Source organism: Marinomonas sp. A3A (genome assembly GCF_018336955.1).
GTDB lineage: Bacteria > Pseudomonadota > Gammaproteobacteria > Pseudomonadales > Marinomonadaceae > Marinomonas > Marinomonas lutimaris.
In genome coordinates this window covers 2,900,150-2,957,820 of the sequence record NZ_CP025532.1, presented here as the reverse complement: position 1 = coordinate 2,957,820, position 57,671 = coordinate 2,900,150, and the positions used below count along the sequence as shown (strand labels likewise).

Annotated in this window: 54 protein-coding genes (1 of these 54 cut by a window edge); 43 read left to right on the top strand and 11 right to left on the bottom strand. The window is 42.7% G+C overall.

Annotated features, from left to right (window positions below; all coding sequences use genetic code 11):
- The 4 genes from pheA to rpsA all read left to right on the top strand — a co-directional run.
- On the top strand, nt 1-778 hold the 3' portion of the coding sequence (gene pheA / locus CYL31_RS13820; RefSeq protein ID WP_212915782.1) for a prephenate dehydratase. The gene continues 344 nt to the left of window position 1, outside the view; only the last 778 of its 1,122 coding nucleotides appear in the window; the start codon falls outside the window, past its left edge; it ends in the stop codon at nt 776-778.
- Between the two features lie 22 nt (nt 779-800).
- Nucleotides 801-3,047, top strand: coding sequence for a bifunctional prephenate dehydrogenase/3-phosphoshikimate 1-carboxyvinyltransferase (locus tag CYL31_RS13815; RefSeq protein WP_212915781.1), 2,247 nt, complete (start codon nt 801-803; stop codon nt 3,045-3,047).
- A gap of 19 nt (nt 3,048-3,066) precedes the next feature.
- Nucleotides 3,067-3,750: a (d)CMP kinase gene (cmk, locus tag CYL31_RS13810; RefSeq protein WP_212915780.1), complete on the top strand. Its 684-nt coding sequence runs from the start codon at nt 3,067-3,069 to the stop codon at nt 3,748-3,750.
- 180 nt (nt 3,751-3,930) lie between these two features.
- Nucleotides 3,931-5,613 carry a 30S ribosomal protein S1 gene (rpsA, locus tag CYL31_RS13805; protein ID WP_113915815.1) on the top strand — a complete coding sequence of 561 codons (1,683 nt, stop codon included), beginning with the start codon at nt 3,931-3,933 and terminating at the stop codon, nt 5,611-5,613.
- A 132-nt stretch (nt 5,614-5,745) separates the two neighbouring features.
- Here the strand turns inward: rpsA and CYL31_RS13800 are convergent, their stop codons facing one another.
- On the bottom strand, nt 5,746-5,994 hold the full coding sequence (locus CYL31_RS13800; protein WP_212915779.1) for a hypothetical protein: 249 nt from the start codon (nt 5,992-5,994) through the stop codon (nt 5,746-5,748).
- Nucleotides 5,991-6,725: a tRNA (N6-threonylcarbamoyladenosine(37)-N6)-methyltransferase TrmO gene (gene tsaA, locus CYL31_RS13795; protein ID WP_212915778.1), complete on the bottom strand. Its 735-nt coding sequence runs from the start codon at nt 6,723-6,725 to the stop codon at nt 5,991-5,993. The genes CYL31_RS13800 and tsaA overlap by 4 nt, the downstream gene beginning before the upstream one ends.
- A gap of 132 nt (nt 6,726-6,857) precedes the next feature.
- Here tsaA and CYL31_RS13790 point away from each other — a divergent pair, with 132 nt between their 5' ends.
- From CYL31_RS13790 to CYL31_RS13720, 15 genes are all read left to right on the top strand, one after another.
- Nucleotides 6,858-8,117 (top strand): glutamate-5-semialdehyde dehydrogenase, encoded by a 1,260-nt coding sequence (locus CYL31_RS13790; protein ID WP_212915777.1) that lies wholly within the window; start codon nt 6,858-6,860, stop codon nt 8,115-8,117.
- A complete protein-coding gene (gene nadD / locus CYL31_RS13785) occupies nt 8,107-8,772 on the top strand; it encodes a nicotinate-nucleotide adenylyltransferase (RefSeq protein ID WP_212915776.1) in 666 nt (221 codons plus the stop codon). The genes CYL31_RS13790 and nadD overlap by 11 nt, the downstream gene beginning before the upstream one ends.
- A gap of 14 nt (nt 8,773-8,786) precedes the next feature.
- Nucleotides 8,787-9,140 (top strand): ribosome silencing factor, encoded by a 354-nt coding sequence (gene rsfS / locus CYL31_RS13780; protein WP_110571725.1) that lies wholly within the window; start codon nt 8,787-8,789, stop codon nt 9,138-9,140.
- Between the two features lie 11 nt (nt 9,141-9,151).
- Complete coding sequence (gene rlmH / locus CYL31_RS13775) at nt 9,152-9,619, top strand: 23S rRNA (pseudouridine(1915)-N(3))-methyltransferase RlmH (protein ID WP_012070537.1); 468 nt, start codon at nt 9,152-9,154, stop codon at nt 9,617-9,619.
- Nucleotides 9,620-9,628: 9 nt separating this feature from the next.
- Nucleotides 9,629-11,509, top strand: a complete 1,881-nt coding sequence (mrdA, locus tag CYL31_RS13770; RefSeq protein ID WP_212915775.1) for a penicillin-binding protein 2 — start codon at nt 9,629-9,631, stop codon at nt 11,507-11,509.
- Entirely contained in the window at nt 11,502-12,623 is a 1,122-nt protein-coding gene (rodA, locus tag CYL31_RS13765; protein ID WP_212915774.1) for a rod shape-determining protein RodA, read from the top strand. The genes mrdA and rodA overlap by 8 nt, the downstream gene beginning before the upstream one ends.
- On the top strand, nt 12,620-13,678 hold the full coding sequence (gene mltB, locus CYL31_RS13760; protein ID WP_249411588.1) for a lytic murein transglycosylase B: 1,059 nt from the start codon (nt 12,620-12,622) through the stop codon (nt 13,676-13,678). The genes rodA and mltB overlap by 4 nt, the downstream gene beginning before the upstream one ends.
- The gene (locus CYL31_RS13755) at nt 13,665-14,600 is read left to right on the top strand and encodes a septal ring lytic transglycosylase RlpA family protein (RefSeq protein WP_212915773.1); all 936 of its coding nucleotides are present in this window, start codon (nt 13,665-13,667) and stop codon (nt 14,598-14,600) included. Before mltB ends, CYL31_RS13755 begins: the two co-directional genes overlap by 14 nt.
- Nucleotides 14,601-14,683: 83 nt before the next feature.
- Nucleotides 14,684-15,832: a D-alanyl-D-alanine carboxypeptidase family protein gene (locus tag CYL31_RS13750; protein WP_212915772.1), complete on the top strand. Its 1,149-nt coding sequence runs from the start codon at nt 14,684-14,686 to the stop codon at nt 15,830-15,832.
- Nucleotides 15,833-15,863: 31 nt separating this feature from the next.
- Nucleotides 15,864-16,169, top strand: a complete 306-nt coding sequence (locus tag CYL31_RS13745; protein WP_212915771.1) for a YbeD family protein — start codon at nt 15,864-15,866, stop codon at nt 16,167-16,169.
- Nucleotides 16,170-16,814, top strand: coding sequence for a lipoyl(octanoyl) transferase LipB (gene lipB / locus CYL31_RS13740; RefSeq protein ID WP_212915770.1), 645 nt, complete (start codon nt 16,170-16,172; stop codon nt 16,812-16,814).
- A gap of 1 nt (nt 16,815) precedes the next feature.
- Nucleotides 16,816-17,775: a lipoyl synthase gene (lipA, locus tag CYL31_RS13735; RefSeq protein ID WP_212915769.1), complete on the top strand. Its 960-nt coding sequence runs from the start codon at nt 16,816-16,818 to the stop codon at nt 17,773-17,775.
- A 144-nt stretch (nt 17,776-17,919) separates the two neighbouring features.
- Entirely contained in the window at nt 17,920-19,824 is a 1,905-nt protein-coding gene (speA, locus tag CYL31_RS13730; protein WP_212915768.1) for a biosynthetic arginine decarboxylase, read from the top strand.
- 47 nt (nt 19,825-19,871) lie between these two features.
- The gene (aguB, locus tag CYL31_RS13725) at nt 19,872-20,750 is read left to right on the top strand and encodes an N-carbamoylputrescine amidase (RefSeq protein WP_212915767.1); all 879 of its coding nucleotides are present in this window, start codon (nt 19,872-19,874) and stop codon (nt 20,748-20,750) included.
- A gap of 355 nt (nt 20,751-21,105) precedes the next feature.
- Nucleotides 21,106-21,993, top strand: a complete 888-nt coding sequence (locus CYL31_RS13720; protein WP_212915766.1) for a GNAT family N-acetyltransferase — start codon at nt 21,106-21,108, stop codon at nt 21,991-21,993.
- Between the two features lie 7 nt (nt 21,994-22,000).
- On the opposite strand, the gene CYL31_RS13715 is transcribed toward CYL31_RS13720, so the two are convergent.
- Nucleotides 22,001-22,741, bottom strand: a complete 741-nt coding sequence (locus tag CYL31_RS13715; protein ID WP_212915765.1) for a hypothetical protein — start codon at nt 22,739-22,741, stop codon at nt 22,001-22,003.
- 181 nt (nt 22,742-22,922) lie between these two features.
- Here CYL31_RS13715 and parC point away from each other — a divergent pair, with 181 nt between their 5' ends.
- The 3 genes from parC to bfr (CYL31_RS13700) all read left to right on the top strand — a co-directional run bounded on the left by parC (nt 22,923) and on the right by bfr (CYL31_RS13700) (nt 26,291).
- Nucleotides 22,923-25,220, top strand: coding sequence for a DNA topoisomerase IV subunit A (gene parC, locus CYL31_RS13710; protein WP_212915764.1), 2,298 nt, complete (start codon nt 22,923-22,925; stop codon nt 25,218-25,220).
- Between the two features lie 121 nt (nt 25,221-25,341).
- A complete protein-coding gene (bfr, locus tag CYL31_RS13705; protein WP_212915763.1) occupies nt 25,342-25,815 on the top strand; it encodes a bacterioferritin in 474 nt (157 codons plus the stop codon).
- 11 nt (nt 25,816-25,826) lie between these two features.
- Complete coding sequence (gene bfr / locus CYL31_RS13700) at nt 25,827-26,291, top strand: bacterioferritin (RefSeq protein ID WP_212915762.1); 465 nt, start codon at nt 25,827-25,829, stop codon at nt 26,289-26,291.
- 13 nt (nt 26,292-26,304) lie between these two features.
- On the opposite strand, the gene CYL31_RS13695 is transcribed toward bfr (CYL31_RS13700), so the two are convergent.
- The 3 genes from CYL31_RS13695 to CYL31_RS13685 form a co-directional block, all read right to left on the bottom strand.
- Complete coding sequence (locus CYL31_RS13695) at nt 26,305-26,499, bottom strand: (2Fe-2S)-binding protein (RefSeq protein ID WP_012070521.1); 195 nt, start codon at nt 26,497-26,499, stop codon at nt 26,305-26,307.
- 186 nt (nt 26,500-26,685) lie between these two features.
- Nucleotides 26,686-27,327, bottom strand: a complete 642-nt coding sequence (locus tag CYL31_RS13690; protein ID WP_212915761.1) for a DsbA family oxidoreductase — start codon at nt 27,325-27,327, stop codon at nt 26,686-26,688.
- A 34-nt stretch (nt 27,328-27,361) separates the two neighbouring features.
- Complete coding sequence (locus tag CYL31_RS13685) at nt 27,362-28,036, bottom strand: DNA-3-methyladenine glycosylase I (protein ID WP_212915760.1); 675 nt, start codon at nt 28,034-28,036, stop codon at nt 27,362-27,364.
- 146 nt (nt 28,037-28,182) lie between these two features.
- On the opposite strand from CYL31_RS13685, the gene CYL31_RS13680 reads away from it, so the two are divergent.
- The 5 genes from CYL31_RS13680 (at nt 28,183) to CYL31_RS13660 (ending at nt 32,531) form a co-directional block, all read left to right on the top strand.
- Nucleotides 28,183-28,908 (top strand): pyridoxine 5'-phosphate synthase, encoded by a 726-nt coding sequence (locus tag CYL31_RS13680; protein ID WP_212915759.1) that lies wholly within the window; start codon nt 28,183-28,185, stop codon nt 28,906-28,908.
- 30 nt (nt 28,909-28,938) lie between these two features.
- On the top strand, nt 28,939-29,538 hold the full coding sequence (locus CYL31_RS13675) for a tRNA-uridine aminocarboxypropyltransferase (protein WP_212915758.1): 600 nt from the start codon (nt 28,939-28,941) through the stop codon (nt 29,536-29,538).
- 42 nt (nt 29,539-29,580) lie between these two features.
- A complete protein-coding gene (locus tag CYL31_RS13670) occupies nt 29,581-29,874 on the top strand; it encodes a DUF1244 domain-containing protein (protein WP_212915757.1) in 294 nt (97 codons plus the stop codon).
- Nucleotides 29,875-29,941: 67 nt separating this feature from the next.
- Complete coding sequence (locus tag CYL31_RS13665) at nt 29,942-30,571, top strand: transglutaminase-like cysteine peptidase (RefSeq protein WP_249411586.1); 630 nt, start codon at nt 29,942-29,944, stop codon at nt 30,569-30,571.
- A gap of 10 nt (nt 30,572-30,581) precedes the next feature.
- The gene (locus CYL31_RS13660; RefSeq protein ID WP_212915755.1) at nt 30,582-32,531 is read left to right on the top strand and encodes a bifunctional diguanylate cyclase/phosphodiesterase; all 1,950 of its coding nucleotides are present in this window, start codon (nt 30,582-30,584) and stop codon (nt 32,529-32,531) included.
- A gap of 59 nt (nt 32,532-32,590) precedes the next feature.
- Here the strand turns inward: CYL31_RS13660 and CYL31_RS13655 are convergent, their stop codons facing one another.
- Nucleotides 32,591-32,962: a hypothetical protein gene (locus CYL31_RS13655; protein WP_212915754.1), complete on the bottom strand. Its 372-nt coding sequence runs from the start codon at nt 32,960-32,962 to the stop codon at nt 32,591-32,593.
- A gap of 145 nt (nt 32,963-33,107) precedes the next feature.
- Between CYL31_RS13655 and CYL31_RS13650 the strand changes: the two genes are divergently transcribed.
- The 14 genes from CYL31_RS13650 (at nt 33,108) to mobA (ending at nt 51,938) form a co-directional block, all read left to right on the top strand.
- Nucleotides 33,108-35,396: a type I secretion system permease/ATPase gene (locus CYL31_RS13650; RefSeq protein ID WP_212915753.1), complete on the top strand. Its 2,289-nt coding sequence runs from the start codon at nt 33,108-33,110 to the stop codon at nt 35,394-35,396.
- Between the two features lie 2 nt (nt 35,397-35,398).
- Nucleotides 35,399-36,730, top strand: a complete 1,332-nt coding sequence (locus CYL31_RS13645) for an HlyD family type I secretion periplasmic adaptor subunit (protein ID WP_212915752.1) — start codon at nt 35,399-35,401, stop codon at nt 36,728-36,730.
- Nucleotides 36,731-36,835: 105 nt separating this feature from the next.
- Nucleotides 36,836-37,474 carry a helix-turn-helix domain-containing protein gene (locus CYL31_RS13640; protein WP_212915751.1) on the top strand — a complete coding sequence of 213 codons (639 nt, stop codon included), beginning with the start codon at nt 36,836-36,838 and terminating at the stop codon, nt 37,472-37,474.
- Nucleotides 37,475-37,662: 188 nt separating this feature from the next.
- The gene (locus tag CYL31_RS13635) at nt 37,663-38,268 is read left to right on the top strand and encodes an ANTAR domain-containing response regulator (RefSeq protein WP_212915750.1); all 606 of its coding nucleotides are present in this window, start codon (nt 37,663-37,665) and stop codon (nt 38,266-38,268) included.
- Nucleotides 38,265-39,467 (top strand): CmpA/NrtA family ABC transporter substrate-binding protein, encoded by a 1,203-nt coding sequence (locus CYL31_RS13630; protein WP_212915749.1) that lies wholly within the window; start codon nt 38,265-38,267, stop codon nt 39,465-39,467. The genes CYL31_RS13635 and CYL31_RS13630 overlap by 4 nt, the downstream gene beginning before the upstream one ends.
- A 358-nt stretch (nt 39,468-39,825) precedes the next feature.
- On the top strand, nt 39,826-41,235 hold the full coding sequence (locus CYL31_RS13625) for a CmpA/NrtA family ABC transporter substrate-binding protein (protein ID WP_212915748.1): 1,410 nt from the start codon (nt 39,826-39,828) through the stop codon (nt 41,233-41,235).
- Nucleotides 41,236-41,261: 26 nt separating this feature from the next.
- Entirely contained in the window at nt 41,262-42,233 is a 972-nt protein-coding gene (locus CYL31_RS13620; RefSeq protein WP_212915747.1) for an ABC transporter permease, read from the top strand.
- A gap of 39 nt (nt 42,234-42,272) precedes the next feature.
- A complete protein-coding gene (locus tag CYL31_RS13615; RefSeq protein WP_212915746.1) occupies nt 42,273-43,121 on the top strand; it encodes an ABC transporter ATP-binding protein in 849 nt (282 codons plus the stop codon).
- A complete protein-coding gene (locus CYL31_RS13610) occupies nt 43,114-44,355 on the top strand; it encodes an NAD(P)/FAD-dependent oxidoreductase (RefSeq protein ID WP_212915745.1) in 1,242 nt (413 codons plus the stop codon). Before CYL31_RS13615 ends, CYL31_RS13610 begins: the two co-directional genes overlap by 8 nt.
- A gap of 71 nt (nt 44,356-44,426) precedes the next feature.
- Nucleotides 44,427-46,985: a nitrite reductase large subunit NirB gene (gene nirB, locus CYL31_RS13605; protein WP_212915744.1), complete on the top strand. Its 2,559-nt coding sequence runs from the start codon at nt 44,427-44,429 to the stop codon at nt 46,983-46,985.
- 4 nt (nt 46,986-46,989) lie between these two features.
- A complete protein-coding gene (gene nirD / locus CYL31_RS13600; RefSeq protein WP_212915743.1) occupies nt 46,990-47,322 on the top strand; it encodes a nitrite reductase small subunit NirD in 333 nt (110 codons plus the stop codon).
- Between the two features lie 307 nt (nt 47,323-47,629).
- A complete protein-coding gene (locus CYL31_RS13595) occupies nt 47,630-50,329 on the top strand; it encodes a nitrate reductase (RefSeq protein WP_212915742.1) in 2,700 nt (899 codons plus the stop codon).
- Complete coding sequence (locus tag CYL31_RS13590; protein WP_249411584.1) at nt 50,326-51,348, top strand: glycosyl transferase family protein; 1,023 nt, start codon at nt 50,326-50,328, stop codon at nt 51,346-51,348. The genes CYL31_RS13595 and CYL31_RS13590 overlap by 4 nt, the downstream gene beginning before the upstream one ends.
- A gap of 14 nt (nt 51,349-51,362) precedes the next feature.
- Entirely contained in the window at nt 51,363-51,938 is a 576-nt protein-coding gene (gene mobA / locus CYL31_RS13585; RefSeq protein ID WP_212915741.1) for a molybdenum cofactor guanylyltransferase, read from the top strand.
- Nucleotides 51,939-51,960: 22 nt separating this feature from the next.
- On the opposite strand, the gene CYL31_RS13580 is transcribed toward mobA, so the two are convergent.
- From CYL31_RS13580 to purM, 3 genes are read right to left on the bottom strand one after another with little or no spacing between them, the layout of a single operon-like run.
- Nucleotides 51,961-52,698, bottom strand: coding sequence for a DUF3108 domain-containing protein (locus tag CYL31_RS13580; protein WP_212915740.1), 738 nt, complete (start codon nt 52,696-52,698; stop codon nt 51,961-51,963).
- A gap of 13 nt (nt 52,699-52,711) precedes the next feature.
- Nucleotides 52,712-53,365 carry a phosphoribosylglycinamide formyltransferase gene (gene purN, locus CYL31_RS13575; protein WP_212915739.1) on the bottom strand — a complete coding sequence of 218 codons (654 nt, stop codon included), beginning with the start codon at nt 53,363-53,365 and terminating at the stop codon, nt 52,712-52,714.
- Nucleotides 53,362-54,420, bottom strand: a complete 1,059-nt coding sequence (gene purM, locus CYL31_RS13570; RefSeq protein WP_212915738.1) for a phosphoribosylformylglycinamidine cyclo-ligase — start codon at nt 54,418-54,420, stop codon at nt 53,362-53,364. Before purM ends, purN begins: the two co-directional genes overlap by 4 nt.
- Nucleotides 54,421-54,536: 116 nt before the next feature.
- Here purM and CYL31_RS13565 point away from each other — a divergent pair, with 116 nt between their 5' ends.
- Both CYL31_RS13565 and CYL31_RS13560 read left to right on the top strand, forming a co-directional pair.
- Nucleotides 54,537-55,622 (top strand): DUF2066 domain-containing protein, encoded by a 1,086-nt coding sequence (locus tag CYL31_RS13565; RefSeq protein WP_212915737.1) that lies wholly within the window; start codon nt 54,537-54,539, stop codon nt 55,620-55,622.
- The gene (locus tag CYL31_RS13560) at nt 55,623-55,853 is read left to right on the top strand and encodes a hypothetical protein (protein ID WP_212915736.1); all 231 of its coding nucleotides are present in this window, start codon (nt 55,623-55,625) and stop codon (nt 55,851-55,853) included. It begins immediately after the preceding gene.
- An 80-nt stretch (nt 55,854-55,933) separates the two neighbouring features.
- Here CYL31_RS13560 and gltA read toward each other — a convergent pair whose 3' ends face one another.
- Complete coding sequence (gene gltA / locus CYL31_RS13555; protein WP_212915735.1) at nt 55,934-57,217, bottom strand: citrate synthase; 1,284 nt, start codon at nt 57,215-57,217, stop codon at nt 55,934-55,936.
- Nucleotides 57,218-57,671: the final 454 nt, after the last annotated feature.

Sequence of the window (57,671 nt, the reverse complement as noted above, 5' to 3'; positions counted from 1 at the left end):
GTTAAAGCACTTTGGTAAATCTATTATTAGTGCACCTATGGCGGCTATTGATGAGGTTTTTCGTGAAGTTGAGTCTGGTGCTGCGAATTATGGTGTTGTGCCAGTTGAGAATTCGACCGAAGGTGTTGTTAATCATACCTTAGATAGCTTTCGGGATTCGCGTTTGAAAATTTGCGGAGAAGTGGAAGAGCGAATTCACCATCATTTATTGGTGAGTCCGAATATCAACTCTGAAGATGTCACTCATATCTATTCTCATCAACAGTCTTTAGCACAATGTCGTGCTTGGTTGGATCGTTATTGGCCGCATGTAGAGCGTGTTGCTGTAAGCTCCAACGCTGAAGCGGCTCGTCTTGCGGCTGAAGCGGGTCGCAGTGGTCGTGCTATTGCTGCGATTGCGGGTGAGGTAGCTTGTGAGCTATACGGTTTATTGAAAGTATCTTCTAATATTGAAGATCGTCCTGATAATACTACGCGTTTTTTGATTGTTGGTAATCAGGATGTTCCACCAAGTGGTAAAGATAAAACATCGCTGCTAATTAGTGCGAAAAATGAGCCGGGTGCTCTGTATCGATTGCTTGAGGCTTTTGAGCGCCATGGGGTTGATATGACGCGTCTGGAAACTCGTCCTTCTTTAATGAGTCGTTGGGGTTATATATTTTATATTGATTTCGTCGGTCATTATCAAGATGAAGATTGTCGTGCCGTAATCGATGAATTACGTGAACGTGCTTCGGAAGTGAAGGTGTTGGGTTCCTATCCTGTGGCTGTGCTTTAGTAATTAATAAGAGTGTTGTGCTTTGACTGGTGAAAATGATTTTCAAGCGTCTGTTGATATGACGTCCCAAGAAAAAAAGAAATTTGGCAATGTAATGATCATCGGTCTTGGCATGATAGGTGGCTCATTCGCGAAAGCGCTGAAAGAGCGTGGCTTAGCAACGCTATATGCGGTTGATCGGCGAGAAGGTGAGTTGGCTCTAGGTGTTTCAACGGGTGTTATAGATCATCCTGCAGAGATGTCGGCGGATTTTATCTCTAAGATGGATGTCATTGTTCTCGCTACTCCGGTAAGGGCGATGGAGTCTGTCTTGTCTGATCTTAAGCCTTTTTTGTCTGAGCATACGTTAGTGACTGATGTGGGTTCAACGAAAGGTAGTGTGGTTGAGGCGGTTCGTCGCGTTTTCGGATATGTTCCGGCTAATTTTATTCCGGGTCATCCTATTGCTGGTGCGGAAAAAAGCGGTGTGCTGGCATCTAACCCTCTGCTTTTTGAAAAACATATGGCCATAGTGACGCCATTGGCTGACAGTAATCCTGTGTTGTTGGATCGTCTTCATCGCCTTTGGCGTGCAGTTGGGGCGGATGTTGTGAGCATGGATGTTGATCATCATGACCATGTATTGGCTTCCTCAAGTCATTTGCCGCATTTGCTTGCTTACACCTTGGTTGATGCGCTTGCTAATGGTGAGCGTAGTCAAGATATATTCAAGTTTGCTGCGGGTGGTTTTCGTGATTTCACTCGAATAGCATCCAGTGATCCTGTGATGTGGCGAGATGTCTTTTTAGCAAATAAAGAGGCTACTTTAGCCACCTTGGATCATTTTACTGATCGTCTTGCTGATATGCGCGCCGCCATAGACCAAGGTGACGGCACTAGCATGTTTGGTGTTTTTACTCGAGCCAAGTCTGCGCGAGATCATTTTCTTCGATTACTAGAGCAGCGTACAATTGGTGCTGTGAAAGAAGTTCGTCCTGTATCTGTTTCTGTTTTGCCGGCTTCTGCCATTAAAGGTGATATTTCTTTGTTAGGTGACAAATCTTTGTCACATAAAGCGATTACTATAGCGGCGCTTTCAGAGGGTGTGAGTGAGATAAAGAACATTGATCTGACTGGGGATGTGCGCATCACCATGCAGGCTTTTAGGGATATGGGGGTGGTGATTGAAGAGGTATCTGCTGACCATTTGCGGGTTCATGGTGTTGGTCTTCGCGGTTTAAAAGCGCCCATTGCACCAATTAACGTGCATCAGTCTAGGGAAAGTTTATATTTGCTGTTGCCTGTTTTGGCTGGGCAGTCATTTTCTGTGTCTGTCGTTGCTGAAGGTAAGTTGCTCAATCAATCAATGGGTGATTTATTTTCTTTGGTGCGCAAAATGGGCGGCCGTGTTGTTTCTGAAATGGCGGATTGTCTGCCGGTGAATCTTTTTCCTGGTAAGTCTTCGAATATATCTGTGGATTTGAAAGCTGGATCTGAGCGCTTACGCATGTCAGCGTTTTTGGCTGCGCTGTATTCGCCCGCTGAGAGTTTTGTTAAACCGTTGTTATTAGGTGTCTCTCACTGTGAAGTGTTATTGCGTCAATTTGGTGTGACTATATTGGATCAGGCTGGTGGTTTTAGGCTTGTTTCGGCTCCTTTGGTTGGTACGGATATTGTATTGTCTGGCGATGAGTATGAGGCGGCTTGGCTCGTGTTGTTATCGAGCTTGCTGCCTGGTTCGGAGTTGCTCATTGAAAACGCTGGTTTAGATTCGGTGTCTTTTGCATTTTTTTCGTTTTTAAAATCGATTGGTGCGGACGTGTCTATTCCTAAGCAGAGTGTTACTGGGTTGTGCGAAGGTAAGGTGCAGGTAGGGTTTGCTGAGTTACAGTCGTTCACTCTATTACCAGAGCAGAGTTATCAGTTTAGAAATGAGTTGCCTTTGTTGTGTGTCGCAGCTGCTTACGCAAAGGGCGAAAGTCGTATTCAAGGAGTTGGTTCTCTGCCTTATTACTATGAGGATAGAGTGTTGGCTTTTGTGGATGCGCTTGCGCATATGAAAATTGCCTGTGTTTATGAAAATGGTGATTTGCTTATTGATGGCGGGCTTCCTCAGGGTGGTGAGTTGGATTGTGCTGGTGATGATAAGTTAGCGCTTGCCATGTTGGCGCTGGGGGCACGAAGTAAATCGATAACCAAGGTGAATGATTGTCAAAAATTATTAGAAGAATTTAACGAGTTGGAGAGTGTCGCGATGCAATTAGGTTTTCATTGCTCGGTGGCGCAATAGTTTTTTAAGAGGAATAGTTATGATCAACCAAGGCCCAGTTATTACGATTGATGGTCCAAGTGGTGCAGGTAAAGGCACCGTAAGTCAGTTAATCGCAGAAAAGCTGGGATGGCACATACTTGATAGTGGTGCCTTATATCGACTGCTTGCACTTGCTGTATCGCATCATGGTATGTCTTCTGATGATGTTGAGACGTTAAAAATCTTAGCAGAGCATTTGGATATACAGTTTGAGCAGTCAGAAGAAGGTAAAGTTGAAATTATTCTAGAAGGTGAAATTGTTACTCAAGCTATTCGAACAGAAGAGGTTGGTAATAGTGCATCTAAATTAGCGTCTATTCCAGAAGTTCGAGAAGGTTTGTTACTTCGTCAGCGTGCTTTTTCACAAGCGCCGGGTTTGGTGGCGGATGGTCGTGATATGGGGACGGTGGTTTTTCCTTCAGCCCAGATCAAAGTATTTTTAACCGCGTCGGCAGAAGAGCGTGCGCAACGTCGTTTGCAGCAATTGCAGCAAAAAGGCGAAGCTGTTAATCTAGATGAACTTGTTAAAACGATTAAAGAGCGAGATGAGCGAGATGCAAATAGAGCGATTGCTCCTCTTGTGCCTGCAGCAGGCGCTTTAGTTATAGATAGCACGGATTTGACGATAGAGCAGGTTGTCGAGATGATTTTTGCCGAAACAGCAAAAGCAGGTCTCGTATAATCTGTTCTTTTTTGCGTCTACTTTTTTGCATGTAGAATGTGCTAGAATAGATCAAATGTTATTCAAGTCGATAAAGGTGCCAGCAAGCCTTTATCGCATCATCCAAAAAAATTGACCCACATTTGCTGGCAATGTGGATATGGCCTAGTTCTTTTATGGGCCGACTATATAGGAAATACAATGACTCAAAGCTTCGCAGAACTGTTTGAAGAAAGCCTATTAACCGTCGAAATGGCGCCAGGCTCAATTGTTACTGGTATTGTTGTTGATATTGACAGCGAATGGGTAACTGTTCATGCAGGTCTTAAATCTGAAGGCGTAATTCCTCGTTCTCAGTTCCTAACGGATAGTGGTGAGTTCAACTTAAACATCGGTGACGAAGTTAAAGTTGCTCTTGATGCTGTTGAAGATGGTTTCGGTGAGACTAAACTGTCTCGCGAAAAAGCTAAACGTGCAGAAACTTGGTCTGTTCTTGAAAAAGCTTACGAAGAAAACGCCATTGTTCACGGTGTTATCAATGGTAAAGTCAAAGGTGGCTTCACTGTTGATATCGCAAATATCCGTGCTTTCTTGCCTGGCTCTTTGGTAGATGTTCGCCCAATCCGCGATACATCTCATTTGGAAGGTGTGGATCTAGAGTTCAAACTTATCAAGCTTGATCAAAAACGTAACAACGTTGTTGTTTCTCGTCGTGCCGTTATGGAAGCGACTAACAGCGCTGAACGCGAAACATTGCTTGCTTCTCTTGAAGAGGGTCAAGAAGTTAAAGGTATCGTTAAGAACCTTACTGACTACGGTGCTTTCGTTGATCTTGGTGGTGTTGATGGTCTTCTACACATCACTGACATGGCTTGGAAACGCATTAAGCACCCAAGCGAAATTATTGCTGTTGGCGATGAAATCGACGTTAAAGTTCTTAAGTTTGACCGCGAGCGTAACCGTGTGTCTCTAGGTCTTAAGCAGTTGGGTGAAGATCCATGGGTTGCTATCAAAGCTCGTTACCCAGAAAACACTAAAGTAACTGCTAAAGTTACTAACTTGACTGATTACGGTTGCTTCGCTGAACTTGAAGAAGGCGTAGAAGGTCTAGTACACGTTTCTGAAATGGATTGGACTAACAAAAACATTCACCCATCTAAAGTTGTTCAGATTGGTGATGAAGTTGAAGTTATGGTTCTTGATATTGATGAAGAGCGTCGTCGTATTTCTTTGGGTATCAAGCAGTGCACAATGAACCCATGGGAAGAATTTGCTACTTCTTTCAATAAAGGCGACAAAATCTCTGGCGCAATCAAGTCTATCACTGACTTTGGTGTGTTCATTGGTCTTGACGGCGGTATCGACGGTCTTGTTCACCTATCTGACCTATCTTGGGACGAAACTGGTGAAGATGCAGTACGTCAATACAAGAAAGGCGATATGCTAGAAACAGTTGTATTGTCTATCGATGCTGAGCGTGAGCGTATTTCTCTAGGTGTTAAACAACTAGAAGAAGATCCGTTCCTAGCTTTCGTTGCTGAAAATGACAAAGGCACTATCGTTAACGGTACTGTCTCTGAAGTTGATGCGAAAGGTGCTGTAGTTGTTCTTGCTGAAGGCGTTGAAGCTACTTTGAAAGTATCTGAAATCAGCCGCGAGCGTATCGAAGATGCAACAACTGCATTGAAAGAGGGCGATAAAGTAGAAGCTGCGATCATTAACGTTGATCGTAAAGCACGTACTATCACTCTATCTATCAAGCAGAAAGATGCTACTGAAGAGAAAGCAGCGTTGAAATCTCATTCCGAGAAGCAACAAGCAGAAACTAATGGTCCAACCACTATCGGTGATTTGATCAAAGCGCAGTTAGAGAACCAAAACTAAGTTTTGATTTCTAGTTGTTATAAAAAGCGGACTTAGGTCCGCTTTTTTTTACTTATTTTTTTGAATTTATTGACAGGAAAACTATACACAGAACATGTGGATAACCATGGGTATAGACTTGGTGTATGTTTTTTAGCGTAAGGAGCTAAGCAGTTTTTCGGTGTCTTCCTCGTTCCAATTATCTTTTTCTAATAGCTCTTTGAGTGCTTTACTTTGCTGTGCGTTGTGGAGGTTTTTTTGGAATTTAGCGTAATGGAAGTCTTTTATTAGGCGCTCGTCGTGTTCTGAACGATAAAGTGTCCGATTTTGAGTGTTTTCTGTTCGCTCTTGGTTGAGCGAGTCGATTTTTTTATAAGTGTTTAAAAACTGTTTTTTATTCATCTCCTGCTCTCTTGTTCCTCTTCTATGCGAAGTATTTCAAAATGGTCGTTTCTTGCGCACCACTTTATATTGATGTCCCAAAGCTTGATGCCGTGCTCTCTATCAACTTGTCCTGATAAGTAGGATGGTCGAGGATCCTGTTCCACAATTTGTTTAATTAAAGTCGTTATTTCTCTTTTGTGCAAATTTTGATATCTATCACATTGTGCTTTTGCAAGTTCTGAAAATAGTACGGGCTTTATTTGCATCTGTGCTGGTGTTGGGGCGAAGCCTCCTTTTGCATCTGCAATGCTGTCGGCATAAGGTAAGTAAGGCTTTATGTCGAGAACTGGTGTGCCATCGAGTAAATCTGCACCATGTAAATCAATGAAGGTTTTTTTGTCTTCTTGATAGATGCGCCCAATTTTTACAACTGATAGGCCTATAGGATTCGGTCTATGTGTGGCTCTTGTGGCAAAGACGCCCATTTTGGCTTTTCCACCTAGGCGCGGAGGGCGTATTTTTGCTTTCCAGTTTTCCGTCATGCAGGCGTGAAAAACAAACTGGATCCATATATGAGTAAAACCATCTAACCCTTCCAGTATATCTAATCTGCTGTAAGGAGGTATTAGTTCTAACCGTGCCGTTGCTTCTGTTACTAGCCCAGGTTGTCGCGGTATGCCAAATTTTTCCTTGTAACAAGAATGTACTATGCCAATGGTGTTAAGGGTAAAAGAATTGAGGGGCGGCAATGGAAGATCCTTTCGTGAAAATCTGCACTAAATGAATAAAAATATTGTGATAGTATACTGTCTTGATGAAATAGATCGCGACTTATTTGACGATCTACTGTTTGTTCTTTTTACTTTTATTAGAGATTAAAAATGTCTTTAGAATCTTATATGAATCGAATTGGTCAGCAAGCTAGAGCGGCTTCTCGTCTTCTTGCCAAAGCATCCACAAAGCAAAAAAATATGGCCCTGTTTGCTATGGCAGACGCTTTGGAAAATGCTCGACCTCGATTGATAGAGGAAAATGCGAAAGACATGGAGAATGGCCGTGCTAAAGGTCTTGATTCGGCTTTGCTAGATCGACTATTGCTAAATGATGCTCGTATTGATGGCATGATTGAAGGCTTAAAGCAGGTGGCGTCACTGCCTGATCCTATTGGTGAGATATCAAATATGGTGTATTTGCCATCTGGAATTCAGCGTGGGCAAATGCGCGTACCGCTTGGTGTGGTTGGTATTATCTATGAGTCTCGCCCAAATGTGACGATTGATGCCGCAAGTTTATGTTTGAAGTCTGGTAACGCAACTATTTTACGTGGTGGCTCAGAAGCGTTTCATTCTAATCAGGTGATTGCTGAGGCCATATCGGCTGGTCTTAAGTCTGTAAATTTACCTGAAGAAGCGGTTCAGGTGTTAAATACGACAGACCGTGAAGCGGTTGGTAAATTGATAACCATGCCTGAGTACGTAGATGTGATCGTTCCGCGTGGTGGTAGGGGCTTGATTCAGCGCATTAGTGAAGACGCTCGAGTTCCTGTGATTAAGCACCTTGACGGTAACTGCCATGTTTACATTGATGATGAAGCGGATTTAGTTAAAGCCTTCAATATTGCTCTGAATGCAAAAACACGTCGTTATGGTGTGTGCAATGCTATGGAGTCCTTGTTGGTCCATAAAGCAATTGCTCGCGATGTTCTTCCTAAATTGATTTTTGCATTTTTAGAGAAGGGTGTTGAGTTGGTGGGATGCGAGGCAACTCAGGCTATGTCGGCTTCAATTGGTTCTGCTAGTGAAGAGGATTGGTATACCGAATACCACGCTCCTAAGTTATCTATCAAAATTGTCTCAGATATGGATGAGGCGATTGCACACATCAATAAATATGGCTCTCATCATACGGACGCAATTGTTTCACAGAACTATTCAAAAACACGAGCGTTTATGACGGAAGTGGATTCCTCATCGGTTATGGTGAATGCATCGACGTCTTTTGCTGATGGCTTTGAATATGGTTTTGGAGCTGAAATTGGTATATCTACCGATAAAATTCATGCTCGTGGCCCGGTCGGATTGTTGGGTTTAACTAGCCAGAAATATATCGTTCTTGGTGATGGTCATACTCGTGACAACTAGAGTTAACGATAATGTAAAGACTTCTGGGTTGGCTATTATGGGTGGGACATTTGATCCTGTTCATAATGGCCACTTAAGAACAGCGGTTGAGATTTTAGATCGCTGCCATTACTCTGCTTTGAAGTTAATACCCTGTTTTCAGCCTGTGCATAAAGATCGACCAAGTGTCTTGCCTCAGCAACGACTCGAAATGGCTAGGCTTGCAGTATCTGGTGATGCTCGATTAAGTGTCGATTCTCGTGAGATTGATAGAGAAGGTCCAAGTTATAGTATCGATACATTACGAGATCTTCGGGACGAAATAGGCCCAGATGAATCACTCATTATGGTGCTAGGAATGGACAGCTTTTTATCCCTTCCAACTTGGCATAATTGGCAGCAGATAATCCAGTACGCTCACTTGTTGGTGGTGTCGCGCCCCGGTTGGGAGCCTGACTTGATCTCTGAGTTGAGCGGTTTTTGCGAAAACTATCGTGCCGCATCGTCGCATGAGTTACAATGCGCGCCCTCAGGGCGGGTCTGGTTCGAGACTCTTACTCCTTTGGGGATATCCTCTAGCATGATTAGGGCGCTAGCTCGTAAAAACGAGTCTATTGCTTATTTGTTGCCGGAGCCAGTCCAAAAATATATAGAACAACATCAATTATATCGATAGGGTAACGTAATTATATGAGTCAGCTTAACCTCACAGCAGATCAAATTTTGGCTTTTGCTGTTGAAGCATTGGAAGATGTGAAAGGTGATAAGATCACAGTATTGAATGTAGGAAATCATACAGACATGATGGATTACATGGTGATCTGTACCGGTACTTCAAAGCGTCATGTTAATGCTTTGGGTCAAAATGTATTTGAACATTTAAAAGGTCAAGGTCTTCAGCCATTGGGTTCAGAAGGTCGTGGTATGGGTAGCGATTGGGTGTTGGTTGATTTACATGATGTTGTTGTGCATGTAATGACAGAAGAAGCTCGAGCTTTTTATGATCTTGAGAAGCTGTGGGACATTAAGCCAGAACAACTGTAAGGCTCTTTTAAATGCGTGTTCGTTTGATTGCTGTTGGTAATAAAATGCCAAAGTGGGTGACTGAGGGTTACGATGAGTATGCTAAACGCTTGCCGAAAGATTTTGCATTAGAACTTGTCGAAATTCCAATGTCTCCTCGTGGAAAAAATACTGACATACCAAAAGCTATTCGTAAGGAAGGAGATAGTATGCTCGAAGCTATACCTTCTGGGGATAAAGTAATTGCAATGGAAGTTCTTGGTAAAGAGTGGTCTACCGATCAGTTGGCAGATCAGACCGAGCAGTGGCGAATGGATGGCTATAATGTGAGCTTGTTGGTGGGAGGTCCTGATGGTCTTGATCCAAGGTGTACCGCTCGCGCGGATCAAACTTGGTCTTTATCTCGTCTGACATTACCGCATCCTATGGTGAGAGTTATCTTGGCTGAGCAAATCTATCGCGCTTGGACTCTCATGAACAATCATCCGTATCATAGATAGGGCGATGTTGTGAGTCGTCGACATCAAAATTTCCGTAACTATCGACAAGAGCAACGGCTGACGCAGCAGCGTGTACTTGCCGCTGTCGTATTTGTCTTGCTAATGGCTATCGTATTGATGGCTCGATTATTCTATCTTCAAGTGATAGAGCATGATCTGTATCAAACCAAGGCGAATGACAACCGAGTGATGTTGGTTACAGAACCGCCGCCTAGAGGTTTGATATACGATCGTAACGGATTGGTGTTGGCTGATAATCGTCCTATTCACAGTTTAACTGTGATACCTGAACGGGTAGAAAGTTTTCCGAAGTTAAAGCAAATGCTTTCCGGCATTATCGATATTAGTGATGATGAGTGGGAAGATTTTGATGAAAGACGAAAAGAGTATCGTCGTCCTTATCAGTCTCTTACTTTAAAATCCCAATTAACAGATGAAGAGTGGGCTAAGGTTTCTGTTGATCTTTATAAGCTCGACGGTGTCCAGGTTGAAGCACAGTTAACGCGCTATTATCCATATGGAGAAGCTTTTGCTCATGCTGTTGGTTACGTGGGGCGAATTACCACGAAAGATTTAGAAACAGTCGACAAGTTAGCTTATCAGGGCGCCTTGTTTATAGGTAAAACTGGGGTAGAGGGGTTTTACGAAAAAACACTTTTTGGTGAGGCTGGTCTCAGTAAAGTAGAAGTGAATGCTCGTGGTCGAATCATGTCCGAGCTAGAGCGACAGAATCCAACTCCCGGTAAAGATCTGCATCTCTATTTAGATGCCAGACTTCAGCAATATGCCTATGACCTTCTGGGTGATTACACAGGTTCAGTTGTCGCCATAGATCCAACGACAGGCGGGATACTTGCGCTAGTGTCTAAGCCAGGATATGACCCCAATCTTTTTGTACGTGGCATTTCGGTCAATGATTACGCCACACTACGTCAATCTAAAAAACTTCCTCTATTTAATCGCGCTTTACGCGGTGGCTATCCACCTGCGTCAACTATTAAACCTTTCATGGGGCTGGCTGGGCTTGAATATGGTTTTTCATCATGGACCGAGCGCTATTTTGCCAAAGGTTACTATCAAATCAATCCAAATGGTCGTCGTTATCGAGATTGGAAACGCACAGGGCACGGTTGGATTAATTTAGAACGCTCTATTATTGAATCCGTTGATACTTATTACTATCAGTTGGCCAATAAAATGGGGATTACTCCGATTCATAATTTTCTGACACGTTTTGGTTTTGGTCAAACAAACTTACTTGATTTGAATGGTGAAAGTGGCGGTTTGCTACCTTCTAATGAATGGAAAAAAGCTAAGTACAAAGAGCCTTGGTACCCAGGGGATTCAGTGAACGTTGGTATCGGGCAAGGTTTTATGGTTGCTACGCCAGTGCAAATTGCCTCTGCGACTTCTGCATTGGCAAGTAAAGGTCATTATTTTTATCCTCGTATGACTCAGCTTGTGGGGGATGAGCCTGCCGAGTTTGCAGATGGACTGGGTGATGAGCATGACATTGTCTTAAAAGATCAACGTAATTGGGATCGGATGATTGATGCAATGCGTAAGGTTGTAACCGATCCACATGGTACTGCAAGACGTCTTCAGGGAACGGATTACGAGATTGCAGGCAAAACAGGTACAGGCCAAGTATTTAGTTTGCAGGAAGATCAAGAGTACGATGCTGATGCTCTTGAAAAGCGTTTACACGATCATGCGTTATTTATCGGTTTTGCTCCCGCTAGAAACCCTAAAATTTCCGTGTTCGCTATTTTTGAAAACGGCGGTAGTAGTTCTAAGCCTGCTGATTTAACGAAAGCATTATTTGATGCTTATTTGCACGATGATTATCCTGCGCGTTACGATTATTTAAAGGGTGATAAAAATGACTGATAGCTTTTATCGTAGAGCCCTGTCTTTTACCAATGCTCGCTTATGGCAGCTGGTTCACATTGACGTTTTGCTGATGGGGTCTTTGTTGCTGCTTATCGGTGGCGGGCTTTTTATTCTGTACTCAGCCTCTGGGCAAGATGTGGCAATGGTTGAGCGGCAGGTATTTCGATTGGTAATAGGTTTGTTGATTTGTGTGGCGTTGGCTCAGCTGCCTCCGAAATATATGCGACGTGCTTCTCCTGCGTTATTCATCTTTATTACTGTGCTATTGGTTGGTGTGTTGTTATTTGGTGTTGGGGCGAAGGGCGCGCAGCGTTGGTTGGCTTTGCCTGGAGGGTTGCGTTTTCAGCCTTCAGAGATAATGAAAATTGTCATGCCGATGATGATTGCTTGGTATTTCTCTGATCGGCAGCTACCTCCAAATTTTAAACAGATATTGGCCGTTCTTGGTCTAATAGTATTGCCTGTATTGATGATAGCTAAACAGCCTGATTTAGGTACGGCTTTATTGGTTGCTGTGTCTGGTATTTTTGTTCTTTTTCTTGCGGGTCTTGGCTGGCGTTATATATTGGGTGCGGCTGCACTGGCACCTATTGCAGGTTATGCATTGTGGCAGTTTATGCATGATTATCAGCGTCAGCGAGTATTGACCTTTTTGAATCCCGAGAGTGATCCGCTTGGATCTGGTTGGAATATCATTCAGTCCAAAACCGCGATTGGCTCAGGTGGTCTCTATGGTAAAGGTTTTTTACAGGGGACACAGGCCCAGCTAGATTTCCTTCCGGAAAGTCACACGGATTTTATTATCGCCGTCCTTGCTGAAGAGTTTGGTATGTTGGGCTGTGGCGTTTTGATTTTGGCCTATTTACTGGTTATCGCTCGGGGTTTGTATATTGCGGCATACGCGGAAGATAACTATGCGCGATTATTAGCGGGTAGTTTAACGCTTACCTTTTTTGTGTACATGTTTGTAAATATTGGGATGGTGTCAGGCATTCTTCCTGTGGTTGGGGTACCCTTACCACTCGTCAGTTATGGTGGTACTTCTATTATTACCATCATGGCGACATTTGGAATTTTAATGTCAATACAAACACATAAAAGAGCAAGATGATGATTAAGCAAGCTACATTGTTATTTCTAGCGCTTGGTCTAACTGCGTGTAGTAGTATGGATCATTCTACATTGCCTTCAAATTCGGGAGTCAGTGACTCTCTTCTTGAAGATATGCCCAAAGAATGGGCGGATTCTTATGCGGGCAATCCCGAAGTTCAATTGTTTATTAACCGGCTGGTTAAAGAGCATGCCTATGATAAAGAACGCCTCGAATTGGCGTTTTCTCATATAAAAGTGCGCCCTAAAGTTATTGAAAAATCTGATAATCAGCCTGAAGTGGTGACACCTTATTATGAGTATAAAACTCGCTTTGTGAACGAAGAAAGGGCAAAGCTCGGCAGAGAGTTTGCAGTACGTAATGCAAAATGGCTGCGTAAAGCAGAGCGGGAATTTGGTGTTGAGCCTAATGTTATTGTTGCTCTGATCGGTGTTGAAACTTATTACGGGCGTATTACTGGATCGAAAGATGTTTTTACCTCTCTTACGACGTTGGCGTTTGATTACCCAAGACGAAAAGATTACTTTCAAAGCGAGTTAGAAGCGTATTTATTGCTTGCTCGTAAAGAAGGCTGGAACATTGGCGACACAAAAGGGTCTTACAGTGGGGCGATGGGGATGGTGCAGTTTATGCCCAGTAACTATCAGAAACTGGCAATAGATTATGACAAAAATGGGCATATCGATTTATGGGGATCCGAGGCTGATGCCATTGGCAGTGTAGCTAATTATCTTAAACATCATGGTTGGCAGTCTCGACAACCTTGGCTTGTGATGGCTTATGTTGCAGAGCCAGATAAAGTGACAGATTTTATTAATCGTGGTAGAGCACCGAGTGCTGATATGACTGAGTGGTCGGCGCTAAATGTACTTCCTACACAGCCTTTTATTCCTCAAAAAACGGGGTTGATTGGTTTGCGTACTGGGCCAGAAGAAGTGTCTTATTGGCTTGCATATGAGAACTTCTTCACGATTATGGATTACAACCCTAGTAGACGATATGCCATGTCTGTATTGGAGCTCGCTGAGAGTATAGGGACCTATGAAAGTAATTAACATGCTGTTTGTTGCTGGCATTAGTTTGCTGGTATTGAATGGATGTATGAGTACGCGTCATGTTTTAGGTAAAGATGACGCAGATTATGAAAAAGCATCAGGTGGAGGGCGTTATTCAATTTTACAGGATCATGCTCCTACCGGTGATATAAAGGTTGATCATCTTCCCGACCTGGTTCCGAAATGGGAGCAAAAAAGTCGTGGTGGTAATAAAAGCCCCTATGAAGTGTGGGGGAAAAAATATTGGGTAATGGATTCTGCTCAGGGCTATGTGGCAGAAGGGACAGCGTCGTGGTATGGCAAAAAGTTTCATGGGCATAAGACCTCAAATGGGGAAACATATGACATGTATGCTTTCTCTGCTGCCCATAAATCGCTGCCTTTGCCAACCTACCTAAAGGTTACGAATCTTGATAATCAGCGCTCTGTCATTGTGAGAGTGAATGACCGGGGGCCGTTTCATGGGGATCGTTTGATTGACCTTTCTTATGCTGCTGCAGCTCGACTTGATTATCACAAAAAGGGATTGGCCCGTGTGCGGATAGAAGCGATTACTCCGGCACGAGGACAGACTTATAGTCCATCAAAACCCGTTGTTAGGGAAGTGGTTACTCCGCCGGAAGCCTTGCCAATTAAGGCTCCAGTCGCTTCTCCTGGCAAGGTGGAGGGCTCATCTCCTGAGCTGAGTTTTTCACATCTGCAGATGGGGGCGTTTAGCTCAGAAGAGTCTGCTGAAAAGCTTAAACAGCGCCTTTTTGAAGCGTTTGATACAAGTGTTAATGTCGTAATTAATAAGCAGGAGGATGGTTTGTTTAAGGTTCTAGTTGGGCCTTTTAATGATGCTAACGAGTTAGCGCAATGGCAGCAAAAATTACAGCAAGAAGGTTTTGGTAATCCTGTTAGAGTTGCCTTGGTACCTTAGATGCAGTGTGTTTGGGCTAGAGATTCGTAAGGGCCTCTAGTATCATTTGTTAACATTTTTTTAAGAAGACGATATTTTTGAGTATGAAAAAACTCCTAGTTACTTTATCCCTTGTGATTTGCTTTGTTAGTGGCTCTGTTTTTGCCGCTCCTTCATTAATCCCAACACCGCCACAATTATCTGCGAGTAGTTACATTCTTATGGATGCATATACTGGCGATATATTGGTTGAACATAATGCTGATCAGGCTTTACCGCCTGCCAGTCTGACAAAATTAATGACGGCTTATATCATTGAATACGAGTTAGCTCGTGGTAATTTATCATTGGATGATATGGTTAATGTGAGTGAGAAAGCATGGCGAATGGAAGGTTCGCGCATGTTCATTCGAGAAGGAACACAAGTTAAGCTAGAAGACTTAATGCGCGGTATTATTATTCAATCTGGTAATGATGCAAGTGTTGCCGCCGCAGAGCATATTGCTGGCAGTGAGTCTGCTTTTGCTGATTTGATGAATCAACATGCTCAACTTCTTGGTATGAAAAATTCGCATTTTGTGAATGCGACTGGTTTTCCAGCAGAAGATCATTATTCTAGCGCCCATGATATAGCGAAATTGGCGCGTGCGACTATTATGCAGTTCCCAGATAATTACAGTATGTATTCTGAGAAAGAGTTTACCTACAACGACATTCGTCAACCTAACCGTAACCGTTTGTTATGGAGAGATAAAACTGTTGACGGTTTGAAAACGGGCCATACAGAAGCCGCTGGGTTTTGTTTGGCTGCATCAGCAGTTCGTAACGGAACACGCCTGATCACTGTTGTTATGGGGACAAAATCAGATAACGCTCGTGCGGTTGAATCTCAAAAACTATTAGATTTTGGTTTTAGATATTATGAAACTCGTAAACTATATAGTCGTGGTCAAGTCGTTAATAATGCTCGTGTTTGGGGCGGTAGTCAGCCAAACGTAAAAGTTGGGTTCGCAGATGATGTTCTGGTAACTATGCCGCGTCAGCAAGGCGAGTCTATTCCTGCTACATTGGACATGAATAAAGAAATCACGGCTCCAATTGCTGTTGGCGATGTGTTGGGTAAAATCATTGTTGGTTCTGAAGGTAATGTTTTGCTAGAACGCCCAGTTGTTGCATTAGAAGCGGTAGAAGAGGGTGGTTTCTTCAAGCGAATGTTTGATAAAATTAAACTCTTCTTTATGAATTTATTTTAAGCCCTATATAGGCGAATGGTAGATTAGATTAATGGCACTAATTACGAAAAACGGTGATCAGGCTGAAAAAGCGATCGATGCACCAAAGATAGAGTTCCCCTGTGAAAACTACGTTATCAAGGTGGTTTCACTTGATGTAGATGGTATTCATACTGAAATAACTGAGCGATTGCTTGTTCATGCTCCGGAAATGAATACTGCTGCCGAGAACACTAATCGTTCCAGTAAAGGGCGTTTTATTAGCTTTAGTTTTCGTATTGTGGCTCAAAGTGAAGGTCAATTATCGGCTTTGCATCGTGACTTAATGTCAATCGAAGCTGTTAAGATGGTCATGTAAATGGAACTTGATTTAATTTGCCGTGATTTAGGTATTGTTGACTACGCCGAAACATGGGAAAGGATGAAGCAATTTACTCAAATTCGTTCAAAAGACGATGCTGATGAAGTTTGGTTGCTAGAGCATCCTTCCTTGTTTACACAAGGTCAGGCTGGTAAAGAAGAACATCTTCTGGCTCCAGGCGATATACCTGTTATTCAGGTCGACCGTGGTGGTCAGGTCACGTATCATGGGCCGGGCCAATTGGTTGCCTATGTCATGGTTGATTTGAAGCGTCTTGGGATAGGTGTTCGAGATTTGGTCAGTGTACTGGAAAATTCTGTAGTGAATGCTCTAGCATTGAACTCTATAGACGCATACCCAAAGCCAGATGCACCAGGCGTTTATGTAAATGAACAAAAAATTGCGTCACTGGGATTGCGTGTTCGCAGAGGTTGTTCATTTCATGGACTTGCCTTGAATGTTGATATGGATCTCACCCCATTTAATCGTATTAACCCATGTGGCTATCAAGGCTTGCAGATGGTTGATATGAAGCGTCTTAATAAAGACGTCCTTTTATCGAATGTAAAGGTTCAGCTGGCGAATCAGCTGGCTGAGCAACTCGGATACAGTTATCCGGCTATCCAACAAGGGTGGAAATAGAATGACAGCAGAACGCAAACGCGTTGTCCAAGGGGAAAAATTACGTGGTGCCGATAAAATGGCGCGTATCCCTATTAAGATTGTTCCTACTGAAGAAATTCCACGTAAGCCTGATTGGCTTCGTGTTCGTATGCCTGCGTCGCCAGAGATAGCCCGTATCAAGGCTACTTTACGTGAGCATAAATTAGCATCAGTTTGTGAAGAGGCTAATTGTCCAAATCTAGGTGAGTGTTTCAGTAATGGCACGGCTACCTTTATGATTATGGGTGAAATTTGTACTCGTCGCTGTCCTTTCTGTGATGTTGCGCATGGTCGTCCTAATCCGCTTAGTGTTGATGAGCCAAAAGAATTGGCGGCTGCTATTCGCGACATGAAACTAAAATATGTGGTTATTACCTCTGTTGATCGTGATGATCTTCGTGATGGTGGTGCTCAGCATTTTGTAGATTGTATTAGAGAGACTCGTGCAGAAAGTCCAAATATCGAAATTGAAACATTAGTACCAGACTTTCGTGGTCGAATGGAAGTTGCCATTGATACACTGTCAATAGCACCGCCAGATGTGTTTAATCATAACCTAGAATCTATTCCTCGCTTGTACCGTCAGGTAAGACCAGGATCTGATTATCAGTGGTCACTAGATCTTTTGAAAAACTTTAAAGATCGCTGCCCTGATGTACCAACTAAATCTGGATTGATGGTTGGTATGGGTGAAACATTTGAAGAAATTGTTGAAGTATTAAAAGACTTGAGAGCTCATAACGTTGATATGTTGACGATTGGTCAATATCTACAGCCATCTAAGCATCACTTTCCAATGGCGCGTTTTGTTCCGCCTGAAGAATTTGCGCGTTATGAGGAAGTCGCGAAAGAGTTGGGCTTTAAGCATGCGGCGTGTGGACCTTTGGTTCGCTCGTCTTACCACGCGGATAAGCAAGCACATGGCGAACACGTTTCTTAATTTGTTCGTTCGTTAGAATAAAGCGGAGTTAAGATGTTTCTTAGCCCCGCTTTTTTTATTTGAACTAAACCTAAAAATATGTCTGTGTTTTACTACGACGTACCTTTATTAGAAACGGTGCTAATTTAGACTTTTGGAGATGATATGAAGCCTTGGTCAATCAAAGATTCGATGGAACTTTATAATGTAAGTCATTGGAGCAGTGGTTTTTTTTCAATCAATGATAAAGGTCGCGTTATTGCGTTACCTGATAGGGAAAATAGCATTGATTTGACAGAGCTTTCTGTGGCGCTTAAGCAGCAAGGCATCCCTTATCCATGTCTTGTGCGTTTTCCTAATATTTTGCATTCGCGAATTGAGAAAATTACCAATTCGTTTCAACAAGCAATAGATTATTATGATTATAAGGCAAACTACGCCATTGTTTATCCTATCAAGGTAAATCAGCAGCGTCGTGTTGTAGAAGAAATTGCGGCATGTCAACCAGATAACTCAGCTACTGTTGGCTTGGAAGCAGGTAGTAAACCGGAGCTTATGGCAGTTTTGGCCATGCATAAAAACGCTGATGGCATCATAGTTTGCAATGGCTATAAAGACCGCGAGTTTATTCATCTTGCTTTGATGGCTGAAAAAATGGGGCATCAAGTTTTTATTGTTGTTGAGAAGATGCATGAGCTTGATTGGATTCTAGAAGAAGCAGACAAAATTGGGGTTCAGCCGCGTATTGGTATTCGTATCCGATTGGCGTCTACTTGTACGACGCATTGGGGCAATAGTGGCGGCGAAAAATCTAAATTTGGTTTGACTACATCACAATTGCTACGAGCTATTGATCGTTTACGCGAATTGGACTTGTTACATTGCCTTGAGTTGATTCACTTCCATTTAGGTTCACAAATTACGCGTATTCGAGATATTCAAAATAGTCTAAAAGAGTGTGCTCGTTATTACGCTGAACTTCACCAGATGGGTGTCAAAGTGAAGTGGGTCGATGTTGGTGGTGGTTTAGGTGTCGATTACGAAGGTACTCGTTGTCAAAATGATTTTTCTGCGAACTACAGTATTGGCGAATATGCTAACAATGTGGTATTTGCTTTCCATAATGTGTGTGAGCAATATGAACTTCCTCATCCTCATTTGATTTCCGAGTCTGGCCGAGCTGTCACAGCTCATCATGCCATGATGATTGCAGATGTTTTCTCTCATGGTGCTGAGCTTTTGCCGATTGAAGAACCAGCGGAAGGCAGTGAGCTAGAGCTGCAACGACTTTGGGCGTCTTATCAAAGTTTGAAAGGTGAAAACGAAGAGGAAAGTCGATCCTTGGTCGAGATTTATCATGACTTGTTAGATGACTTTAACGATAGTTTGACCTTATATAACCATGGCCAGCTTAACCTGTCGCAAAGAGCACAAGCAGAAAACCTTTTTCTTTCTGCGTGTCGCAACTTGTTGCCGCGTTTAGATAACCGAAACAGAGGGCATCGTGCTGTAATTGATGAACTAAACGAACGTTTGGCTGAGAAGTTGTTTGTTAATTTATCTGTGTTTCAGTCTATGCCTGATGCATGGGGGATTGATCAACTGTTCCCAGTATTGCCTTTACAGGGGCTGGATCAGGCGCCTTCTTTTAGAGGTAAAATTCAAGACGTTACCTGTGACTCTGATGGTTGTTTATATAGCTATGTGGATGGCCAAGGTATTGAATCTTCTTTGCCATTACCTCCGCCACCGCCAAAAGGTGAAGACTACTTAATGGGCTTTTTCTTGGTTGGGGCTTATCAAGAAACCTTAGGGGATTTGCATAATTTATTCGGCGATACTTGCTCTGTTGACGTTTATTTAACAGACGATGGTTTCAGAATTGATCATGTATTGAAAGGTGATAGCGTTCAGGATGTACTTAAGTCTGTTAGTTATAATGAGCAAGAGCTGATGAAGAGTTATCAGGATAAAGTGTCAGCGAGCCCACTTAGCCAAGAAGAGCAAGTATCACTAATGGCGACCTATAAAAAAGTGCTGGAAGGTACGACCTATTTGACTCAAGTATAGGCTGAGCCTTTGTGCTTGTGGCGCAACATATTTTGGAGGTAGTAAGTATGAGTAATGTAAAAGTGGCCTGTGTCCAAATGGCGGTCAGTACAGACTTTCAGGCGAATTTAGATAATGCGGTGGTGCAAGTAAGAGAAGCTGCTGCAAATCAGGCTAATATTATTCTTTTACAAGAATTGTTTATGGGGCCATATTTTTGCATTGATCAAAAGCCAGCGTATTTTGATTGGGCGCAACCGGTAAATGATTGCTTGGCTATTCAGACAATGAGTAAGCTTGCAAAAGAGTTAGGGGTGGTTTTACCTATTAGCTTTTTTGAGCGTGATGGCAATGTCTTTTATAACTCTTTAGTGATGATTGATGCCAATGGCGATGTGATGGACTTGTATCGTAAGACGCATATTCCGGATGGTCCTGGTTACCAAGAAAAATACTATTTCACACCGGGTAATACTGGCGTGAAAGTTTGGGATACGAAGTTTGGTCGAATTGGTTGTGGTATTTGTTGGGATCAATGGTTTCCAGAGTTGGCGCGTGAATTGGCGCTGAAAGGTGCAGAATTGATTTTTTACCCTACCGCAATTGGTTCTGAGCCTCCTTACCCTGAGTGGGATTCGAAAGATCATTGGCAGAGAACCATGCAAGGACATTCTGCCGCGAATATGGTGCCAGTCATTGCTGCAAACCGTGTCGGTCGTGAAGAAGGTGAAAATAGTTTTATCCAGTTTTACGGTTCTTCATTCATGACAGATGAAATGGGGGCAATGAAGTGTGTCGCGAGCCGTGACGAAAGCACTATTTTGTACTCTGAGTATGATTTAGACGCTATTCGCAAAGCTCGTCGCTCTTTTGGTTTGTTCCGTGATCGTCGACCAGATCAATATCAAGCTATTACTTCTGGTGCAGGTATTACTTGGGATAAATAGATAGAAAGCAAAAAAGTGCCCGCATGATGCGGGCACAAAGCTTTCCTTATCCTTATTGGTAAAAAGGGGGAATATCAATAAGGTAGATCTATTTGCACTTGGCTTTTCGAAGCCTAAAATTGGTGTAGAACATAGTGCAAGGCTGGTGCCTTTCGAAATACCCTGACGGTAATGTAAAGCGAATAAAGTGCTTTTTATTACAAGGTTTTGTAAGAAGTCAGCATAGATCTGTCCAAAACCTAGATATTAACTATAGTCCTAGATCCCAACTATGGCCTGAGATTTTAAATAGGTGCGAATATAATTCTGCTTCTGCACTTAGCTAAAAGATCCATCCTTTTATTTTAGAGAACCGATGAACGTATTTAGTTCCCCAAGTAAATTGCCTTATTTTGCAGTCATGTTGTCCAGCAAGCTGATGTTGAATGATTTAACTTATCGCATCATGGCAGAAAAAATGCTCGAACTCGCACAAGGTCAGCCGGGGTATCTTGGTGCTGAGTATGGTTCGGGAGAAATGGATTTACTAATGACCTACTGGCAAACTAAAGAGGCTGCAGAAGCTTGGTTAAACCATGACATGCAGCGTAAAACCTTATCCATTGGTGAAAGTTTTTGGTATGAAGAATATTCGTTAAAATTGTTTGAAGTGATGAAGGACATGTCATTTAAGTACTCTAACCAAGGTTTACATGCTTCACGTTTTCCTCGGATTGTTACCGAGAGAGGTGTATTGAAAATATTAGACGAAGCTCAAGCTCCGCTCTTGCATGATTATATTAATCAAGAAAAGGCGTTTCTTGCCCCATGGGAGCCGTTTAGAACGGATGGCTATTATTCACTCGAAACCTGCCAGCTACGAGTCCGAGAAATGCGGCGTGATTTTTTAGAAGATAAAGGGGTTGTATTGTGCTTTCTAACGCCTAATGAAGACAGAATGCTCGCTTATACCAATTACTCAAATATTATTCGTGGTGTCTTTCAGGCTTGCAATCTTGGCTACAGTTTACGAGAAAGTGAACAGGGTAAAGGTATCATGCAAGAAGCCTTAAGCGCAGGAATAGAGTACATCCATAAAGAGCAACATATTGATCGAATTCAAGCGAGTCATATGCCAAGAAATACTCGCAGTGCAGCCGTGTTAAAGAAGTTAGGTTTTGATAAAGAAGGTATAGCTAGGGATTACTTGAAAATCAACGGTCAGTGGGAGGATCATATTCTTACCGCATTAGTTCTGCGATAAAAATTGCTTAACGTATTTTTGTCTCCGGCTTGGTGAGTAATAGTACTCGCCCTATGGTTTTTTGCGTTGTCATAACGGACAGTACAGTAATACTTTCGCTGTTCGGGTTTGATATGGCTCTTGGCTCCCTTCTAGCAAGGACTTTACCAAAACTTGGGCAGGGTTTAGAGATTTTATTCTCATTTGAAATAAACGTAATGCCGCTCAATGGAAGAAGGTATTGAGTAGCCGACTTTTGATAGTAAAGGGTTTCTTTAAATTGAGGAGGGTACAGCTCTATTGTAATTTGGCCTGCTTTTCCGTGCCAGAGAGGCCATGTCTTAATATGGCTTCTTCCTAAGATTGACTCCACTGTTCCAGAAGAGATTTTTTTAAACGAACCTCTTAGCTCTGTTTGTTCTGTGTTTTTTAGCCGTATTAAACAAAGTTCTACTGTGGGCGTTAATAAAGTAATGCTATTGATTGTGTGAGCTTCTAGCCATATTCCTTGGTGTTGTTTTAGTGCTGTTTCTTGTTCATTGCTTTGCAGGTTTTGTTGTGCACCTTGCTGTAAGTATAATTCTCCCTTGATGAGAAAAAGAAACGTATCGGCCTGATGGTGATAGAAGCGGGTAGGAATATCTGTTTGAAACAGATGTTCATGTGCAATGAAAAGGTCATCTTGTTGGTGGATGATAAAGTGTTTACTTGACTCTCCAAGGTTATAGTTCATTGGGTCGAGTGTATTTTGATCAGTTAAGTTCACCATCAAGTACCTTTTTAATTATCGAATGTATTGAAACACGAGAATAACGACCTTTCCATGATAATCTTACGATGAGTGTTGCAGTGAGTTGGGATGTTTCTTTATAGTTGAGCCCATATTAGTTTATGAAATCCGCATGTGCCGATAATTTGCCCATGCAAACGATTATAGAAGGAAAGTTTCCTTGAGTGAGTTGTCAAATTTCGAGTCGAATGAAACCCTTTCATTAAAAGACTACACAGAAAAAGCGTACTTGAATTACTCCATGTACGTTATTTTAGATCGAGCTTTGCCACATATCGGTGATGGCTTGAAACCAGTTCAGCGCCGTATCATCTATGCAATGAGCGAATTAGGCTTGAAAGCCAGCGCAAAATATAAAAAATCCGCTCGTACTGTGGGTGATGTGTTGGGTAAGTTTCACCCACATGGTGACAGTGCTTGTTATGAAGCCATGGTGTTGATGGCTCAGCCTTTCTCATACCGTTATCCGCTTGTCGATGGACAAGGTAACTGGGGCGCGCCAGATGATCCAAAATCTTTTGCTGCCATGCGTTACACTGAGTCTCGTTTATCAAAATACGCTGATGTATTGCTAAGAGAAGTCAGTCAAGGCACGGTTGATTGGACGCCTAACTTTGATGGTACCTTACAAGAGCCATCGGTATTACCGTCCCGTCTGCCTAATTTATTGCTTAATGGTACGACTGGTATTGCGGTTGGTATGGCAACGGATATCCCGCCCCATAACTTACGTGAAATTGGTGGCGCTTGTATTCATCTGCTTAATAATCCCAATGCTGAATTAGATGATTTGCTTAATTTTGTCCAAGGCCCAGACTTTCCAACGGGTGGCGAAATCATTACGCCAAGAAGTGACATTGTTAGACTTTACGAAACAGGTAAAGGGCAGATTAAAGCGCGAGCTCGTTTTACTGTTGAGGAGGGTGAAATAGTAGTTAATGAGCTACCTCATCAGGTGTCTGGTAGTAAAATATTAGAGCAAATTGCCGCGCAAATGCAGGCGAAAAAACTGCCAATGGTGGTGGATTTACGGGATGAATCAGATCATGAAAATCCGACGCGACTGGTAATCGTACCTAAATCAAATCGTGTCGATATAGATTCTGTCATGACACATCTTTTTGCGACTACTGATCTAGAAAAATCCTATCGCGTTAATATGAACGTGATTGGTCTAGATGGCCTGCCTCAAGTGAAACCACTAAAGAACTTCTTATCTGAGTGGTTGCGTTTCCGTATTGATGTGGTACGTCGTCGTTTGCAATTCCGTCTTGATAAAGTGAATAACCGTTTACATATTTTAGAAGGTTTGTTGATCGCCTACTTAAATATCGATGAAGTTATCGAGATTATACGTACAGAAGAAAAACCAAAAGTAGAGTTGATGGCGCGTTTTGGTTTGAGTGATATGCAAGCCGAATCTATTCTAGAATTGAAGTTGCGTCACCTTGCTAAACTTGAAGAGATGCGTATCAAGGGTGAGCAAGACGAGCTAGAAAAAGAGCGTAAGCAATTAGAAGGCTTGCTGTCTTCTGATCGTAAGTTGAAGAAATTAATCACCGAGGAGATTCAAGAAGCGATTGATGATTTTGGTGATGATCGTCGTACTCCGATTGTTGCTCGTAAAGAGGCGCAAGCTTTCAGCGAAGAAGACCTTTTGTCGAATGACCCAATTACTGTGGTGATCTCTAAGCAAGGTTGGATTCGTGCCGCAAAAGGCCATGATATTGATGTAAATGGCTTGAGTTATAAATCTGGCGATGAATTCTTAGTTAGTACCAAAGGTCGCTCGAACCAAACGCTCGTTTTGCTTGCTTCTAATGGGCGCACCTATTCCATTAAAGCGCATACATTGCCTTCCGCTCGTGGTCAAGGTGAGCCAATTACAGGGCGTATTTCGCTAGAAAAAGACGCCACTATTGTTTCTGCGGTACTGGATAACGAAGAAGCGCATTATTTGATTGCGAGTGATGCGGGTTATGGTTTCGTTGCGCAACTCAAAGAGCTGTATGCTAAAAATAAAGCAGGCAAAGCGACCTTGTCATTACCGAAAGGCGCGCAAGTCATGCCGCCGGTTCCAGTGCAAGATCCAGCGTCGGGCCGTGTTGTTGCCATTTCTAATGAGGGTCGTATGTTGGCATTTGATGTGGCTTCTCTACCGCAAATGGCGAAAGGCAAGGGCAACAAGATGCTAAGCATTCCAAGTGCTCGTGCTGCCGACAGAGAAGAGTTAGTGATTGCGCTGGCTTGTGTTCAGCCAAATGATCTTTTGACTGCTTACGCTGGCAAGCGTTTTATCTCTTTTACTGAGAAAGATCTCGAAGAATATCTAGGTGAGCGTGGCCGGAGAGGCTTGAAACTACCTAGAGGTTTTCAGCGAATTGATAGTCTCGAAGTGAAGGTGGGCGAAGGTAAGGTTGTTAAAACGGATGATCCACCAAGCCAAGAATTGTTTTAAAAATAGCCAATTAACGCTAAAGTCTGGAATTATGTTCTAGACTTTAGAATTTTATGAATTAAGTTTTGAGTTCTGTACTCGTTCTGCGAAATGGACTTGCTTGCAATAAGAGGAAATGAATATGAAAGGCAGTAAAAAAGTAATCGACGGTTTGAATGCGTTGTTAGCGAATGAATTAGCGGCAATTGATCAGTATTTCATTCACTCGCGCATGTACGAAGACTGGGGCTTGAGCAAGTTATATGACCGCCTTAATCATGAAATGGAAGAAGAAACTCAGCATTCTGACTGGCTTATCAAGCGCATTTTGTTCTTGGAAGGTGTTCCATGTATGACAAAGCGCCGCGATTTGCTAATAGGCTCTGATGTTCGCTCTATGATGAGCAACGATTTGACACTTGAACTAGAAGTAGTGGCGTGTGTTCGTGAAGTGATTGCTGTGTGCGAAGCTGAAGGCGATTATCAAACACGTGAGACCCTTGAAAAGTTGTTGTTTGACACAGAAGAAGACCATGTTTATTGGTTGGAAAAACAACTTGGTCTAATGGAAAAAATTGGCATGCAGAACTATTACCAATCGCAGATGGGTAACTAAGGAGAGGTTTTATGAAAGGGGACCGTGACGTAGTTGCTAACCTGAATAAAGTGCTAGCGAATGAATTAGTGGGTATCAACCAATATTTTCTTCATGCTCGTATGTTTAAAGATTTTGGCTTTAGTGTGCTTGATAAAGCAGACTATAAAACCTCTATTCAAAAAATGAAAAATGCGGATCGTTTGATTGAGCGAGTTTTGTTTTTGGAAGGTTTGCCTAATCTGCAAGACCTTGGTCGTCTGCGTATAGGTGAAAATAGTGAAGAAATGATTTCTGCTAACTTAGAGTTTGAATTGGATACGTTGCCAGCACTTAAAGCGGCAATCGATTTATGTGAGCAGAAAAAAGACTTTATGAGTCGTGATACATTAGAAAAAATATTAGAAGAGCAAGAAGAGCAAATTGATTGGCTTGAAACTCAGCAACACCTGATTGCCAGTTCTGGCATTGAAAATTACCTGCAATCTCAAATGTAACTCAATGCTGCAATTAAGCTACTTGAACTTGGGTTTCAGCAATTTTGATTAACTCACTGTTTAGTAGCTTTTTTGCGCACTGACAGCACTTTCCACACTGACTACCAATGCTGTGTTCTTTATATAGTTCACGCATAGTTGTCGCCCCTTCTTGGATGGACGCTTTGATTTCTCTGTCTGATACTCGATTACAAATACAAACGTACATAAATGAAAATCACTCTCACTAATATTCTAATCATGCGATTGTATTTTTAATGTTAATGATTATCAATAGATAATAATTTATCTATTTTCATGGTTTGATAGTTTTTTTTAGAGCTTTTTCGAAGCGTTAACGATAAGACCAAATGACCGCTTTAGTCTTATCGTTATCAGGATTGAGTGATAGGGGTTACAACTCTTTTTCAGCGATATCGTTAAGCACTTTTAGGAAGGATTCTGGGTCATGAGCGCCTTGAACCATATATTTGTCGTTGATGACATAAGTCGGCACTGAGTTAATTTGCAAACCACGTAAATGCTGTAGTTTTTTCTCAGTTAGTGTTTTAGCTTCTGCGCTTAGTGCGTATTCAATATCGGCTTTTTGCATACCGATACTCACTGCTACTTCTTCAAGGATACTTTTTGATCCTATGTCTTTTCCGTCCGTAAAATAAGCATGGAATGCAGCCAAGACAAATGGTGTCGCTAATCCAGATTTAGTGGCTGCAAGCACAAATTGGTGGGCAAGTTTGGTATTAGGGATGCGGTCTTTTTCTGAGAAATTAAATTGGATACCTGCTTCAATTCCCACTTGTTGAATCGCGTGTGTGGCTTCATTGAGTTTTTCTGGACTGCCGAATCGCTCGCCGAGGTAAGTTTCTCGGTCAGCGCCTTCTAACGGCATATCGGGATGCAGTTCAAAGGGCTGCCAACGAATGTCGATTTTATAGTCATCGCCTAATTGTTCAATGGCTTGCTTAAGACGTGAATAGCCTAGGTAGCACCAAGGGCAAACTACATCTGAAATAATGTCGATACGAAGATCGGCCATGTGTTCTCCTAAAGAATAGTAAAGTTTAAAGTGTTTAATTGACGCTCAATGCAATGCACTGGCTAATTTCTGTATAAGAGCGACCGCTTTCTTTGTGCCAATAATTAAACGCTACTTGTGCTGCTTTCCAAGCGGACTGAGTGTCTCTTCCTGTGGTAATGATCTCATGTTGACGCAAATAGCCTTCAACATCTCTGGTTAGCATAAACGTGTCTTTGCCCATTGCTCTTAATGTATAGGGGCCAGTATTGCCACCAAGACGAGCGCCGTGTTTTTTTAAATAGGCCCACAGACCAATAATGTCGTCATTTGGCCAGTTAGCAACAAAGTTAGAGAATGATCCATGACTAGCCTGACATTCGCTAATCATCAGGGCGTTTTCGCGGATTGTCATTACCTTGCCAAAGTTACGAATGATGCGTACGTCTTTGGCTTTTTCTTCCCACATTTCGTCATGGATAAGCAGCATTTTTTCGATATCAAAACCGAAAAAAACAGTTTCAAAACCGGGCCATTTGTTGCGAACCACTTGCCAGTTAATGCCTGATTGAAAGACTTTCTGAGAGAACGCCGCTAGCCATCTATCGTCGCTGTGTTGACTCAGTTGCGCAGGGCTTAGTGGTACAGAGAGCATGGCTTCAAGGTGCTTCGCTCCACCATGTCGAAGGGCGGCTCGATCGTAAATTGATTGAAAGAGTTCGTATTTCATCTTGGACTCCTATTTTGTGGCGCTTAGTTTATCATAAGCCTTGCTCTATATAATGGGCGCAACCAATATCTTGTTTGGTATTTTAGTGATTGACGCTATGTGTTTGTCCTATAATGCCAATAAATGACCCTGTCGAGAGAAGTTGAATGACACACTTAAGCGTTAATCTGAATAAAATTGGCTTACTTCGTAATTCTCGTGGAAGAGATTATCCAAATTTGATTGATATGGCGGAACGTACGCTGGAGCTTGGCGCGTTTGGTATTACCATTCACCCAAGGCCTGATCAGCGTCATGCGACTTATCAAGATGCGCACGATTTGAAGACGCTATTAAAACGTTTCCCAGGTGCTGAATTAAATGTTGAAGGTTTTCCTGATGCACAGTTTTTGGACGTTGTTTTAGAAGTAGAGCCGGATCAATGTACGCTAGTACCTGATGACCCAAATCAGCTTACATCCGACCACGGTTGGAATATCGCTCGTGATCAAGACGCATTGCGTCCAGTTATTGCTAAACTCAAAGCAAAAGGTATCCGCGTTGTTTTATTTATGGATCCTGAACCTGAAAACATGATGTTAGCCAAAGAAGTTGGTGCTGACCGTGTAGAGCTATATACAGAAGCCTATGCCAATGCATTTGGTAAAGACGGTTTTGATGAGGTTCTTGAAACCTACCAGCAAGCGGCTCAAGCTGCCTTGGATGCAGGATTGGAAGTAAACGCTGGGCATGACTTAGATTTAAATAATGTTCGGACTTTGTGTGAGCAAGGTCGAATCATGGAGGTATCGATTGGTCATGCATTAACCATTGAAGCTTTGGATCTAGGCTGGAATAACGTAGTAAAAGCTTACCTTGAAAAATTGGCTTGAGAGATAGGAACCTAAACCTGAGACTTGAGTATGCAAAGCGCAAAAAGAGCACGCTGTGATGATTGTCACTTTTTAACTGATCAGTGCGTTTGTAAGTGGATACCTGTGCTTTCTACGCGATTAAAGATTTTGATTTTGCAAGATCCTAAAGAGGCACAACATGCTAAAAATACAGTGTCATTGTTGTCTTTAGGATTGCCGTCGATGGAATGTGTTTCGACAGTCAATCAAGAAGCATTAATTAATACTTTGAGGCAAAAAGATCCTGCTAAATGGTGTTTGGTTTTTCCATCGGACGATGCTGTGTTTATAGAGTCGATAGATAAAGGCTCAATAGCTGAAATTGAAGGTTTGATTTTACTTGATGCAACTTGGAGAAAGGCGAAGAAACTGTATTTAACTGAACCCTTACTGCATGCTTTTAACGCTGTGTGTTTTTCGCGGCCGCCAGTAGGGCAATACAGTATTCGTAAGTCACCCAGTGTGCAGTCGTTATCAACCTTAGAAGCATGTGCCTACGCAATAGAGCAAGTAACTGGTGAGGACATGCAGCCATTAAGAGAGTTTATGGTAGTGGCGCAAGAATGGCAGTGGCGCAAGCAGCCCTTGAGTCATCGACACCTTGATTAATCGTTAACGAGTTAGAAGAAGACAGAGAGATTTGAAATTATTATGAGCAAACAAACTGAAATTGAAGCCGCTGTATTGCGTCGCCTTTTGAAACATCTCGATGACAATAAGTCTGTGCAAAATATTGATCTGATGAACCTAGCTGGTTTTTGTCGTAACTGTTTGAGCAAATGGTATATGGCCGAGGCAGACCAGCACGGCGTTAAAGTAGACTACGATGAAGCGCGTGAGTTCGTTTATGGCGAACCTTACGACACTTGGAAGGCCAAGTATCAACCAGAAGCCACTGCAGAGCAGTTGGCCGCTTTTAATGCAAAGCCTAAGTCTGACAAGTAATATTGCCTTGAAAAAACGATTCAACTCGTTTTTTTCATGCTTAAGAAGCACCAAGCGTCTTGTTTGTGTGCTTCTTATTATGTGCTTTGTTCCACATTGGTGGCTGTACGCTGATGTGTCAGATAAATATCGAAAGTTAGCAAAACAAGCGGGTTCAGTATATGGCGTCGGGGCTGAAAAGCGTATTCTAGCTTGGCGAAAGTTGATCGATGATTCCCGATCTTTAGCTATTGTTGATCAACTTACTCAAGTAAATAATTTCTTTAACCAGATGGAATTTGTCGACGACATGTCCTTGTGGGGGAAAGAAGACTATTGGGCAACGCCCATTGAATTTTTAGGGATGCAAGCTGGAGATTGTGAAGACTTTACTATTGCCAAATATTTCACGCTTAGAGAGCTTGGTGTCCCAGATGAAAAACTACGACTTGTGTATGTAAAGGCGTTGAAGCTTAATCAACATCATATGGTATTGGCCTATTATCATAAGCCAACTTCCGTTCCTGTCTTGCTTGATAATCTTGATAAAGAATTAAAACCCGCGTCAAAGCGCAATGATCTTTTGCCTATTTATTCGTTCAATGCAGAAAACTTGTGGCTTTCAAAAGAAAAAGGGCGTGGTGTATTGGTAGGTGGCTCATCAAGATTGAGCTTGTGGACAGATTTAAATAATCGTTTCAATACGATGACAAATTAGGAGAGCTTGGATGACACTGTTCCGCCAATTAATGATGACGATTATTGCCATATTCTCACTGATGCTGGCTGTAGTGATGGTTATTAACTTCAATACTACGAAAGGCTATTTGATCGGACAATTGGAATCGACCACCCAAGACTCAGCGACATCCTTGAGTATGTCAGTGTCAGATTTTATGGCGTCAGAAGATTACGCATCGGTTGAAAGTAGTATCAATGCGGTATTCGATAGTGGCTATTTTTCGGAAGTAAGAATTCATGTTTATGATACGGATAAAAATATCACCCGCTCTAATGAAACTAAAATAGACGGCGTCCCTAATTGGTTCATTAACTTGATCGATTTCAAAGTGCCAGTGGCTAGAGCCATTATTTCTAATGGCTGGAATGAGCTTGGACAAGCCTACATAACGGGTAGTGCGGGCTACGGTTATAACCAACTTTGGCTGGCTTCACGAGATTTGCTAGTGTCGTTTTTTGTGATTGGTGCGATCACTCTTATTGTCGGTAGTTTTGCATTACGCTATTTATTCCGACCCTTGGCTGAGCTTGAAAAACAAGCAGAAGCGATTCAGCAACGTCGATTTATTAAAACGATAGCGGTACCTAAAACACGAGAGCTAAAGTCTGTTGTTTTGTCGATGAATCGAATGGCCGCGAAATTGGAGAAAGAGTTCGCATCTGAAGTTGAAACAGCGAAATGGCTACAAGCCAAAGCCTTCAAAGACCCAGTCAGTGGGTTGGGTAACCGACATTTTTTTGAAAGTCAGATGAAGTCACATTTTGCTGAAAGAGAGCGTGGCGTAGATGGTCTGATTTTGGTTAGTTTGGCGGATTTGGGTAAGTTAAATAATGAACGTGGTTATGAGTCAGCCGATATGTTTATTCAGTCTGCAGCGGATATTTTGACTCAAAAAGTGTCAACGCTTTCTTCTTTTGCTACTTTAGCGCGTTTGTCTGGCGCGGACTTTGTTTTACTTATTCCTAATTTCGATCACAGTCAGCTCACTAAAGTAGTTGATGAAATTTTGACTGAATTGATGGAGTTGAATACAGCAAGTATTAGTTACTCTGTCGCTGTGGCTAATATTGGTGCGGTGACCATTGATGGGTCGGTAGAGCGTTCCAGCGCCATGTCTCAAGCGGATGCGGCTCTACGTGAAGCGAAGCGAGAAGGCAGTAATACAAGTAAGGTGTTTGACCTTAACATGGGTCAAAACATGGCTATTAGCAGAACGGCTTGGAAAGACATATTAGAATCGGCGATCCTACATAAATCTTTTAAACTCAAGAAACAAAAAATTACGACTCTGGATGAGTCGCCTGTTGTTCTTCACGAAGAAGTGTTTATGGGCTTGGAGCATGCAGGTAAAGAGTACCATGCTGGTTACTTTATTGGTCTGGCTGAGCAGTTTGATTTAGGTAGTCAAATAGACCAAGTCATTATTGGTCGAGTAATAGAACACATTAAGTTGAGACAGTTAACGATTCCGTTAACTGTAAATTTGTCTGCTTCTTCATACGCCAAGCCTGCTTTTATTGAGTGGCTGAATAAGACTTTAAGTCATCTTAGTGCGGATGTGAAAAGTAAGCTGATGTTTGAAATTTCAGAGCAGAGTGTTTTGATTGAAGAAGCACAGGCCAATGAGCTGGCCCAGATGTTGAAAAATCAGCGTGTTTTATTTGGAATAGATAATGTTGGTAAGCAATTTTCAGCTTTCCAATACCTACAAACCTTGATGCCAGATTATGTCAAGGTAGATTCTTCTTATACCCGCATGGCCGCAGGTAAAGAGTCGGAATCTTTCTTTATGCATACGCTTTGTAAGATGTTTAATAGCTTGAATATAGAAGTGATTGCTACGGGTGTGGAAAGTGAAAAGCAATTAATCGCATTAAAACGATTTGATGTTTCTGGTGGGCAAGGGTTCCTAATTGGGCGTGCGCAAGATATGTAGGTGTCATTTCTACTTATCTTGCTTATGCAAAATATGGGGGAGTAAATCAACGCGTCTTTTTAAATCAACGAGTCTTCGTCGTCTCCTTCGACAAGGTCATTTTCAGTCATTAAACCTTCGTCGTGGCTACTGTGTACGCCACGTACCCATTTTCTGCCAAGTAATTTCTTCTGTGCAGCTAGAGGCAGTTCGGTAAATTGTATCAGGCGTTTTTCAGTAAGAAGATCGATCAAATCTTCCAATATACGCATCATTTCGCCGTCTGAACTTGCGAGTATTTCTTGGGTGCTTGTACTAGCTGCGGTGAATTTTTTTTCTAATATGCTAGCAACCGCCGGTTCATTTGGCGCGACTAATAATTTGTACTCATCCGATTGGGATGTGGCAACATCAATAATTACACCATTCTCATTGACTTTTGCGTATAGCATATTGATTTCCTTGTATTGTCTCATTTTGTAGCAAGGCGATTTGTTCGCTTCACATATTACTGAATAACCACTATTCTAGACCATAATTAGTGTGTTATTGGTTTATAAACAACAGATTTTCGGTAGTTTTAGGAGAATATAGAGTATGTCTGACTCTGGTCGCTCAGAACAGAACTCTTCGTCACCTTTAGAAAATGATTCGTATGAAGAAAATGAAGTTAGTAATGAATCAGAAGAAGGGCAGATGGAAACAACAAAAGAAGAGAGTTCTAAAGAGAATGTGGATCAGTGGAATACACAAGGCGCTGCTTTAGAATACCCTAATCCTCTGTTAGATTGTTTAGTATTGCTAAGCAAATACTTCCATAACCCTTATACGTCCGATGGAATTGCTGCAGGTTTACCTATCACCGACAATGCTATGACGCCAGAGCTTTTTCAGCGTGCAGCCAAGCGTATTGGTATTAGTACACGTTTTGTTAAACGATCTCTCGCAAAAATTCCTGATATGGTTTTGCCCGCTGTATTGTTATTAAGAGATCAGCAGGCCTGCATTTTACTAGAATTAGACCAAACTCAAGGTGTCGCGAAAATCCTTCGTCCAGAAGCTGGAGAAGGCGAGATTACTCTTCCTATCGATCAGCTTGCCGAGTCTTTTACTGGCTATTGCTTCTTTGTTCGCCCTCTGTATCAATTTGATAAACGCTCTGAAAAAAGTGATGAAAAAGAAAATAAAAAGGGTCATTGGTTTTGGGGAACCATTGCAGGTTCTTGGCGAATCTATCGAGACGTGTTTATTGCGTCCTTGTTGATTAATATTTTTGCCGTTGCTAGTCCTCTTTTTGTTATGAACGTTTATGACCGCGTTGTGCCGAATAATGCGTTTGATACGCTTTGGGTGTTGGCTATCGGTGCTGCTGTTGTGTATTTATTCGATTTTCTATTGCGAACCTTACGGGCTTATTTTATCGACATAGCAGGTAAGAAATCTGATATTTTGATATCAGCGGCTATCTTCTCCAGAGTAAATAACATCACCATGGCATCGAGACCCAAATCTGTTGGGGCTTTTGCCAAAAACCTACAAGAATTTGAAAGCATTCGAGACTTTATCACCTCTGCGTCTATCACCACCTTGGTTGATATTCCTTTTATGTTTTTGATCATTGGTGTGATTTGGTTAATTGGCGGCCCAGTTGGTTATATCCCGATTGTAACCATTGCTCTGATCGTCCTTTATAGCATCATTATTCAAATTCCACTGCGCCGCTCTATCGAAGAAGGTCAGAAAACCGCATCACAAAAAAATGCCGTATTGATTGAGAGCTTGTATAACGCAGAAAGCGTTAAGCTCAATAATGCCGAAGGCGTGATGCAGAAACAGTGGGAAAATGCTGTTGGTAACATCGCCGACTGGGGGGTAAAAACGCGTCAGTTGTCACAATCTTCTTCCTCTTTTGCGATGGTCGCTCAGCAGCTAACCACCGTTATTATTGTTATTGTTGGGGTGTACCAAATATCGGAAGGTAATATGAGTATGGGCGCTTTGGTTGCCTCTGTTATGTTGACTGGAAGGGCGCTTGGTCCTATGGCGCAAGTAGCTGGCCTAGCGACCCGTTATAACCAAGCAAAATCTGCTTTTACTTCGTTAAACGAAATCATGTCGTCACCGGTTGAAAATCCTGATGACGTCAAATTTGTTCATCGTCCAGTGTTTAAAGGTGAATTTCAATTTGAAGCGGTTAACTTCGCTTATCCTGATCAAGAGCAGGCTGCAGTCAGTGCTATTAATATTAATATTAAGCAAGGGGAAAAAGTGGCCATTATTGGCCGGATAGGCTCAGGTAAATCGACCCTTGGAAAATTGATGACAGGGCTTTATACGCCTGATAGCGGTGCAATAAGGATTGATGGTGTGGATTTACGTCAAGTTAACCCAACGGATCTGCGTCGAAATATTGGTGCGGTTTCGCAAGATGTGAATTTATTCTATGGCTCTATCAAGGATAACATCGTAATGGGCGTTCCTTATATGGAAGACGATGCCATCATTCGCGCGGCAGATTTGTCTGGTGTGTCGGAATTTGCCAATCGTAAGCCGAGCGGGCTTGATAGTATTGTTGGTGAGCGTGGCGCCCTGTTATCTGGTGGGCAGCGTCAAAGTATTGCGATTGCGAGGGCCTTATTATTTGATCCACCAATTTTGATTTTGGATGAGCCGACAGCGTCGATGGATAATACGACAGAGTCTCGAATGAAACGCCGTTTAATAGAAGGGGTGAAAGATAAAACCCTTATTTTGATTACACATAAGGCCTCTATGCTAGATATGGTTGATCGTATTATCGTTATGGATAATGGTCGCTTGATTGCTGATGGTCCAAAAGCGCAAGTGCATGAAGCGCTTCGCCAAGGCAAGTTGAAGGTCAGTTAAAAATGAGTAATAAAAATCCGATTTCACAACATGACTTAGAGTATCTGACGGATCGAAATGCGGCTTTGATGTTGAGAACGCCCCGTGGCGGTAGAATTATCCTTTGGGTAATTTTTATTTTCGTGGCAGCGGCATTAGTCTGGGCGAATTATACCGCTTTAGATGAAGTTACCGTTGGAGAAGGGAAGGTCATTCCCTCTAGCCAAGTTCAGCAGATACAAAACCTTGAAGGTGGTATTTTAAAAGAAATTAACGCCAAAGTAGGCCAAGTGGTTGATAGTGGTCAGGTGTTAATGACAATCGAAAATACCGAAGCGCTATCGTCATTACGTGAACAGCAGGCAGAATCTGTTAATTTAAAAGTGCGCGCAACGCGTCTGCAGGCAGAATCTTACGGTGTAAAGCCGCAGTTTGATGCAGAAATCATGAAAGAGTATCCGTTAGTTGTAAAGCGTGAGCTGGATTTGTATAACAATCGATTAGAGTCCTTGCGGACTAATCAAGTTAGTTTCCAACAGCAAATAGAGCAAAAGAAGCAAGAGATAGTTGAATTACAGGCAAAGCTAGATAACCTAAAACAGAGTTATGCTTTTTCGAAAGAGGAGTTGTCATTAACTCGTCCAGCGTTTGAACAAGGCGCTGTGTCTAGAGTTGAGCTTTTACAACTTGAGCGTCAAGTGAATCAGCTACAAGGGGATTTGGAGGCGACTCAGTTAGCTATTCCCCGTGCGCGCTCAGCGTTAAAAGAAGCGCAAAGCAAATTAGACGAAGGTGATGCGAAGTTCCGGGCAGATGCTCAAGAAGATCTGACCGGAGTAAGAAGCAAACTGGATCAGCTGCGTGAAAGTAATGTCTCTCTTGAAGATAAAGTATCAAGAACACAAGTTCGTTCTCCAGTAAAAGGCATTGTAAAACAGATTCAGATTAATACGGTTGGCGGCGTTATAAAGCCAGGCATGAACTTGCTTGAAATTGTACCGTTTGAAGACTCGTTATTGATCGAGGCAAAAGTTCGACCTGAAAACATTGGTTTTATTCAGCCAAATTTGAGTGCTGTGGTGAAACTATCTGCCTATGATTTCGCCATATTTGGCGGTTTACATGGCATTGTAGAAAATATCAGCGCAGATACTATCCTTGATGAAGAAGGGAACAGTTTTTATTTGGTAAGGGTTAGGACTGATAAAAACTATTTAGGGACGGAGAAAGCTCCATTACCAGTTATTCCGGGTATGCAGGCTACAGTAGATATTATTACTGGTAAGAAAACCTTATTGGATTATTTGCTAAAGCCTATTTTGAAAGCAAAACAAAATGCGCTTCGTGAGCGGTAATTACAAAAAAGTTTTCAAGCGTAATGCATAGTTACAAATGTTAACAATACGCTCTTGTTAGCTGGTTAGAATGGTCACATCGCACTTGATAGGACGAGACTTATTTTGAAAACTTTGTGTTGGAATACAGATGATGCCGTATGGAAACATTGGAATCAAATTGTCAATGTAAGTGCTTCATTGGTTCGAGTTGAGACGTTTGATGAGGTGTACCAAGCGTTGGAAACCGCAATGTCTAGTTTCACCTACTGTTTTATTTATTTAGACGAGATATCTTTTTCTAAACAGGTAGAGGACGTCGTTGCGCTTTGCTCTGCTTTTCCTAAGCAAAAAATTATCGTATTTCCGAATCAATTGAATCAAGCAGCGGCTTTAAGACTTTTTTCTGTAGGTGTGAGTGGTCAATGTGCCCCTTATATTGGTAAAGAGCAGCTTTCTTTAGTGTTATCTGTTGTTGATTCTGGTGAAATTTGGGGCGGTAAATCCTTTATTCAGCAGCTTATTATGCAGTCTACCTTACCTGCGAAGATGATTCATAATGATGATTTGGATGACTTGTCTGAACGAGAGGTGAATGTTGCTCACAGTGTTTCAAGAGGCTTATCAAATAAGCAAATCGCTCTTGAGATGGGTATTACAGAGCGTACTGTAAAAGCCCATTTAACCTCGATTTTCAAAAAAACCAATACTAAAGACCGTTTGTCTTTAGCGCTGCTTGCACAGACTAGATATGCTGTGCATTAGTTTGGTTCTTTATGAGTGCTAGTGTGCACTTATAAAGCTCGCTTTTAATGTTTTATCTAGTTACTTCTCTCTAAAGGCTCTATTTTGAGCCTTTTTTGCGTTTAATCCTCTAGAAAAATAGTGTATCGAAATGGCGCATATCTTGCATTTTATCTGAGAATGACTTCACGTTTTTAAGAGAATGCACCATGCCTGCTCGCCCAGAAAAAGAATTAACCGTGATGCTTGTTGACAATGAGCCCGCACGAGCAGCCATTGTAGAGCAAGCCATGATTGATAGTGGTTATCGCGTAATTAGACGACTGGAAAATGCCAAGAATCTAACGGAAGCAGTTAACGAATTTCAACCAGATATGGTCATTATTGATATCGAATCCCCAGATCGAGATATGTTGGAAAACATGTCTCGACTTACCAAAGATAATCCTCGTCCTATTGTGATGTTTGCCGAAGAAGATGATTCCAGACACGTGGAAGCGGCTATTCGAGCGGGTGTCAGCGCCTATGTGGTTGATGGTGTTAACAGTGGTAGCGTTAAAGCGTTGCTGCAAGTTGCCATTGCAAGATTTCGAGAGTTTCAGGCGCTAAGGTCGGAATTAGAATCCGTAAAAAGTCAGCTTGAAGACCGTAAGCTGATAGATAAAGCAAAAGGGCTGATAATGAAACATCAACAATGTGATGAGCCTGCTGCTTATAAAGCGCTGAGGAAACTCGCGATGGATCGTAGTCAGCGAATGACAGACGTAGCTCGTAATATCATCTCTGTGATGGAACTGATGGGAGGTTCAAAATGAACCTGATGCAGCCAAATAATATTATTCAAAATAGTGAACCTGTTCGTATTGGTTTTATTCCATTGATCGATTGTGCCCCCTTTGTAATTGCCCAAGAAAAAGGCTTTTTCATTCAAGAAGGCGTGGATGTGGTGCTATCTAAAGAAGCATCTTGGGCAAGTATCCGCGATAAAGTGGCCTTTAATCTGCTTGATGGCGCTCATATGTTGGCGTCTATGCCGATTGCGGCCAGTTTGGGGGTTGGTACCATTAAGACCGCCATGCAAACGAGTTTTACCGTAAGCCATAACGGCAACGGCATCACGATTGGTAATGCCCTGTATGAAGAGTTGCAGCATTATGCTGAGTCTTCGGTTGATATTCGCACAGGTGTGGCGTTGAAAAAATTGCTCGATGCCCGAGGAGCTGACGCGGCACCATTACGTTTTGCGATGGTTTATCCTTATTCATCTCATAACTATCAGCTAAGAGATTGGCTGAGCCGCGCCGGAATTGATTCCGATAAAGATATGCAAATAGTCGTGGTTCCACCCGTGAAGATGCTCGATAGCTTAAAGCAGGGTGATATCGATGGTTATTGCGTCGGTGAGCCATGGAACAGTCTTGCTGTTGAGCAAGGTATTGGGCATATGTTGGTGACTGGTTATGAAATTTGGGGGAGTACACCAGAAAAAGTATTTGGCGTGAACTCTGTTTGGGCCGAACAGAACCAAGCCGTGTATTTGTCAATTATTCGCGCCTTAGAAAAAGCCTGTTTGTGGGTAGATGAGCCCAGCAACCAAACTGAGTTGCTGAGTATATTAAGTCATCCAGATTATCTGAATTGCACACTAGAGCAGCTAGTTTATGGTTTCAGTGCCATTAAACCAAAAGGTCAATTTGATTGGCCAATGAAGGCGTATCAGCGTTTTTCTGGTAGCGATATTAATAAACCTTTACCTAGTTACGCATTATGGATTATGGCGCAAATGCATCGTTGGCAGCAGCTGGGGGAGATTCAGTCACTGAGTAAAGTGGCAGAGCAAGTTTACCGTCAGGATCTTTATAACAAAGCTTTAGGTTTTCCTGAAGAAGGTGAAAGTAGGGATTGGTATTTGTCTGCCGAACAGGAGGAAACTTGGTTGGATGCCGTTGCGGCAGGAAAGATACGTTTGCATCCAGATGGGATTTTAGCCGGTTTTGATACATCGGCTAAATAATGTGTTTGCGTGTCTTCTTTTAGTGCACTCTGCTTGATTGTTGGGCGAATAGGTTCGTATTACGTGTTGAATAGTGTTATCTAGATAAGCACGCTACCCTAAAAAACTTATAAATCATTGAGTTAGTTATATTGGCACGCTGCGTGCTTTATAAAAATCATAGAATTATTTATAGAGACATAGAGTTTTAAAAAAATTTTGGTGAAATTAGCAACGATCGTTAATTGTCACCCACATTATTGAAAGTCCAATGTAGGGCTTTCTATGAATGGCAAAGGCGCCTGCGAACACAAATTTTGTGATTCGCATGCGCCTTTTTTGTTTTTGTACTTTTTAATCCTTTACGCGGAGCGAGACTATGAACCTAAGATTTTTGAAAGAGGTAATTCCTTTTCCGATATTCGTCAATGCCACTCAAAAAGCTAGTCTTTCTATATTGTTGGGCTCTGCACTCTTATCTGGGGCGGCGCATGCAGAACTAGGCTATGCAGAAAAAGAAGAGCTTAAATTTGGCTTTATCAAATTGACCGATATGGCGCCATTAGCTATTGCTTATGAGAAAGGCTATTTCGAAGACGAAGGTTTGTACGTCACTTTAGAAGCGCAAGCAAACTGGAAAGTTTTACTAGATCGAGTCATTGACGGTCAGTTGGACGGCGCTCACATGTTAGCGGGTCAGCCACTTGGTGCAACCATCGGATACGGTACAAAAGCACACATAGTGACGGCTTTTAGTATGGATTTGAATGGTAACGGGATTACCGTTTCAAATGATGTTTGGGATGACATGAAGAAAAACATTCCTAACGGTCCAGATGGAAAGCCTGTACATCCTATTAGCGCCAGCGCTTTAAAACCTGTGATCGATGGCTATAAAGCACAAGGCAAGCCATTCAAAATGGGCATGGTGTTTCCTGTTTCAACACATAACTACGAGCTGCGTTATTGGCTTGCTGCCGGTGGCATCCATCCGGGTTATTACGCGCCAGCGCGAGGCGATACCAGTGGTCAAATTAACGCCGATGCTTTGTTGTCTGTGACGCCACCACCACAAATGCCAGCCACCATGGAAGCAGGCACGATTTCTGGTTATTGCGTTGGCGAACCTTGGAACCAACAAGCCGTCTTTAAAGGTATTGGTGTACCAGTCATCACAGATTATGAAATCTGGAAAAATAACCCAGAGAAAGTTTTCGGTGTGAGCAGTGAGTGGGCGGAAAAATACCCAAATACTCATATTCGTGTTGTAAAAGCCATGATCCGCGCAGCGAAATGGTTAGATGAAAACAACAACGCCAATCGTCCGGAAGCGGTAAAAATACTCGCACGTAGTCAATATGTCGGTGCTGATTACGATGTGATCGCTAATAGCATGACTGGGACGTTTGAGTATGAAAAAGGTGATAAGCGTGAAATACCCGATTTCAATGTTTTCTTTCGTCACCACGCAACTTATCCCTATTACAGCGATGCGATTTGGTACCTAACGCAAATGCGTCGTTGGGGGCAAATTGCCGAACCTAAGTCTGACGAATGGTTCATGAAGACCGCCAAAGATGTCTATCGTCCTGATATTTATGCGCAAGCCGCAAAATCCTTGATAGAAGATGGTGTGATGACGGCATCTGAATTCCCTGATTTCGCTAAAGAAGATGGTTTTAAGCCACCACAAAGTGACTTTATCGATGGTGTGACTTATGACGGCAAACACCCAAATGATTATTTGAAAAGCTTCAAAATCGGTTTAAAAGGCGACGACCAGATCTAAACCAAACAAGATTAAGTGAGAAAAAGATGATGATATCAAGCGTAACCATGACTGCATTAAAAGACAAAATCAGTGCCTTTTCTGTTAAGGGAATTTTGCTGCCTGTCTTTGGCATTCTAGTGTTTATCTTGCTGTGGCAGGTTGGAGCGAGTCGTGTTCACACTTCTTTGGGTGAGTTTCCTGGGCCAGTTGTGGTTTATGAGCAATGGAATAGTCTTGTTGCTGAGCATCAGAGAGAGCGTGTAAAAGAAGATAAATTTTATGTGCGTCAAGAAGAGCGTATTGCCGAGCGACAAGCTAAAGATCCAAGTTATGTTGGTACGTTAAGAGATTACACAGGAAAGCCTACTTTTTTTGATCAGATATTTACCAGTCTTTATACCGTGTTGGCCGGCTTTGGCTTGGCGAGTTTAATTGCTATTCCATTGGGGATTTTGATTGGCTTGAATCGCTCCGTTTACAGTGCTTTAAATCCTGTCATTCAGGTATTCAAACCCGTGTCACCGTTGGCATGGTTGCCCTTGGTGACCATGGTGGTGAGTGCCAGTTACGTGTCTGATGATCCGATGTTTTCTAAATCCTTTTTAACCTCCATGTTCACCGTTACCTTGTGTTGCATGTGGCCAACGCTAATTAACACCGCGGTTGGCGTGGCTGCGGTGGAAAAAGACCTACTTAACGTGTCAAAAGTATTGCGTCTTGGTTGGATGACACATGTGATGAAAATTGTCATTCCGTCGGCAATTCCTCTTATGTTTACTGGTCTACGCTTGTCTCTTGGTATTGCTTGGATGGTGCTGATCGCAGCGGAAATGTTGGCGCAAAATCCAGGATTAGGGAAGTTTGTTTGGGACGAATTCCAGAACGGCAGTTCGAATTCATTAGGCCGAATCATGGTGGCGGTGTTGATGATAGGTTTCATCGGCTATTTGCTAGATAGAGTCATGTTGACGATTCAGCGTTTTGTTTCTTGGGATAAAACTCAGATATTGCGCTAAATAGACTTTCATTAGAAACAGATTGGATTGGAGAAAAACATGGCAACACATTTAGATATCAGTCACATATCGATTGAGTTCCCAACGCCAAAAGGGCCCTTTAAAGCGCTGGACAATGTCAGTTTAAAAATAGAGAAGGGCGAATTTGTCTCTCTGATCGGCCATTCCGGCTGCGGTAAATCGACAGTTCTCAACATAGTGGCCGGTTTATACGATGCGACTGAAGGCGGAATTTTATTGGACGGTCGTGAAGTTAAAGGGCCTGGGCCTGAACGTGCGGTGGTTTTCCAAAATCATTCTTTACTGCCTTGGTTAACCTCTTACCAAAATGTTGAATTGGCGGTAAAGCAGGTTTTTCGTAAAACCAAATCAAAGAAAGAAATGCATGATTGGATTATGCACAACCTAGAGTTGGTGCATATGACCCATGCAGCGGACAAGCGCCCAGATGAAATCTCTGGCGGTATGAAACAGCGTGTTGGTATTGCTAGAGCCTTGGCGATGGAACCTAGTGTTTTACTGATGGATGAACCTTTCGGAGCATTGGATGCTTTGACTCGAGCGCACTTGCAAGACTCACTAATGGAAATCCAAAAAGACTTAAACAATACCGTGATTATGATTACTCATGATGTGGATGAAGCTGTGTTGTTGTCGGATCGTATTGTGATGATGACTAATGGCCCAGCAGCAACTGTGGGTGAAATTCTTCATGTTGACCTTGAGCGCCCCCGTGAGCGTCTGGCCTTAGCGAATGACCCAAGGTACGTGGATTATCGGACCCAAGTGTTGACCTTCTTGTATGAAAAACAACGCAAAGTTGAACCTATTCAGCCTGTTGTGAAAACTAAAAAAACGGCCACTAACGCCAAGGTTGCCAATGCCTAGTCTTCTCTCTCAGTCGGAGAAACGCCGTCTCGTCATTGTTGGTGCAGGGATGGCTGGTAGCAAGCTTGCGCACGATTTCGAAAAAGCGCATGGCGATGCCTATCAAATAGTTTTGATTGGTGAGGAATCCAGAGTTGGCTATAACCGAATTATGCTGTCTTCCTTACTGGCTAATGACATTTCTGATGCAGATATGCCATTAGTCGATACACAGAAGATGCAAGAAGATGGTGTTGATATTGTGTCCAATGATCCCGCTATTAAGGTGGACTCAAAAAATAAAACGATCTTATTAGCCAGTGGAAAAAGCATTAAATACGACCAGTTGGTGCTAGCGACTGGCTCTCGGGCAAGCGTATTACCAATTAAAGGCGCATCGGCTTCTAATGTAATGGGTTTTCGTACTTGGAAAGATGTAGATGTCATGACTCAGCTGAAAGGTAGCCAATCAGTTTGTGTGATTGGCGGTGGCTTATTGGGTCTAGAAGCCGCAGTGGGCTTGGTGAAACGTGGTCACAAAGTGGTGGTGTTTCATCGCTCAAAGTGGTTGCTAAATCGTCAGCTAGACGAAGAATCAGCTGAGCTTTTGCTTAATAGACTTACGCAAATGGGCATCGAATTCCGCCTTGGCGAGTCACCTGAGTCCTTTTTGCAAGCGGATGACGGTCGAGTGTCCCATGTGGTTTGTCAAAATGGTGAACAGCTAACGGTGAGTTTAGTCGTGATGGCGGCTGGAATTTACCCTGAAATTACTTTAGCCAGGGCGGCTGGTTTAGAGACCGGTCGAGCTATTTTAGTCGATGACCAAATGAAGACATCTCACCAAGATGTATTTGCATTGGGAGAATGTTGTGAATTTGATCGACAAACCTTTGGCTTAGTGGCGCCTATTTGGACACAAATTAACGTCTTGATGAAGGTATTGGTCGGGGAAGAGGCTGCGTTTTTTATAGAGCCGACACCTACCAAGTTGAAAGTGTCAGGCGTGAATCTTTTTTCAGTCGGTAAGATTCAACCTACAGAAGGAGATAGCTGTATCTTTTTCAAAGATGTGGGCGCAGATCATTACCGCAAACTGGTGGTCAACGATGGCTTACTGGTTGGCGCAATTCTTTATGGCAACGTCGCCGATGGGAGCTGGTATTTCCAGCTTATTCAAAATAAGACCAATGTCTCTGACCTGCTTGATTTACTGGTATTTGGCGAAGCGTATTGCTGTCCTCAAGTGGCCTGAATTAAGTCGTTTTAGACGTTGCTAGCCGTTAGGCATGTTACTTCAATAAGAGTTATTGAAAGGGGAATAAAATGACGTCAACAGTGTCTTTTCTTAATACTAAACCTCATCTAGTGGTAATCGGTAATGGTATGGTTGGCCATCACTTTGTTGAGCAAATGATTATCCAAGCTGGCCATGAAGAGTTTCAAATTACGGTGTTTGGTGAAGAGCCGTATTTAGCTTATGACCGTGTACATCTCAGCGAGTATTTCACTGGCAAAGGTGCGGCTGATTTGGCCATGACAGATGGCACTTTATATGACGAACATGGCGTGCGCTACTTTACCAATAGCTTGGTGACCGAGATCGACCGTGAGGCGAAGACGCTCATATTACAAAATGGCGAGTCATTGTCTTATGACAAGCTTGTTCTGGCGACGGGCTCTTATCCTTTTGTTCCACCTATTCCTGGTCATAAACGTGATAACACCTTTGTTTATCGTACTCTTGATGATCTTGACGCGATTAGAGCTTGTGCGAAACAAGTAACAAGAGGCACGGTTGTCGGCGGTGGTTTACTTGGATTGGAAGCGGCTAATGCGCTCAAAAATCTTGGCTTGGAAACCAGTGTTGTGGAATTCGCTCCGCGTTTAATGCCCGTTCAATTAGACGAAAAGGGCGGTGCGGTTCTTAAGGAAATGATCGAGGGGTTAGGTGTAAAGGTACATACCGACACCGCGACCAAAGAAATAATTGATGGAGAGAGTGCTTTTCATCGCATGAACTTTGCTGATGGCTCTTATCTTGAAACCGATTTAATTTTGTTCTCTGCGGGGATTCGACCGCAGGATGCTTTGGCACATCAATCGGGTCTAACGGTTGGAGAGCGTGGCGGTATCAGTGTCAACAATCATTGCCAAACCAGTGATGACGACATTTATGCCATTGGCGAGTGTGCGCTTTGGAATAATCGTATTTTTGGCTTGGTTGCACCTGGTTATGCCATGGCAAAGTCAGCTGCAGGGCATTTGCTGGGTGATGTAGGAGTGACGTTCACTGGCGCGGATATGAGTACCAAGTTGAAGCTTTTGGGTTGCGACGTGGGGTCAGTTGGCGATGCTCATGCTCAATCGCAAGGCTGCAAAGTCTTTGTTTACCAAGATGAGCTCAGCCAAAGCTATCGAAAAATGGTGGTTTCTGAAGACGGTAAAAAGCTATTAGGCGCTGTCTTAGTGGGCAACAACAGTTATTACGATACCTTGTTGCAATATTACCTCAATGCCATTGATTTACCTGAGCAAGCACAAGCACTTATTTTACCTACGATGGGCGATGCTCCCGTTGGCCTAGGTGTAGATGCTTTACCAGCGACCGCATCAATTTGTAGTTGCCATAACGTGTCCAAGCAAGATATTAACGATGCTGTTTGTAGTGGTGCTTTGTCCGTCGGTGATGTGAAAGGTATTACGAAAGCAGGAACGGGTTGTGGTGGTTGCGCGGCTTTATTGAAAAAAGTCGTCGACAACGAATTGTTAGCCTTGGGTGTTGAGGTCAGCACAGACATTTGTGAACATTTTGCTTATACCCGCCAAGATTTGTACAACCTAGTGAAAGTCGGTGGAATCAAAACTTTTGCTGAATTGTTAAACCAACATGGCAAAGGGCACGGTTGTGAAATTTGTAAACCCGCTGTTGGTTCTATTTTAGCCAGTGTTTGGAACGACTACGTGTTGAAAAAAGAACACATCAGCTTGCAAGACACTAACGATCGCTTTTTGGCCAATATGCAAAAAGACGGGACTTACTCGATTGTGCCACGAATTCCCGGAGGTGAAATAACCCCTGATAAATTGATTGTATTAGGCGAGGTAGCAAAAGAGTACGGCTTATACACTAAGGTCACTGGAGGCCAACGTATTGATTTGTTTGGTGCCACTCTGCCGCAATTGCCTGAGATTTGGGGAAAGTTAATCGCAGCGGGTTTTGAAACGGGGCAAGCCTACGGTAAATCTTTGCGAACGGTGAAGTCCTGCGTTGGTAGCACTTGGTGCCGCTACGGCGTGAATGACAGCATGAAGATGGCGATTGATCTGGAGAATCGTTATAAGGGCTTGCGTTCGCCTCATAAAATTAAATTTGCGGTATCTGGTTGTACGAGGGAATGCGCCGAAGCTCAGAGTAAAGACATTGGTGTGATCGCCACTGAAGGCGGTTGGAATCTATATGTTTGCGGTAATGGCGGTATGAAACCACGCCACGGTGATTTGTTTGCCAAAGATTTAGATGATGAAACCTTGGTGAAATACATCGACCGCGTATTGATGTTTTACACCAAAACCGCGGATCGATTGCAGCGTACCTCCGTTTGGATGGACGGCCTAGAAGGCGGTTTGGACTATCTTAAAGACGTAGTGATTAACGACAAACTGGGCTTATGTTCAGAGCTTGAAGCCAGTATGCAACACGTAGTAAATACCTTCCAGTGCGAATGGAAAACCACGTTGCAAGATCCTGAAGCATTAAAGACTTTCCGCCAATTTGTGAATTATGAGGGAAGTGATAACAATGTGGTCTTTGTTGAAGAGCGCAGTCAAATGCGTCCAGCAACCGAATCAGAAAAACAGCAATTAATTGCGAAGGTAGGTTAAAACGATGACGATGCCATGGAAATTAATTTGTAAACAAGAAGACCTAATAGAGGGTGCTGGTGTGGCGGCCATGGTAAATGGCGAACAAGTCGCGATTTTCTACGTCCCTGAGTCAGATAATAAAGTCTTTGCGATCGGTAACTGGGATCCGGTTGGCAAGGCGAATGTTTTATCACGAGGCTTGGTTGCTCATTTACAAAATCAATGGGTCGTTGCCAGCCCTTTGTATAAACAACACTTTGTCTTGGCATCGGGCGAATGTCTTGAAGAAACTGTTCAGGTGCCCCATTGGCCCGCCAAATTAGAAGACGGTCATGTGTTTGTTGCGACACACTAATCAAAAAGCGGTGCACCAAAATGATCTCTCTGCACCGTTTGAACGCTTCGGACAGCTGGTGTTTTATAGCTTATCTGAAGTGAGTCAGTTGCAAGCCTAGCAAAGCTTAGTCATGGCCAGCTTAATGTGTTTTTTTAAAGTTGGCTTACTAATTGCTTTGTATAGATTACTGATGCACCGTAAACCGACGATGGCTTACACATAAAGCATACAGATATTACAAAAGGCAACGAGGCCCAATCACTTTTTTAGAAAAGTGATTGGGCCTTTTTTGTTTTTAAAAAAGTTAAAAGCGCGAGGAAGGTCCATGACGACAACAATGAAGACAGCAACCAGCGTAAAAACGACCTGTCCATATTGCGGTGTTGGGTGTGGCGTAAATTTGACTCTTCCACATTCGGCAAGTGAAGCCGTTCCACCTGTGTCTGGTGACTTGGAGCATCCGGCTAATTTTGGTCGTTTATGTGTGAAAGGTAGCAGTCTTGCGCAAACCATTCAATCGGATGATCGCTTAATAACACCTATAGTTGATGGTCATCCTGTTGCTTGGGAATCGGCTATTAAAACAGTGAGCGAGAAAATTGCTCAAGTGATTAAAGATCATGGCCCTGATGCTTTCGCTTTTTATCTTTCAGGACAAATCCTGACGGAAGATTATTACGTGGCAAATAAACTGGCCAAAGGTTTTATCGGCACCGCCAACGTGGATACCAATTCTCGTCTGTGCATGGCGTCTGCTGTTGTCGGTTATAAGCGTGCTTTTGGCTCAGACACTGTGCCTTGTAATTATGAAGATCTAGAGCTCTGTGATTTACTGATTATGGTTGGATCGAACGCGGCCTGGACACACCCCATTTTATATCAACGCATTGCCGCAGCGAAAAAACAACGTCCTAACATGAAAGTGGTGGTGATTGACCCAAGAGAAACAGCGACTTGCGATATTGCGGATCTACACCTGGCAATTAAGCCCGGATCCGACGCCGCGATTTTTTCCTTTTTATTAACTGATTCAGTTCAAGCTGGCGTTTTAGATGATGACTTTATTGCGAACCACACCAATGGATTTGAGGCTGCTTTAGTAGAGGCGAGAAAATCGACTCCGAGCTTATCTTATACCGCAGACTTTTGCGGAATCGGTGAGCAAGATCTAGCAAGTTTAGCCAGCTGGTGGCGCGACACGGCAAAGACAATTACCTTTTATTCTCAGGGGGTGAATCAGTCGTCCTCTGGCGTTGATAAATGTAACGCGATCATTAATTGTCATTTGGCGACGGGTCGTATTGGCAAAGAAGGTGCTGGACCTTTTTCTATTACGGGTCAACCAAACGCTATGGGCGGGCGAGAAGTGGGTGGTCTGGCCAATCAATTAGCAGCTCATATGGATTTTGCCACACCGGGTGCACAGGATTTGGTGCAGCGTTTTTGGCAAGCGCCGAATATGGCTACAAAGGACGGTTTAAAAGCCGTCGACTTATTTCAGGCCATGGAGGAAGGTAAGGTCAAAGTGGTTTGGATTATGTCGACTAATCCTATGGTGAGCTTACCAGATACCACTCAGGTTCGACGCGCGCTGGAAAAATGCGAGCTGGTGATTGTCAGTGATTGCAAAGCGCATACTGATACAACCGCTATGGCTGATGTTCTATTTCCTGCGACGGGCTGGAGTGAAAAAGACGGTACGGTGACGAATTCAGAGCGACGTATTTCTCGTCAACGAGGTTTATTACCTGCTCCAGGGCAAGCGAAACATGATTGGTGGGCAATCTGCGAAGTGGCAAAACGCCTTGGCTTTCAATCGGCGTTTTCTTATCAAAATGTGCATGAGATTTTTGCTGAACATGCGGCTTTGTCGGCGTTTGAAAACAATGGCAAGCGTGATTTCGATATTGGTCATTTTAGTCAAATAACCCAGTCAGAGTATGACGCTCTTACGCCAGTGCAGTGGCCGGTGCCGAAAGGTCGTCCAGAAGGTACCAAGCGGATGTTTGAGGACGGTTATTTTTTCACACTAGACGGTCGAGCAAAATTTGTGGCGATCTCACCAAGTTTGCCGAAGTACCAAGCTTCACAAGAATGGCCTTTTACCTTAAATACCGGACGAGTGCGCGATCAATGGCACACGATGACAAGAACCGGAGATGCAGCGTCTTTGGCTAAGCATACCGCACAACCTTATGTGGAAATTCATCCCAAGGATGCGAAACGTCTTGGTATTAAAGATAAAGCATTGGTGCGCCTTACTTCGCCGTATGGGGAAGTGTTACTAAAAGCTAAGCTAAGTCGAGCCGTTGCACCGGCTAATGTGTTTGTGCCAATTCACTGGACTCGACAATTTGCTAACGCGTCCGTTGTATCTAACTTAATCCCCCAAGTCGTTGATCCTTTGTCAGGGCAACCAGAGTCTAAACACGCTCAGGTTCAGTTGGAGGCGGTAAGTGATATTGACTACGGCATGGTTATCTCGGCAGTTCCGCTTGTTTTATCAGATTGTTTGTATTGGTGCCAAGTGCCATCAGAGCAAGGCTATCACTACGAAGTTGTTTGGCCGAACGGGCAAACACAAGCGTCTTTGAAAGCTATCCATGAAGAACGGCGCGATGGTTTAGCAAAAAAGGTTGAGTGGTTAGAGTATGCGAACCCAGTAACCCAACAAGTTCGATTGGCGAAGTTGGTTGATCAAAAAATTACCATGCTTATTTATATGCATTCGCAGCCTAAATCCATCTTGGCGGATTGGCTTATTTCTAAATTAGAAGTCAACACGTCGTTATCATTAGTAGACCGTTTAGCTATTTTGGTAGGCAGTCCCGCCAACGCTGAAGAGAAAGGAGAAATTGTTTGCTCTTGCTATCAAGTAGGCAGTAAGCAAATTGAAAAGGCGGTTTCGTCTGGTATTTGTTCCGTCGATGGATTGGGGACCAAGTTAAAATGTGGCACCAATTGCGGCTCTTGTCTTCCTGAATTAAAACGCTTTGTTTCTTCAGTGGTGGAGTTATCTGCATGATGAGTAGTACACAAATCCGAATGACGAATGATTTCACTCAATATGTAAAAATTTTAGGCCGAGGTAAAAAAGGCGCACGCAGTTTAACAGTGGAAGAAGCTGAACACGCCATGAGTTTGATGTTGTCTGGCAACGTAGCGCCAGAACAATCGGGAGCTTTTTGGATGTTGATTCGGATACGAGAAGAGACAGTAGAAGAAACCGTTGGCTTTACCAAGGCAACTAGAGACTATTTATCGAAAAAAGAAGCATTGGGAATTAAAGTTGATTTGGATTGGCCTGCTTATGCTGGTAAGCGCAATGAGTTGCCTTGGTTTTTGCTGGCGGCGCTTGCACTTGCTAATACAGGGATCAAAATTGTGATGCATGGACATACGTTTGAAGGGGAAAATCGAATGTATGTAGAGCATGCTATTAATCAATTGGGATTAGCTGTTTGTCATTCTAGGACTCAGTTAACACAAGAGCTTGAAGTTAGGTGTTTTGCTTATATGCCGTTGGCTGAAGTAGATAAACAGTTAGGCGGCATGATGGATCTTAAGTACGTATTGGGTTTGCGCTCGCCTGTAAACACGGTTGTACGCATGATGAATCCATTTTCAGCTGATCATAGTGTGCATGGGGTGTTTCATCGTGGTTATGATCAGCTTCATCTTTCTGCTTGTGAGCAATTAGGTGATGCGTCGGTGTTGGTGTTCCGTGGCGGAAATGGTGAAGCAGAAGTAAATCCAGAGCGCGATGTTACTTTGGGGAAATGGCAAAATGGCGTAGCCAGTTGGTCAGATTGGCCGAAAGCCGAAAAAGAGCATAGGCGCTTAAAAGACAATTTGGATTTGTCGCGATTGACGGATCATTGGCGTGGAGATCAACTTGATCAATTTGGCGAGCAAGCGGTTCGACAAACCATTGCGTCAGTTGCTGGACTTCTTTATGGTGTGACGTCTCATGGGGATTGTCTTGTTTTGGCTGATGATATTTGGACCAGACGAGATAAAATGTATTTTGATTCGGTTTTGTAGAAAGAGAAAGTTGTATGGCGTTTATTTCCTTATCGGCGGCGGTATTGGCTGGTGGAAAAGCAGAGCGAATGTCGCGTCAGGACAAAGGTTTGCTGTTGTTTCAGAAAGAGCCTATGGCCTTGTTAGTCGGGCGAGCTTTGCAGCAAGTTGCTGAAAGAGTGTTTATCAATGCCAACCGAAATTTTGAAGCTTATGCAAAGCTTGGTTATGAAGTGGTTGCCGATGATCAATATCATCAAGGGAAAGGACCATTGTCTGGCTTATTGACTTGTTTAGCCTTTGCGAAAACATCGCATTTATTGATCTCACCTTGCGATACGCCCCGTATTAGTAGTGCGGCTTTTGCAAAGCTTAAAGAGGCCAGTCTGTTGTCTTCAGAACAAATACATTTTTTGAGTGATGCATCGGGTACACATCCATTGCATGCCATTTTGCCGGTAGACTCTGCGTTGGTTGCGCTTAAGCATTTTTTAGATGGAGGGCAGCGTTATAGCGTCTTAGGTTTTTATGACGCATTTGGCTGCCAACCCGTTACTTGGGGAAATGGTGCTGAGTTACTAAATGTCAACACGCCTAACGAGCTAGCTTAAACTCGTATTACGTTGGCATTTTTTATGATTGGCTCATGGATTCAATGTCTAGATGATAAGACTCACCATCTTCTTTATGTTCCAATTTGACCAATAGGTAATCAAATTTCGGTACAAACCAAAAAGAAGTCTTTTTACCTTTTTCTTGGTTGTCGGTGCGGATGATTTTAATAGCAGAAACACGACCTAACTTGGTATCGATGGTTTCCATTTTGTCACGTTCAAAGCGCCAGTTTTTAATATAACCACCATCGGCAATTTGATAGTCGAATTCATTTTTTCCCATTTTTAGATCTTGTCTAACTTGCAGCTGGATAGACAGTTTATCTAATGTTTTTGGGTTAATTGCCAGATTCCAAGGCTTGTCTTTTACATCATTATGGACAAGGTTGTTTTCCCAATCAAAAGTGAGTGTCGCACTTCTTTTTTTCCCTAAAGCCGAACTTTTGTATTCGTATTTGGTTGGAATGATTTGATGATCTTCAACATAGAAAGTGGATGACTCGTCAAGGGAGGCGATCATGCTGTCTGCAGTAAAAGCAAAGTGCCAAAGATTGCCAGCTTTTTTCGATAGGGTTTGTTTGCCTTCCACCTTCAGGCTAATGCCTTTTTTCCAGATAGTACTATAGACAGCTGAATATGGCTTTAGGAAGGTTTCTTGGGGTTGTTCTGCGGCGCTTACTTTAGTGGAAGAAAAAGAAAGCATGGGAATACTCATAAAAATAGCCATTAAAAACATTGGGATTTTACGAGTTCTCATACTTTCTCCTACATCATGTTAGAGCTTCGTTATAAAGAATGCCGCTTTCAGGCAGGGCATTGTTATCAAAAAAAGCTGTTCCGTCATGGAATGTTAATCTTTCTTCACTGAACCATTTAACCGCCAGCGGATAGATAATATGTTCTAAAGAGTGAACCTTACTAGCTAAACTTTCTGCGGTTTCTTCTTGCGCTATTTCCGTACTCGCTTGGAGTATAACGGCGCCAGCATCCAGTTCTGGGCTGACAAAGTGTACTGAAACGCCATGTTCTTTTTCGTTTGCATCAATAGCACGCTGATGTGTATTCAAACCTTTGTACTTTGGAAGCAAAGAAGGGTGAATATTTAGCATTCTACCTTCAAAATGTTTCGCAAAGGTTTCAGTTAGAATGCGCATAAAACCAGCGAGAACAACCAATTTTGGTTGATATTGATCGATAAGTGTTTGCAGTTCAGCATCAAACTCCTCTCGACTATCAAACGATTTATGGTTAAGTGTGTGCGTTGGTATACCTGCTACCTTGGCACGCTCTAAACCATAAGCTTCTGCTTTGTTGCTTATTACAGCACAGATCTTGATATTGAGTAGTCCTTGCAAGCTTTGATCAATCAAAGCTTGCAAGTTGCTGCCGCTGCCAGAAATTAAGACAACGATCGGAAAACTCATGCCTGCGTCTCTAGGTCAGAGATTAAAACCTCTTTTCCGCCGTTACGAGGGCAAATATCACCAATGATCCAAGCGTTTTCGCCTTCTGCTTTTAGAATAGCGAGTGCTTCGTCTGCTTTTTCTGCATCAATAGAAAGTACCATGCCGACACCGCAATTTAAAACACGGTACATTTCTTCTTGCTCAACATTTCCTTGTTCTTGCAACCAATCGAACACAGCAGGACGTTTCCAGCTTGTTGCATTGATACGAGCCGCTGCGTCTTCAGGAAGAACACGAGGAATGTTTTCAAGTAAGCCGCCGCCAGTAATGTGGGCTAGGGCATTCACAGAAATGGATTCCATTAATTTAAGAATGGATTTGACGTAAATGCGAGTTGGCTCCATTAGCGCGTCTTTTAAAGCAACACCGTCGATATCTTGATTAAGATCCGCTTTGCTTACTTCAAGGATTTTGCGAATAAGTGAGTAGCCGTTTGAATGCGGGCCAGATGAGCCTAAAGCAATCAATTTGTCGCCAGCTTTGACTTTGCTGCCGTCAATAATGTTTTCTTCTTCAACCACGCCAACACAAAAGCCAGCTAGATCGTAATCACCGTCATGGTACATGCCAGGCATTTCGGCGGTTTCACCGCCAACAAGTGCGCAGCCTGCTTGTAGACAGCCTTCACCGATACCGGTAACAACGTTTGCAGCCACATCAACATCTAGCTTGCCAGTTGCGTAGTAATCTAGGAATAATAGAGGCTCAGCACCGGCTACGACTAGATCGTTAACGCACATTGCAACTAAGTCGATACCAATGGTGTCGTGTTGGTTAAGGTCCATCGCTAGACGAAGCTTAGTACCAACACCATCGGTGCCAGAAACAAGAACAGGGTTTTTGTATTTTGTTGGAAGACGTGTCAAAGCACCAAATCCACCCAGACCACCCATTACTTCAGGGCGACGAGTTTTTTTGCTTACGCCTTTAATACGTTCAACAAGTTGATTGCCAGCGTTGATATCAACGCCTGCGTCTTTATAACTAATGGATGGTTTATCCGACTTGGTCATTGCCTATGCCTTATCATGGTACGAGGAAAAAAATGCATTTTAGCATAGTGGCGCATTAGGGCTATGGTTCTTTGCAATTAAGACAGTAGAATAGGCAAATAAACGAAGGAAGGGTTATGAATTCTCGTATATTTTTACTACTTATTAGTGTTTTTTGTATTTCGCCAGTCAATGCAGTCCCTGTTGAGGGGCTTTATAGTGCTGAAATTAATCTGCCAGTGGCACAATCAGAGGCGCAAATGCTAAATGAAGCATTTGGTTTGGCCGCTGAGGATGTGTTGATAAAAGTCTCGGGTAATAAAAATGCCATTTCTGGTGATTTATTAGAGCAGGCTAAAAAGAAAGCACCAACTTGGGTTGCGCAACATTCTGTAGCGTCGCTTAACGAGTTGTTGCCTTCTGATGACGGCTTGGTTCCCGGTAAGCAGGTTAAGGTCACTTTTTATCAAGAATCCATTGATGGCTTTTTGTCGCAGAATAATTTGCCAGTTTGGGGTGGGAATAGACCGTCTGTCTTGGTCTGGTTGGTGAGTGAAAATAATGGTGTTAGGACATTATCTGGATCAAAAGAGCCATCAGAGGCGCTGAATAAATTAGCACAGTCTGCTGGCAAAGTCGGTGTGCCTATTTATGCACCTTTGCTTGATGATGTCGATAAACGAAGTCTTGCTGCGTCTGATGTCTGGGGCTTTTTTGAGGACAGCATAACAAATGCGAGTAAACGTTATCAGACGGATTCTGTAGCGGCTCTTAGAATAAGTAATTATGCAGGGCAAGTGAGCGGAAATTTATTGGTGTTATTAAAAAGTGGCGAGACAGAGCGATTTGTTTTGCGAGGTGAAAACCTTAATGACTTAATTGATCAAGCGAGTGCTGACTTGGCTAAAGCATTTTCGTCTCGTTATGCTTCAGTACGTAATGGCGGCTCTGCTAGTAAGTTGAATGTTCAGATAGTGGGTGTTAAGAGCTACAGTGTTATGAGTAAAGTGCAGTCCTACTTAGAAAATATAGGGGTGGTCCGAGATGTAACTTTGGTTCAGGTTGATGGTGAAAAAGTTGAATTTTCGATTGAGATTGATGGTGATAAGCAAAAGCTATTTAACAGTATATCACTAAGCAGCTTGTTAATTAGTGCACCATTGAATGCCTTAGATCCTGATGCAAATCGAGTTGTGTCTTATCAATATAGTGGAGTGAATTAAATGACAGATCTATTGGATGAAAAGGTTGTAGAGCGAGATTTTTTTGCTCGTCCAGTGGAGGAGCAAAACGATTTTTTGGCGCAAACTTGGTGTAATCACTGTATGGAAGTGGACTTGGGAATGAGCAATCCCAAGGAGTTTGAAAGCAAAGAGAGAGTATGGATAGAGGGTGATTGTGTGAAGTGCGGTCATTCGACTGTAACTGAAATAGTCGAAGATGATGAAGAGTAGTGCTTAGCATTGTTACTGATTTTAGCATATAAAAAACGCGCCTTACGGCGCGTTTTTTTATAATCCATTAGTCCAATGAATTACTTTTTAGTTGGATAATTACGCTCAGGTTTACCAACATATAATTGACGAGGACGGCCAATTTTGTAAGGTCCACTGATCATTTCGTTCCAATGGGAAATCCAACCAATGGTACGAGACATGGCAAAAATCACCGTAAACATGCTGGTAGGAATACCAATCGCTTTCATAATGATGCCAGAGTAGAAGTCCACGTTAGGGTAAAGCTTACGCTCTACAAAATAAGGATCTTCTAGGGCGATTTGCTCAAGACGCTTCGCGATTTTTAGTAATGGATCATTCGATTGACCTAGTTCAGCCAACACTTGGTCGCAGGTCTCTCGCATCACTTTAGCGCGGGGGTCAAAGTTTTTGTAAACACGATGACCAAAGCCCATCAATCTAAACGGGTCGTTTTTATCTTTTGCTTTTGCAATGTATTCATCGATATTTTCAACGTCACCAATTTCTTCAAGCATTGTTAGTACCGCTTCGTTAGCGCCACCGTGAGCAGGCCCCCAAAGTGTTGCAATACCAGCAGCAATACAAGCAAATGGATTGGCGCCAGAGGAACCTGCTAAGCGTACAGTGGATGTCGAAGCATTTTGCTCATGGTCTGCATGCAGGATAAAGATTCTATCCATTGCTTTAGCGAAAACTGGGTTTACTACATAGTCTTCGCAAGGGTTTGCAAACATCATGTACAAGAAGTTCTCTGCATAAGATAGGTCGTTACGTGGGTACATAACAGGCTGATCTTTAGAGTATTTGTAGCATATAGATGCCAGCGTCGGCATTTTAGAAATTAGGCGAAATGCTGCAATTTCACGATGTTTAGGATTGTTAATATCCATATGATCTTGATAAAAAGCAGATAGCGCACCAACTAGGCCGCACATGATTGCCATCGGATGGGCATCATTTCTAAAGCCTTCAATGAATTTGTGCATCGATTGGTTCACCATGGTGTGTTTACCAACCGTTTTTTCAAATTCTGCTTTTTGGTCTTTATCGGGAAGTTCCCCATAAAGTAACAAGTAACATGTTTCTAGGTAGTCTGAATGCTCTGCAAGTTGGGCAATTGGGTAGCCTCGATGCAAAAGGATTCCAGCGTCTCCATCTATGAATGTAATAGAGGATTCACAAGAGCCGGTAGACATAAAGCCTGGATCGTAGGTGAATACACCGTTAGCGCCTAAGCTACGAACGTCTATAACGTCTGTGCCTAAAGTGCCTGAAAGAACAGGAAGCTCGATAGTTTTATCGATTCCGTCCACTTTGAGTGTCGCTTTTTTATCAGCCATTTATGGTCTCCTTCGTATTCTGGTTCGGGGCCAAGAAGTCGTAGGTTGACTCTACCTGGCCCAGAAGGTGCGGAAAAAATACTGTCTCTAGACTATAAATGTCAATCTTGTTCATTTGCACTCTATTTACATTAGGGTGTCTAATTTTGTAATTATCTGACAAAAATATAAAGTAGCATAAAGTCAAGGTGTTAGTGTTTTTTCAATATCCTATTGAAAAATAAGGTTTTTAATCCTGTTTTTTGTGTAAATAATTATGTAATTTTATACCATTATTGTTTCGGCTTATGGCTACATTCATTTGCTGAATGGTGACCATTGAAAACCTCTTGTTCAGTCTATTTGTCTTAGTATTTTTGGCTGGTCTATAATTGCGCCTCAGACGATTTCATTGATTTGCTGATGCTAATGGATAAAAGAGAGTCGCTTTTAAACATTTGTTTGCAAATCGATG

Bases quoted from the DNA above. Each gene is read 5' to 3' on its own strand.
- rodA (WP_212915774.1), top strand. From the start codon at position 11,502: ATGACTGATAGCTTTTATCGTAGAGCCCTGTCTTTTACCAATGCTCGC.
- bfr (WP_212915762.1), top strand. From the start codon at position 25,827: ATGAAAGGGGACCGTGACGTAGTTGCTAACCTGAATAAAGTGCTAGCG.
- CYL31_RS13670 (WP_212915757.1), top strand. From the start codon at position 29,581: ATGAGCAAACAAACTGAAATTGAAGCCGCTGTATTGCGTCGCCTTTTG.
- CYL31_RS13690 (WP_212915761.1), bottom strand. From the start codon at position 27,327: ATGGCCGATCTTCGTATCGACATTATTTCAGATGTAGTTTGCCCTTGG.
- CYL31_RS13720 (WP_212915766.1), top strand. From the start codon at position 21,106: ATGAACGTATTTAGTTCCCCAAGTAAATTGCCTTATTTTGCAGTCATG.
- nirB (WP_212915744.1), top strand. From the start codon at position 44,427: ATGACGTCAACAGTGTCTTTTCTTAATACTAAACCTCATCTAGTGGTA.
- bfr (WP_212915763.1), top strand. From the start codon at position 25,342: ATGAAAGGCAGTAAAAAAGTAATCGACGGTTTGAATGCGTTGTTAGCG.
- lipB (WP_212915770.1), top strand. From the start codon at position 16,170: ATGGAACTTGATTTAATTTGCCGTGATTTAGGTATTGTTGACTACGCC.
- CYL31_RS13620 (WP_212915747.1), top strand. From the start codon at position 41,262: ATGATGATATCAAGCGTAACCATGACTGCATTAAAAGACAAAATCAGT.
- CYL31_RS13695 (WP_012070521.1), bottom strand. From the start codon at position 26,499: ATGTACGTTTGTATTTGTAATCGAGTATCAGACAGAGAAATCAAAGCG.
- speA (WP_212915768.1), top strand. From the start codon at position 17,920: ATGAAGCCTTGGTCAATCAAAGATTCGATGGAACTTTATAATGTAAGT.
- CYL31_RS13590 (WP_249411584.1), top strand. From the start codon at position 50,326: ATGATGAGTAGTACACAAATCCGAATGACGAATGATTTCACTCAATAT.
- CYL31_RS13660 (WP_212915755.1), top strand. From the start codon at position 30,582: ATGACACTGTTCCGCCAATTAATGATGACGATTATTGCCATATTCTCA.
- CYL31_RS13675 (WP_212915758.1), top strand. From the start codon at position 28,939: ATGCAAAGCGCAAAAAGAGCACGCTGTGATGATTGTCACTTTTTAACT.
- CYL31_RS13685 (WP_212915760.1), bottom strand. From the start codon at position 28,036: ATGAAATACGAACTCTTTCAATCAATTTACGATCGAGCCGCCCTTCGA.
- CYL31_RS13560 (WP_212915736.1), top strand. From the start codon at position 55,623: ATGACAGATCTATTGGATGAAAAGGTTGTAGAGCGAGATTTTTTTGCT.
- CYL31_RS13650 (WP_212915753.1), top strand. From the start codon at position 33,108: ATGTCTGACTCTGGTCGCTCAGAACAGAACTCTTCGTCACCTTTAGAA.
- CYL31_RS13800 (WP_212915779.1), bottom strand. From the start codon at position 5,994: ATGAATAAAAAACAGTTTTTAAACACTTATAAAAAAATCGACTCGCTC.
- rsfS (WP_110571725.1), top strand. From the start codon at position 8,787: ATGAGTCAGCTTAACCTCACAGCAGATCAAATTTTGGCTTTTGCTGTT.
- CYL31_RS13680 (WP_212915759.1), top strand. From the start codon at position 28,183: ATGACACACTTAAGCGTTAATCTGAATAAAATTGGCTTACTTCGTAAT.
- purM (WP_212915738.1), bottom strand. From the start codon at position 54,420: ATGACCAAGTCGGATAAACCATCCATTAGTTATAAAGACGCAGGCGTT.
- cmk (WP_212915780.1), top strand. From the start codon at position 3,067: ATGATCAACCAAGGCCCAGTTATTACGATTGATGGTCCAAGTGGTGCA.
- CYL31_RS13645 (WP_212915752.1), top strand. From the start codon at position 35,399: ATGAGTAATAAAAATCCGATTTCACAACATGACTTAGAGTATCTGACG.
- purN (WP_212915739.1), bottom strand. From the start codon at position 53,365: ATGAGTTTTCCGATCGTTGTCTTAATTTCTGGCAGCGGCAGCAACTTG.
- CYL31_RS13595 (WP_212915742.1), top strand. From the start codon at position 47,630: ATGACGACAACAATGAAGACAGCAACCAGCGTAAAAACGACCTGTCCA.
- CYL31_RS13755 (WP_212915773.1), top strand. From the start codon at position 13,665: ATGAAAGTAATTAACATGCTGTTTGTTGCTGGCATTAGTTTGCTGGTA.
- aguB (WP_212915767.1), top strand. From the start codon at position 19,872: ATGAGTAATGTAAAAGTGGCCTGTGTCCAAATGGCGGTCAGTACAGAC.
- CYL31_RS13750 (WP_212915772.1), top strand. From the start codon at position 14,684: ATGAAAAAACTCCTAGTTACTTTATCCCTTGTGATTTGCTTTGTTAGT.
- CYL31_RS13615 (WP_212915746.1), top strand. From the start codon at position 42,273: ATGGCAACACATTTAGATATCAGTCACATATCGATTGAGTTCCCAACG.
- gltA (WP_212915735.1), bottom strand. From the start codon at position 57,217: ATGGCTGATAAAAAAGCGACACTCAAAGTGGACGGAATCGATAAAACT.
- rpsA (WP_113915815.1), top strand. From the start codon at position 3,931: ATGACTCAAAGCTTCGCAGAACTGTTTGAAGAAAGCCTATTAACCGTC.
- mobA (WP_212915741.1), top strand. From the start codon at position 51,363: ATGGCGTTTATTTCCTTATCGGCGGCGGTATTGGCTGGTGGAAAAGCA.
- CYL31_RS13635 (WP_212915750.1), top strand. From the start codon at position 37,663: ATGCCTGCTCGCCCAGAAAAAGAATTAACCGTGATGCTTGTTGACAAT.
- mltB (WP_249411588.1), top strand. From the start codon at position 12,620: ATGATGATTAAGCAAGCTACATTGTTATTTCTAGCGCTTGGTCTAACT.
- CYL31_RS13745 (WP_212915771.1), top strand. From the start codon at position 15,864: ATGGCACTAATTACGAAAAACGGTGATCAGGCTGAAAAAGCGATCGAT.
- CYL31_RS13630 (WP_212915749.1), top strand. From the start codon at position 38,265: ATGAACCTGATGCAGCCAAATAATATTATTCAAAATAGTGAACCTGTT.
- CYL31_RS13565 (WP_212915737.1), top strand. From the start codon at position 54,537: ATGAATTCTCGTATATTTTTACTACTTATTAGTGTTTTTTGTATTTCG.
- nirD (WP_212915743.1), top strand. From the start codon at position 46,990: ATGACGATGCCATGGAAATTAATTTGTAAACAAGAAGACCTAATAGAG.
- lipA (WP_212915769.1), top strand. From the start codon at position 16,816: ATGACAGCAGAACGCAAACGCGTTGTCCAAGGGGAAAAATTACGTGGT.
- CYL31_RS13790 (WP_212915777.1), top strand. From the start codon at position 6,858: ATGTCTTTAGAATCTTATATGAATCGAATTGGTCAGCAAGCTAGAGCG.
- rlmH (WP_012070537.1), top strand. From the start codon at position 9,152: ATGCGTGTTCGTTTGATTGCTGTTGGTAATAAAATGCCAAAGTGGGTG.
- CYL31_RS13580 (WP_212915740.1), bottom strand. From the start codon at position 52,698: ATGAGAACTCGTAAAATCCCAATGTTTTTAATGGCTATTTTTATGAGT.
- CYL31_RS13625 (WP_212915748.1), top strand. From the start codon at position 39,826: ATGAACCTAAGATTTTTGAAAGAGGTAATTCCTTTTCCGATATTCGTC.
- CYL31_RS13655 (WP_212915754.1), bottom strand. From the start codon at position 32,962: ATGCTATACGCAAAAGTCAATGAGAATGGTGTAATTATTGATGTTGCC.
- CYL31_RS13715 (WP_212915765.1), bottom strand. From the start codon at position 22,741: ATGGTGAACTTAACTGATCAAAATACACTCGACCCAATGAACTATAAC.
- CYL31_RS13610 (WP_212915745.1), top strand. From the start codon at position 43,114: ATGCCTAGTCTTCTCTCTCAGTCGGAGAAACGCCGTCTCGTCATTGTT.